This is a genomic window from Hymenobacter mellowenesis, from assembly GCF_030581005.1.
Classification (GTDB): Bacteria; Bacteroidota; Bacteroidia; order Cytophagales; family Hymenobacteraceae; genus Hymenobacter; species Hymenobacter mellowenesis.
Map to the genome: position 1 here is coordinate 286,798 of NZ_JAUQSX010000006.1, position 52,947 is coordinate 339,744.

Consider the following 52,947-nt stretch of genomic DNA (forward strand, 5'->3'; position numbering starts at 1 on the left):
CGCCGGCATGGTAATGGGCAACACGCTCACCTGTCCCGGCTTCTACGGCCCGCAGGGCCGCAGCCTGCGCCTCGACCTGCGCACCCCCGACTACATTGCGCGCCTCCAGAACTTCCGCCACCAGAGTGCCGAGGGCGAGTTCCGCCTCAGCAACTTCGAAATGGAAACGGCCGGCTACTACTCCCTGGGCCGCCTGCTGGGCCACGAGATGCTGTCGCTAAACGCCATTGTGGCCAACCGTGCCACCGGCGAATTTGCGGAGAATGCCGGTGCCGTGGTCGATGCCATGATTGAGCAGACTTTGCAGCGGCTGTAAAAAAGAACGTCATGCAGAGCGCAGCGAATATCTTGCCCGCAATCAGTAAATCCTTGTGATTTGATTAGTGGTGGCGGGCAAGATGCTTCGCTGCGCTCTGCACGACGTTCCTGTTTGCGCGCTTGGACTTGACTACTAATAAAAATCAAACCCCAGCACCGCGCGCAACGGCAGCGAAGTGCCCGATTTCAGCGTGAGGTGGTCGGCATCGGCGGCCCAGATGGTGGTGGCCACGCGCTTGGTTTCGCCGTCGGCGGTCTGGAAGTAGATGTCAAGCTTGCCGTGGTAGGCGTTGCCGAGGGTCACGGCGCGGTCGGCATCGGCGCGGCGGCGCTGGCGGGCGGCTTCGTCGGCCAGCACATCTTCGAGCGCGAAGTGCAGGGTGCCGATAACTTCTTTCTCAACAATCTCGACGGTGGGGGCAGTGGGGATAAACGACATAGCAAAGGCAAAAAAAAAGGGTGGGTATTCGAAATTGGGCGCTTACGAATACCCACCTAAACGTTGTTTTAACCGCAACCGTCTACTTTTTTGCGGGAAAAATCTACGGTAATTCAGCCAGGAATTCCATGGTGTCCACGCGGTCAGCGTATTCACTCACACCAGGCTGCTGCGCTTGGCCAAACGGCAGGCTGCCCGCAAACCGCGCCCCGGCCGACACCACGCACTGCGTTTGGGCTGCAATGTCGGTGAGTTGGTCGACCAGGTCGATTTCGCTGCTGTATTCGGCGTAGAAGACCATTGAAATAGGCGAAACCAGCGCCTCGCTGGGCCGAATGAGGAAGAACCCGTTGTCGAAATGCGGCTCCCGATTCACCAGCAGGATGCTCTTGTTATAGTCGTAGTTGTTGTTGTATTTGTGGTGGTGCAGCACGGTTTCGAACGGCTGCAGCGCCTCCATCAGCGGCACGAAGTCGTAGCCGGCAGGCACGAAGAGCTTGCTCACGTTGCGGCAGCCCAGGCCGTAGTATTGGAATATATCTGCGCCAAGCCGGGCCAGTTCCTCCGCGCTTTCCTGGCCCGTGAGCACGGCCACGCTGGTGCGGTTGCGCCGGATGAGGTGGGGCTTTTTGCCAAAATAATACTCGAAATAGCGGGCCGTATTATCCGAGCCGGTGGCAATGAAAGCGTCGGCCGCATTCAGCCGTGGCAGCACCTGAATAAACTTCAGGAAGCGCGGTTCCAGCTTGGTCAGCTCCTCCAGCAGCCAGAGCATCAGCACAGTGTCATCGGCGCTGAGCTTGGCCAGCAGCACGTGCCCGTTGAGGAGCACACACAGCACGTCGTGAAAGCCCACCATGGGAATGTTGCCGGCCATCACCACCCCAATTTTGTGCACGGTGGTGGGCTCGGCCGGGTAGCGGCCGGCCCAGCGGCGCAGGGGTTCTTCGGCCAGCATGTGCGCGAGGCCGGCCACGGCCGCCGCCACGCTGGGCCGGTCAAACCAGGCATTTTGGTTGCGGGCGCGGGCCGCCAGCGCGGTCAGCTCGTCGGGGGAGAGGGAGGCGAGGCGGTGGCCCAGGGCCACAAAAGCAGCCAAACGTTCGGATTGATTCATGAAGAAGAGATAGCAGCCCGGCGGCGCGCCGGGCGCCGAAAGGCAGGAATTGCCCGCAAAATTGAGCGAAACCGTGCAAACCCCGCCGTCGTTGGTTAATTTTGTTGGGCCAAAGACCGGCGCGAGCCGCCCGTTTTACGTAAAGCTCGCTCAAACCGCTTTGGTTTCCCCCTTCACCCCCAGACCCCCCGACGCCCCATGGCCATCATGATAACCGACGAGTGCATCAACTGTGGTGCCTGCGAGCCGGAATGCCCCAACAACGCGATTTACGAAGGCGGCGCCCAGTGGCGCTGGGCCGATGGCACCTCGCTGAAAGAAGTGACTACCGGCGACGGCGCCACGGTATCGGGCACCGCCCCCCAAACGCCGGTTTCGGATGAGTACTACTACATCGTATCGGACAAGTGCACCGAGTGCGTGGGCTTCCACGAGGAGCCGCAGTGCGCCGCCGTGTGCCCCGTGGACTGCTGCGTGGACGACCCCGACATGCGCGAAACCCGCGAGCGCCTGCTCGAAAAGAAAGAGTGGCTGCACATCGCCGCTTAATTCGTTGCCCGCTCAACAAAAAAGGCCGCTTCATCCGAAGCGGCCTTTTTTGTTGAGCTATTGGGGCGTTGGGGCCGCGGTTTGCGGGGTCAGCTTCACGCCGGTGTATTGTTTGGGGTTGTCGACGGAGGCAATGGGCTCAATGCTCCAGCGCTTGTCGTAGCGGCTCACGTTGGCCAGCTTAAGCAGGGTTTCGTAGTTGGCGGTGTGGCCGGACTTGGGTTTCACAAAAAAGCTGTTCACCCGGAGCGTAGCGGGGTCGTAGCTCACGTCCAGGCCCGTGGTGTCGTGCCAGTAGGTATACACGGTTTCGGCACTGCCGGAAGAGCCATTCTGCGACATGGTGTTCTGGTCGGGCCGGATGCCCTGGCCGGCCAGCGGCTGGGCAATTTCGTTGGCGTTCAGGCCCAGCAGCGCGGGCACATCAAAAGCACGGTTGATGGTGGGTGCAGACGCGGTAGCCGGAGCCTCGGTGGCCGGCTGGTCGGCGGTAGCGCAGCCCAGCAGGAAAGCCAACGGCAGGAGAGGGGAGTAGCGCATAGTTTGAATATATTTAAGATGAAGCTTCTGTATACGAGCAAGAAAGGAATGTTGTCGAGAATTGATGCTTCAACCTGCTCTGAATCGCCAAATTCGCACTTTAAAATCAGCTTTGGATGCATTGTGGCAAAAGTGGAACCGGTCGCGCCGGAAAGGTCGCGCCGGAAAGGTCGCGCCGGCTTCGCGATTCCGTTCAATGAGGGGCGGAGCTCGCCTAGCCGCAGCGTGGTTCAGGCTGTAGGGCAGCCCCGGAGCCTGGGTTAAAAAGAGGATGGGTTACCTTGGCCCGGTTGCCGGTATATAAGGGCACAGGCAGCGCTGCCTGTGTTTTGCCTCCCCCGGACCCGGCCCTTGGCGGCCGGCCGGCCCCGTCGGGCTGCCGCTGGATTTTCGTCGCGAAGAAACCCCAGCCGCCGCCCGTCCTCCGCAAAGTCGCGACTTGCGGCGGGACGTGTGACGGGCGCCGCCCGCCGGAGGCCGCTTTCCATCCCCCTATTTTTCTTTTCTCATGAAGCTCAACTGCCTGCGCCCTCTGTGGGGGCTGCTGGTGGGCGCGTGGCTATTGCCCGCCTGCCAGCAACAATATTCGACCGAAAAGATGGAGGCGGTGGCCGTGGCCGAAACGCCGGCCGCGCCAACGGACGCAACTGAACCGGCCGACTCCAAAGCAGCCGATACCACCCAAGAAAGCCGCGAAAACTACGCCGTCATCCACGAAAACCCGTTTCTGGACGCCGCGCGCAACCCGCTCAGCACTTTCGCCATCGATGTCGACCGGGCTTCCTACGCCAATGTGCGCCGCTTCCTGGCCCAGAACCGCCAACTGCCCCCGCCCGACGCCGTGCGGCTGGAAGAACTGGTCAATTATTTCCCCTATAAATACCCCCAGCCGCGCACCGGCCCGGCCTCGCTGAACGCCGAAGTGGCGGCCTGCCCCTGGAACCCGGCCCACCAGCTGGTATTGGTGGGCGTGCAGGGCAAGCAGGTGGACACCGAAAGCCTGCCACCGGCCAACCTGGTGTTCCTGCTCGACGTGTCGGGCTCGATGAACGACCCGGACAAGCTGCCCCTGCTGAAAGAATCGTTGCAGCTGCTGGTGCGCGAGTCGCTGCGTCCCCAGGACTACGTGTCCATTGTGGTGTATGCCGGGGCGGCGGGCGTGGTGCTGCCGCCCACCTCGGGCGCCGAGCCCGAAACCATTCTGCGGGCCCTCAACGCCTTGGAAGCGGGTGGGTCCACGGCCGGCGGCGAAGGCCTGCGTCTGGCCTACCAACTAGCCCGGCAGCACCAGCGCCCCGGCGGCAACAACCACATTATTCTGGCCACCGACGGCGATTTTAACGTGGGCGAGCAGAGCGATGCCGACATGGAGCGGCTGATTACCAAGGAGCGGGAGTCGGGCGTGTTCCTCTCGGTGCTCGGTTTCGGAGCCGGCAACCTGCAGGACAGCAAAATGGAGCTGCTGGCCGACAAAGGCAACGGTAACTACGCCTACATCGACCAGCTCGGCGAGGCCCGGCGCGTGCTGGTGCAGCAGTTCGGCGGCACGCTCTTCACGCTGGCCAAGGACGTGAAAGTGCAGGTCGAATTCAACCCCGCGCTGGTGCGCGAATACCGCCTGCTGGGCTACGAAAACCGCCTGCTGGCCGCTGAGGACTTCAACGACGACCACAAAGACGCCGGCGAGCTGGGCGCCGGCCAGCAGGTCACAGCCCTCTATGAAGTGGTGCCGGTGGGCGCGCCCGCCACCGCCAGCGCCTCCATCGATGCTCTGAAGTATCAGACAACCGCTACTACCCGCGCTGCCGCCGCCAGTCCCGAGCTGCTCACCGTGAAACTGCGCTACCAGGAGCCGCAGGGCAGCCCCAGCCAACTGCTCACGCTGCCCGTGCGCGGCGTCCGGCTGGGCGAGCCCATTGCCCAGGCGTCGGAAAACCTGCGCTGGGCTGCTGCTGTGGCCCAGTTTGGCTTGCTGCTGCGGGGCTCCCGCTATGCGGGCACGGCCACCTGGGCCAGCACCACTGAATTGGCGCGCACGACCGACGGGCCGGATGCGGACGGCACGCGTACCGAATTCCGCGAATTGGTGCAGCAGGCCGCCGCGTTGGGCAGCAGGGAAAATGTCCTTCAGTCAGCTGCAAGGAAGGACTAGGAAAAGTGGCGCTGCAGTGCCTGAGGGAGATTTTACTCAACGGTGGAATTCGAGCCACTGGCCGATGCACGTAAACCATCATGCCAAACGCTGAAGAAAGACTCGTTGCCTACTACCCTTTTTGTTTTGATAATAAAAAAGGCCATTTCCGTGGTGGAAATGGCCTTTTCTTGCAAACTGACGGTCTGGAAGAGACGTCTATTCGCTTGTCGTGGCTTAAACTGAATTAATTAATAGGTCTTGATTGGCTGGAATCGCATTTTTCGTGGGTGACGTTGGGCATGGGTGAGCGGCAATGAGCCTGCCCGTGCCACAGGTTCTGCCACAGAACGGGCTTATTTAGCCTTTCGCATCAGGACGTAGTTGCGCGGAATGGTCCCCTGTCCAATCGTGAAAACGTTGTTCTGAAATACTTCGTAGCCTTGGGCTTCGTAGGCATTGATTTTGGCAAACAGGGGTGCAAAATGGTAGTCATTCTTCTCCTTGGTCGCTTTTACTGAGACAGATTCAAACTTTCCCGATTCATTGGTAATCATCAGCTCATTATCAACCTGAACGATACTGATATACAGGTACTGCTTGCTGTCAGTCGGCGTTTTGGCCGCGATGATGCCGCCGCCAATTAGCAGGGTCAGAAGCAGTATGAGGAGTTTGGGGGAGGACTTGGTGAGCATAAAGGGAAATCTTCGTGGAAGCGCAATTAAGCACCGAATTGGCTGCCTTCGGGCCGCGTCCGAGTTGGACTTCTTGCTCACCGTACGGGCCGTTTTGCGGAAGAAAGCCAGCAGCTCTTCCTCCGTCATGCCCAGGTAGCGGTTGAAGCTGGATTCGGTCCGGTGGCCGGTGGCGAGCAGGGCGTAGCGGCGGCAGATTTCGGCGCTCACCTGGGCCTTGTTCAGCTTTTGGCGCGTTTTCTCGGCGGCGTGGTAGGCGGCCTGCGCGGCCCGGGTGTAGCGCTCCAGTACCAGGTTGGTGTCGGCGGCGAAGTTGCCGGGCGCGGGCTTGACTCCCTCGCGCTTAGGGTTCCAGTGCCTAGGGGCGCACTTCTCGCCCGAGCACCAGCTGGCCGCGACCCGGGCGCGGTGGTTAGGGGCGAACGTTGGTGAAGACGCCGCTGGTGAGGGTGGGCGCCGTGATTCCCGGGTTTGGATGCTTGGCGCCACTGGAGAAGGTGCCGGAGAAGGTGCCGTCGCTGTTCGGGGTCAGCGTGTAGGCATCCGCAGCATACAGGATGATGATAGCGCCGCTATCGAACTGCTGCAATTGGGTAAGCTCGTAGGCCGACGCGGGGTCGGACGTGCTTTTGACGTAAAGAAGCCGGAGTGTTTCCTTGCCGGCCGTCAGCTGGGGCGCAGTCGTCAGGTCCAGGGTCAGGTAATCGGTCCCCGCATTGGTATACAGGTCCGCGGTGGCCGTGCAGCTTACCCGCCGCCCGTCGCTTACATAGCTGGCGGTGTTGGCGGTGGACTCGGGGTCGTTTTTTTTAGAGCAGCCCATGGTACTGAGCAGCAGCCCGGTGGCGAGGAGGTAGAGGGCGAGCAGGCGTGGTTTCATAGCGAGTAGATAAGGGTGATGACCGCCGCCAAGTGGCAGCTGACGATTTTTTTAACGGCCGGGTACTTTTAGCCCAAGTTACCCCTGTTTGCCAAACAGGTAAGTGAGGGAGCCCTGGAACGCCCGGTTGTAGTAGGCCGGATTGCTCCCAGACACCCCGTTGTACAAATAGCTGTTGGCCAGGGAGCGCAGGCCCAGACTGTAATTAACCTGGAGCAGCAGGCCTTGGTAGCGGTAGCCCAGGCCCGCCTGCAGGCCAACGTCGAAGTGCTGGGCATAGTATTCAAAATCGCGGGCGGTGCTGCTGATGGGGGTGATGGCCCCCCCGAAGGTGAGCGGCGTACTGCCATCCCGGGGCGTCAAGATGGTTTCGTAGCGGCCGCCCAGCAGCACACCGAGGTAGGGGCCGGCAAAGACCTGGGCCCCTTGCCCGTCGCTTCCCTGGGTGTAAGCCAGGGAGAGGGGGATGGTCAGGTAATGGAGCCGGTTGCGGTACTCCGCGTCAGCCGTACTTGTAGGGACGTTGTTGCCCGTGCGGACATCGGCGGTGTAGCGCTGTGTGAACCCTTTTTGGGAATAAAGCACGGCCGCTTGCAGCGCAAAGTGGCCTCTCCCCAGGTTAGCAGCCAGCCCGGCCTCGAAGCCCGGGCGGTAGCCGATGGTACCGATTATTGGCTTTTCGGGGTAGTGAAAGGTTGCCACGTTCAGCCCCACGCGCGGGCCGATGCCGAATGAGGTTTGGGCCTGGGCCTGGTGGGCGAGCAGCAGGGGAAGGCCGGCCAGCAGGAGAGGAAGGATTCGCATCGGGTAAAAAAGGAAGGTGGAACCGTGTTCCTTCTGAACGCAAAATAGCCACAGTAATTGTAGGCGGGCAGGCCGTGCTGCGTGTCCGGCGTGCAGACCCAAAACGTGAAGCGCAGGAACTGGTAAAACACCGAATAATAAGCGGCCTTGATGCGTAACGAATGGGCAACAACCAAGCGCAGTCGGTATCCAGGCAGATAGGCGAGCAACGCCACAACCTATACCCAGTTCATTCAAACGGTGGTTAGTTCCATCCAGCTACCGCCACCGCAAGCTGCTTTCGCAGGACCGCAAGGGCTGCTTGTTCATTTTTTGCTGGGCTGCTCAGATGGTCCTCCAAGGGCATCTCCGCTGCCGTGCCCCGGCCGGTTTTGAAGTCGGATAATACCACTGCCACCCCCTTCGGGTTGGGGGTAATTGAAACGGCGTATACCAGGTATTGCGCCGAAGGCCCGCTGCCGGTGTGGAGTACTGCCCGCTTATCCAGGTTGGCATAGGTGGTGGCAGTTCCCAAGGGCAGCGCAGCTTGGGAGGGGACGGGTGTGCTCAGGGTGGCTTCGTACCAGCGTTGCACCAGTGTCTGCCGTTGCCTTTCGGTTTTGACTGAAGCAGGCCAGGTGAGCACAGTCCGAAACTCAACCTTATCGGTCTGGGGGTTGCGGGGCCAAGGTTGGCCTGAAGCGGTTGAGGTGAGCCACAGGAGCAGGGCCGTTAGCATTGTTCTCATCGTTTCATAAGAAAGGTATCAAAGTAAACGCAGTAATTCAGTTGAAGGAGGGCCTAGTTAGAACCGTCTATGCAAGATTTGGCGTGCTATATTCGTTTGACTACCAATAGTACGCGTCGCTGCTCTCCCTGTTTTATGCTCGTGCACCAGCCTTTGTCTTCCCTCCTCGGCTGGGCGCTACTCAGTTGCTTACGCTACGGGATTTCACCGGCCGGCCGGCGCTTTCACTGTGCGTTCTTTTTTTGCCTCCCCTGGATGCTGCTGGCTGGGTCGGCCGCGCATGCGCAAGCACCGGCGTGGCAAAACGTTCACCCGCTGGAAATGCCCGGCCATGTGACCGCGACCGTGGCGGCCAATGGTAGCGTCTACGCGGTAGGGGTGCTGGTCCATTACGAGCAAAGCGAAGGGGACCCCGAAAGCGGCCCGGTCAGTACCGGCAGCACTGCCTTTGTCGCGAAGTGGAATCCCACCACGCAGCGCCTACTATGGCTGGTGCAAATGGGAAGCCGGTTTCGGGACGAGGGCACGCCCGCGGCCCTCGTTGTGCAGGACAGCATCGTGTACGTACTGGGCCAATTTGACGCAGCGTCGCAGGGCTTTGGCCACCCCGTGCGCGCAACGGGTCGCGGCGATGTCTTCGTGACCCGCCTAACTGACCACGGCACCCACGCCACTGCCAACTGGACGCAACCGCTGGGCTACCCCAACCGCTACACCTGGGCCCGCCACCTGGCCTGCGACGGCGCGGCTGTTTACGTGGCCGGCACCACCGAAGAAGTGGAGAGTCGCCTGGACCCGGCGACCAGCCAATGGCTGCCGCGCGCAAGCCGTGCCTTCGTGGCAAAGCTCACCGATGCGGGGACTCGCGCCCTTCCGGGCTGGCAGCACACCTGGGACGTGCGCCGCGGCTACCACGAGGTGGTCGCCCTGGCAACCCAACGGGGCCGGGTGTACCTGGCCACAAACACCTGGCAGCCCACCCCTTCTCCGAGCGAGCCCCAGGGCTGGCGTGGGGAAGGCATGCTGCCCGCGCACGCCAACTACCGCGTGCACCTGACGCAATTCCGCAGTCAAGGCGCCGGGTACCGCATCGGGTGGACCCATACGGAAGCCGGCCAGGGCGCCGGCCTGGCCCTGGCCGGCAACGCCCTCTACGTTACCGGACGCGCGGATGCCGACCACGCGTTTGGCCACCCGCCGGCCGACGCGCAGGACGTCCCCGGCGACCTATTCGTGGCCAAACTGGTCGTGACCGGCACCACTGTGCAAACCGCGTGGGTGCAGCGCCTGCGTGGCACCGGCCACGACGAATACGCCCGGATGCCCTACGTCGCCGTGCGCGGCCGGCGCGTGTACCTGGCGGGCATCTTTGCCCTGCCCCGCCTGGCACTGGACAGCGTGGTGCTGCGCAACTCCAACCGAAACAGCGGTAACCGCAACCTATTCGTAGCCCAACTGACCGACGCGGGAGCGACCAGCCGCTTTGACTGGGCCCACCGCTTGGGCAACGAGCACGCCGCGGATTTCGGGGCCTTCGCGTTAGACGGCCCCCGCCTGTACATAAGCGGCTATTTTCAGGGCTACCGCAACCTGCCTGTGCTGCTAGGCAAACAGCAGTTCCTGGTTCCCTATGAGAACGTTGGCGATGGGGTGCTGCTGCAAGGCTGGCTGCCGGTGGGCCCGTAAACGGGCGCGGCCTGTGTGCCAGGCATTCTGCCGATATGGCCACCGGACGAAGTGCACCTGCTTTTGCACCGCACCCTTCTTGAACCACTTGGCCGAACCCTCCGCAAGCCACAGCCCCGTGGCAAGAAGGCCGCCCGCCCGCGATTTCAACTTAAAAAAGGCAGTGCACTCGAACGGTCAAAAAGCAAACAGCTACTATTGGGTTCAACGAGCATCATGCCGGTGTTGCTTCCAGGCGCCGAGGGCTTGCTGATAAAATTGTTGCATTTGCGCTGGGCTTCCGCCCATGTACACCCGAAATGTGGTCTAGTCCTTCTTTCGGACTTGTAAATAGGGGCTGTCAAAATCGGGGACTTTGAAGACGGGGTCCACCGCGGCGATGTCAGGATAAAAGGCGTATTCGCGCTGGTGCTGACCGGGGTCCCGCCCGTCGAGCCAGTAGTGAGCCATGCGCCGGTCTGTAAAGAAACTGCCGGCCTTCCGGAAGGTGAAATTGGAATAAAATAGGTGGACGGTTTCCCCATTGTCCAGCAACCCCGTGCCACGGAGAAAGGCCACCTCGTTGGGGGATAAGCGGGCCCCGGTTTCGATGCGGTTGCACGAGCACAAGAGCAAGGCAAAAATCGCGAAACAGAAAGCCTTCATAGCATGTACCCCGGCACCGCGCCGAGAATTGGCAAAGATGCAGGTGCACTCCTTAATAACCGCCCGTATGTTCAGCGAAAGGGTTCGAAGCCAGCCGAGAATTCTACTCGCTGCGGGCATGGAAAATAGTTAAGTTTACGGCAGTTGCTTCAACCTGCATTATGGGACTTGACATTCTACTCGGCGCTAATAACCAGGCGGATTTGGACGCGGGCCACTATAACCCCGATGACCATCGGCTCAGCCGCAACTTTTGCCACTTTATGTGCCGGCGGAGCGCCATTGTGGGCCTTCCGGAACTGGACCAGATTGGGCAACTGACGGGCGTGGACATTGCGCCGCTCTACGAGATGGAAGAGTATGTATTGCCCGAGGACCTGGCGGCGTGGCTGGAAGACGAGGACAACGAAGCAGAGCGGAACCGGCTCGTGCAGCAGACGGCCGCCGCCGCCGCGGCCATGGCCGGCAATATTGAGCGGGTCACCGCCACCGTGCAGGCCTTACTCGCGCACCTGGCGACCATCGAGCATTTGCCGAGTCGGTTGCTGCCGGATAAGGAAGGCACATTCGCGGATGAAGGCGCCTACTTTGCGAATTTCTTTGCCTCCAAAATGAACCGCTTTGACAATACTTTTGGGCAGGACCTGCGCAATCTGAACAGCTTTCTGCACTATGCGAAAAGCAAAGGCAGCGAGACGGTATTTTTTGTCTACGGCTAAGAAGGGCCAGCGAGACTTCTGTCCTTGAATTTTGCCCGTTCACTTCAACGGTCAGACCCGCAAAAGCAAAGTATATTCACCCCAGCGCGGGGCCCGTGGCCCTGGCGTGGCACCCGCATGAAATTTCTATTTCGCGTCCGCTTTCTGCTCGGCATGATTGCCTTGCTGCTGCTGGTGCTGTACCTGCAGCGGGCGGCGGGAACTCGCGTGAGCAACCGCTTGGGCGGGCCGGTGGAAATCGCCTACGCGCAGGGGTACGCGCGCCACGTTTTGTGGCTCGGGCTGCGCTTCTTCGTGGCCGGGGTCGGGGTACCGGTGGCCATTGGGCTGGCGGTGTACGGCTGCTTGCGGTGGCGCCACCGCGGCACGCCCCGCGGGCCCCTGGGCCGCCCGTTGCTGCTGGCCACGCTCGCGGCGTGGGCGTGGGGCTTGCTCGGGGTTGTGGCCTATGCCGTGGTCCCAGCTGGTTGGAAGCCATTCTATGCGCCGGGCGCGTTTCTGCTCGAAGCGGGCATGGCCATCGCCGCGGCCCGGGCGGGTTACTACGACCGGCGCCCCACCTCGCCGCCGGTGGCGGGCATCACCCTCAGTGGGGGCCACCGCCAAGCGGGCCGGTAGGGAGCCGCACCACGGCCGGTTCGTTCACTTGAATGGTCGATTTGGAAGCAAGGGCATAACGCACGAGAGAGCATTCCCGGTTTTCTTCCGCTTTGCCCAGCCCTCTAAGTGGGGTTCCACAACGGTTGGCTGCCAGTATGCTCTGCGGCTTTGACCGCGGTGATGCGCGACACCACAAACCTGGCGGGTTTGCCCACAAAGTTTGTGGCGTTGGCCACACGGCTTTGCCGGGGCTGCGGGGCCGCGGTTGTTTTGAAGCGTCAACCACTCCTCACTCCCTATCCTGTATGCAGCGCTTCCTGTTTTTATTTCTCCTGATGAGCCGGGCGGCTATGAGCCAAACGGTCGACTCGGCCCAGGTCACGGCTTTCCCGCCGAAAACCAATTACAAGTTTGGCATCATCACCGAACTCGGGTTCATGCTGGCCCACACCAGCACGCCCAACATGCAGTCGTTTTTTCGCCAGAACAACATTGAGCGGGACGCGTCCATCGACCCGTTTGTGCACGTGAATGCGGGCGGGCGCTACCACCGGCTGAAGGGCCTGTTTCAAATTGGGTATGGCTTCAATTTTGTGCCCCCAGATGAGCAGGCGGCCCTCGTGGCCCGGCGCACCTACGCCAGCTACTCGGGCGCGCTGCTAGGCTACGACATCCTCAACGGCCGCAACCAGCGCCTGTACCTCAACGTGGGCGCGGGCGCGCTGCACTACGACTACGCGGTGTACAACCGCACCAACCAGCCCGTTACGTTTCAAAGCCTGACGCAGTACAGCCAGGCCGGCAACATTCCTTCCTTGAAACTAAACAACGCGTACTGGGACATCAACCTGGAACTGACCCAGCGGGAGAAGCGCAAATCCGACATTTCCAGTGTGTTGCGCCTGGGCTACCGGCGGGGGTGGCAGGCCAACGCCTGGGAGTCGGGGGCGTTTCAATTGATTGGGGCGCCTACGGACCGCATCAGCCAGTTCTACTTCCAGGGCAGCTACTACTTTTCGAAAAACTACTCCAAGGCCGCCAAGTGATGAAAGCATCTGTGCTCGCGCTGGCGTGGCTGCTGTTGAGCAGCTGGGCCACGGCTCCCGAACCACCCCAGGGCACCCAGGCGCGCCTGGTGATTTACCGGCTCCGCGAATTTAACGGCAACACCTACGACATCAGGATTAACGACCAGAAGGCTGGCAGCCTCCCCACCAAGCGCTACCTGCAGCTAGACGTGCCGGCGGGGCCGGTTAAAATCGAGTCGGTCAAAGATTATTTCTCCGACAACCAGACCGTGCGGCTGGAGGCCCGGCCCGGCCGCACGTACTACGTGAAGGCCGTGGAGGAAATGGATTTCCTCACCCGCGCCCTGCTGCTCGCGCCCGTGCGGGAGGAGTTGGGCCAGCGCGAAGTGCAAGGTCTCAAACCCGCGGCCAAGACCCGCACCAACTAATTTGCCCGTTATGCCTCGTATCCGGCTGGCTCCGGCCTTGCTTTTCGCCGTTGCCTTCACCGGCCTGCTCGCCTACTGGGGCCGGCTGCTGTACGTGGGCGTGTGGCACAACGCGGCGGCGGCGCCCGAAGTGGGGAGTTTGGCCCGGTACCTGCTGGGCATTGGGCTGCTGCTGGCCGGCCTGGGGGCCGTGGCCCACCTCAACTACCGGCTGGCGTTCCGGCGGTGGGCGCTGGGCCGCAACACTGGCTGGAGCTACGGCACGTGGCTGTGCGCGCTGGCGTGGGGGCTGTTTGAGCTGCTGCAGCTGCGGACCGACCACGTGCCCGAGTTTATCGACGAGAACCTGCTGATGACGGCCGTGCTGCTGGCCGTGGTGGTGGCGTATGGCTACGTGGCCGATTCGTTTCGGGCCCGCCGGGCGCAAGACCATCTGCTGCAGCAAAAAGTGGAGGCCGAGCTGACCGCGCTCAAGGCCCGGGTGAACCCGCATTTTCTGTTCAACGCCCTGAACACCATCTACAACGAGGCCCAGCGCGTCGACAACGAAACAGTGGCCGACCTGATTCAGCAGCTGGCGGGCATCATGCGCTTCACCCTGCAGGAGTCGACGCAACCGCTGACGTCCATTGAGAACGAGTTTTCGTTTCTGGAAAAGTACGTGGCCCTGCAGCGCGCCCGCCTGCCCCAGCGCGACGACCTGCGCGTCTCGACCCAGCTGGAATGGGACGGCCAGCCCGCCGCCATTGCCCCGCTGCTGCTGCTGCCATTCGTCGAAAACGCCTACCAGTACGGCATTAGCTTTGCGCAGCCCTCTCACATCGACTTGGAGGTGACGGTAGAAAACCGCCGCCTCCGGATGCGGGTGGCCAACAGCATTGCTCCGGCGGCCGGCCGGCCCGGCCCAGGCACGGGCATTGCCACCGCCCGCCAACGGCTGGCCCTGATGTACGCCGGCCGGCACGAGCTGCACATCGAGCAAACTGCCAATGATTTCACCGTTTCCCTAACCATTGACCTGTAGAAACTTATGCTGCACGCCATTGCCATCGACGATGAGCCCGCCGCGCTGGAAGTGCTGCAGCGCTACGCGGCCAAGGTGCCGTTTCTGGAGCTCACCCACACCTTCCTGAGCACCAGCGAGGCACTGGCTTGCCTGCACACCCAGCGCGTCGACCTCGTGTTTCTGGACATTGAAATGCCCGACCTGCGCGGCCTGGACTTCGCCCGGCTGGTGGCGCCCCTGCAAAAGCCCATCGTCTTCACCACCGCGTACGCCGAGCACGCCGTGGAAGGGTTTTCGCTGCAAGCCCTTGATTACCTGCTCAAGCCCATTGAGTTTGGCCGGTTTCTGCAGGCCTGCAACCGGGCGTATGCCCAAGGGCTGCCCGCGCGAGAAGGGCCGCCCGGCATTTTCGTCAAGGACGGCTACGACTGGATTCGGGTCAACGTGGAGCAAGTGCTTTACATCCAATCTGATACCAATCTGCTCTTCATTCACGAGCAAGGCCGGCAGGTAAGTACCCGCATGACCATTGCCGACATGCTGGCCACCCTGCCGGCCCAGGACTTCATCCGGGTGCACAAGTCCTACATCGTGGCGCTGAAGGCCATTCGCAAAATCGAGCGCCACCAGGTCACCGTGGGCACGGTCACCATTCCGCTCGCGGAAAGCTACCGCGAGGCCCTGCAAACCCGCTTACTCAAAAAGAATGGGCGTTAAAAACAGACTGCCTGGGTGGCGCACGGGGCAGATGCTAGCAGCTAGCTTTCGGCCGCATGCTACTTCCTGCCGACATTGCCGATGCTACGCAGATAAGGGCAAGCCCTCGGCACATATCATGGTCCCGAACTAAGTTCACCAACTGTGTGCCTTTGCCGAGCAGCATGTATTTACAAGGTGTTTACCGAGGAGGTATCGGGCGGCAAGTCCGACCGCAGCCAGTTTAAGCAGCAGCTGCTCGAAGCCTACCAGAAGAAATTCGACCTGGTCGTGCTCTGGCGCCTGGACCGCTTCAGCCGCGAGGGCGCGCTGCCCACGCTCAAGTACCTGAAGGAACTGCGCGACCATGGCGTTAACTACAAATCATTGACTGAATCCTACTTCGATTCGCTCGGGCCGTTCGGCGATGTGATTGTCTCGATGTTAGCCACCATCGCGGCGCAGGATTTCAGAAAATACCAAGGCGGCGGTGGCCAAGAAGAAAGCGGCCGGCGCCAAGCTGGGCGCACCGACGAAAGCGGCAGACGTGGTGGCCAAGGCGCGGGTCCTGAAAGGGGAGGGGAAGTCCAACGGCGATATCCTCCAGCACAGGGGTCAAATACGTCGCAACCTAAGAGTAGACTGCCACCCTTTTTCGTTTGGATAATAAAAAAGGCCATTTCCGTGCTGGAAATGGCCTTTTTAGCAAACGTCTGCGGTCTGGACGGGACTCGATAATGCGAGAAAAGGCCAATTTGGGGTTGTTTCTAGCCTTCTGACTGCTCCAATGCGATACGAAAAGCAGCACGATTTGCTGTGCTAAAAAGGTCATTTTCAGGGTGAAAAGTAGCAGAATAAGCGCTATCTTCGAGTTGTACCAAATAGGATAATTCCATGAAGACTAGCGCTTATCTACGACCACCGGCACGCAATAGAGAGTGTTCCATCAGCGTCCGCTATACCCACCGACACGCCTACTTCGCGATACGAACAGGCTTGACTGTCCTGCCCGAACACTTCGACCAGGACGCAGGCGCCGTGCGGCGGTCCCACGATGACTGTAACTTGATGAACGCCATCATCGACCAACGGAAGGCGACTATCATGACAGCGGCTCGGAAGCTGCTGCTGCAAGGCGAAGACCCTACAATAGAAAAGGTTAGGGACGTGCTCAATGGCGTAGTTGCCGCTCCACCTGCCGTACTGGCCCTTCCCACGCCCACACCAATTCCCGAACCTGAACCCACCCCGCGAGTCACGCGAACAAGCCGTAAGGTGACTATTGTAACCACCGAGAAGAACCGCTTCCAAGAATTACTGACACTCTACGGCCAAGGTTCAGTGCATGATGCGGCATCAACCAAGAAAGACAAGGCGCTGTTTGTTAGGATAGTGGGCGAGTTCCAAACGTGGTATGGTAAAGAATTGACTTATGACAAGATGGATGGGGCGATGTACGGCAATCTGGCGAAGTACTTCTTGGACGAGCGAGGCGGCTATAACAACGTCTTCGGCAAGCGTATCAAGGAAATGAAATCGTTCCTGCGGTGGAGCGAGGTAGAGCATGCCATTCACCCGCACCAAGCTTACCGGAAGTGGAAAGTGTATCATGAGGAAAAGGAGATTATCTACCTCACGCAGGATGAAATAGACCTGTTCTGGTACGCTGACGGCCTGACACCGCAGATGCAGAAGTATCGCGACGTGTTCCTGTTCAGCTGCCTCACTGGCTTCCGTTGGAGCGACATCATTCGCAGCAAGCAGATGGTCGTGCAAAACGGCTTGCTCACCATCCTCACGCAGAAGAATCGAGGCAATGCCAAAGTGCCGATGAACGAGCGCATCCGGGCCATCATGGACCGCTACAATGGCGACCTGAATATTGTGACTCTACAGAACATGAATGAAGGCATCAAGGCGCTGGCCCAACGACTCGGCATGACCGAAGAAGTCTACTACTATCGCTACAAGTTGAAAGAGGCCGTGCCGTTCCACGAACCCAAGTACAAGCTGCTAAGCGCCCATTGCGGCCGGCGCAGCTTCATCACCAACGCCTTCACGCAAGGCTTCTCGGTGCCGGAAATATTGGAAATGATTGGCAGCACCGATGCCAAGGTGCTCGGCGGCTACATGGCCATCACGGGAAGCCATCTGGTGAGCAAGACCAAAGAGCTCAACAAGTAAAAGTGGAGAAGTGCGAGTAATGCCAGGGTCTGCTATTGGTTCGCTTATCTTTAGGTAACTAATCGCCGACCCTGTGCTTTCTCCCCGCCGCGCTCTTGCCTTCGCTTTTCTGTCCAGTACCGTCTTATGGGCACCTGGCTGTAACAAAAACAGTGAGCCAGCCCCGCAGCCACAGGTACAGAAGGGCGAAATAAGGGGGGCATTCTCTCCCGCCGGTTCTCTGGTTAGCGTCACAGCGACCCCAGTAGGAGGGGGCACGGCCGTCACTGCCAACCTGCAATCGGGCGCGTACTCCTTTGCTGATTTGCCTGTTGGGGATTACACCTTGGCCTACGTGGCTGCAACGGGTTATTTAACTCCCGCCTCGCTCGTCGTGGCCATCCGGGCTAATACTGCCACGCAGGTACCCGCCCTAACTGTGCTGCCGGTTCCCCCGCCGTTACCCGAGCATCTAACTTTAGGCAACCCCAGCGGCGCGGTTACCGACCCTGCTTTACCTAGCAATTACCTGCTGTATCGGACACAGTACGCTGTATCCTACAACCGTGACCAAGGCAAACCCAACTGGGTGAGCTGGCACCTGAGTACATCATGGATAGGTTCGGCCGCCCGCCAAGACGATTTCCGCGCCGACCCCGACCTGCCCACCGGCTGGTACCGCCCTGGTGCTACTAGCTACACCAATTCAGGCTTCGACCGCGGTCACAACTGCCCCTCGGCCGACCGCACCAGTACGGTTGCTGATAACTCGGCCACGTTCTTCATGAGCAACATGATGCCCCAGGCCCCACGCAACAACCAGCAAACGTGGGCCAACTTGGAAGACTACTGCCGCGACCAACTTGCCACTGGCAACGAGGTTTATGTCATTTGCGGCAGCTATGGACAGGGCGGTACAGGTAGCAATGGTTTCTTGGCCACGCTAGACCAAGGTCGTATCCGTGTGCCAGCCCATTGCTGGAAGGTGGTGGTCATTCTGCCGGTAGGCAATGACGACGCTTCACGGGTTAGCGCCAGTACCCGCGTCATCGCCATTGACACGCCCAACGATAACAGCATCAGCACTACATGGGGCACCTATCGTACCAGCGTGGACGCTATCGAAACCGCCACGGGGTTGGACATTCTCTCTGCGGTGCCCACAGCCGTGCAGCAAGTAATTGAAGCCCGAGTTGATAACGGCCCAACTAGTTGAGTAGAGTTGAAAAAGGCTTCGGCTTCACGCTCATCTACTGAGCTTAGGAGTTTGCTTAGAACTCGAACCTGCTAGCCAAATTCAGACCGTATCGCGTCCGTTCAGTTCGAGCATCTCTCCCAACAGCTTACCTGCTTGGGTGTGCTACGCGAGTTAAATTCTTGCTTAAAGTCATAGTAAACGACCAGCTATATTCGCTGATTCGAATTCAATAAGCTCAATTGGCTTTAAATTGATAGTTACTATTTGTTAGTTTCGATAAGTTGGAACTAACCTCAGAGTTAATGTACAAAATAAAAACGAACTGAAACAAATTTCAAAACCCAATGAACATCAACAAGCTAATTACGCCAAGGAATCAAGCACTCTATGATAGAGTGCAGTCGAATTTTAAAAAAATACAATACGCTAAGTCAAAAGATTCTTATTGGTCTTCAAACGTCGATGGAAATAATATTGCTCATATATCTTATGCGAAGTCAAATCACGAAGAGGCATCGTTTGTGCATGAGCTATTGCATCTAGATGTTCAGAGTAGAGGCTATAAAAGATTGCGTGTTGGGATGTCTGCTTGGGACAATACGCCTTTCTTTAAAAGATTAATGTCTGCTCTTGATAATGAGTTGCAGCATCATAAAATGTATAAGGGATTTCTGCATTTGGGCTATGCACCAAATGAGTTCTATGCTGATAGTGATGTTCTTACAGAGAAACGGATAATCAAAAATCTTATGCAAAATTCGGATAATATCAGGACTTATTATCTTGATTTTTTGACTCTAATTGCTCCGGGCGGAAGTATATCTGAAGCAAACAAGGAATACCTGCTTAAAGCATACAAGGCTAAAAACAGCAGCAAATTTGCGGCTTTTTTCGAACACGTCCAAAGCGTGTTTTTAGATTGGGAGGCTGATAGTGACTTTAATGCGGAGCCCTACCTAATGAGGCTTTTTAATGTAGTGCCGGGCGGTGAATTTACCTGGTTTGGTTATGGTAAAGCAGCAGAATTTCCCAATAATGGATTTTTCGTAGACAAGGAGTTTGAAATAGCACAGCCCTCTACTTAAACTGCTTTGTAAAACAACAGAAGGAAAATATTTTCCCTCTGTTGTTTTAATTCATATAGTCGCATCAAATAAACTCATTTGTGACTTCTGAATACGCATTGGCTTAGCACTTGCGGCCATTGCCAGTGCAACATGTATTACTGAAGCTGGAATTCGGCCCAGCATCGGTGGGACGGCGTTGCCTATCTGCTTAAGCTGTTGCCATTCGCTGGTTTGGAGTACAAAACTGTCAGGGAAGGTTTGCAGACGCATAGCTTCTCGAACCGTTATAAAGCGGTCGTGTTTTGGGTGAATCCATTCACTTAAGTCACGGTGCATCTGTGCCAAGAGCGTATGTGCTGGCAGTGCGCCATCAAAACGCCGCCATTTTTCAGGACGGGCATTGTCCCACACATCTTTAGGCAGTGAGTCAGCTTTTTTCCCAGGCTTAAGCAGTTTGATAAGAGCTAGGCGCCGTGCCTGGATTTCCTTTGTGTGGTGGTTGTACAAGGACTGCCCATTTACTGCCTTTCCAGTAATTTTCTTGTACGTGGCGGCTTTCTCTTCTTTTGTGAAAATATCGCCGTCGGTGTCCAAGCGCATCTCCCGCTGAAAGTATGTGGGGGCGCTGCATTTGGGGTACAGGATTGGGTCAGTGTTGTTGGTTGTCACTTCCTCAGGTAAGTCCGAAATGGCATCATCCACGCTCACGGGTGCTTCTACTAGAGCCTCTGCCGTGGCGTCGAAAATCTCTTGGAGGTTCTGCGAAAGGGTTTCTGGTTTTGTGGCTAAGATGAAAACACGACGCCGAGCCTGCGGAACGCCGAAGTCAACTGCGTTCAACACCTTGAGGCCTATGTTACTGTAGCCGATACTTTTTAGGGAGTTCAAGATGCGCTCCTTAAACATGCCCTTTTTCATTAGCAGCATGTTGGGCACGTTCTCTATAAGTATGAACTTCGGGTGCAATAGTGTTGCTAAACGTATCATTTCCAAGTACATCTCGTTCCGTGGGTCAGCAACGTCACGGGGGCCAATTTGGCTGTAGCCTTGGCAAGGAGGCCCACCGAAAAGCAGGTCTAGCGTTTCAGTGTTGGCGTAAGTCTGGCGGTGCTGCTCAAACACTTCTGGCGTTTCAGCGGGCAAGAAACCCGCTACGCTACCGTCATATAAAGGTATTTCGGGAAAGTTGAGTCTGTAGTTGACAGCGGCATACTTATCATATTCTACTGCCCCAACTACTCGAAAGCCCGCCTTCTTAACTCCAGCGCATAGACCACCAATGCCTGAGAAAAGTGAAAGTGCTGTGTAGTTGGACGTTGCTGTTGTAAGCAACTCCTTTATCCATTTTTGAGTGACCATCCCGTCGTGACTTCCGTCAAGTTTTGCCAAAATCTTTAGTCTGTAAAGATAGTACACAGGTGTGTACCATTCACTGCTGACGTGACTAATAGTCCACATCCTCTATATGTTAATAGCCGAAATAAACTTTTATGAAAACCTCAAAGTGTGACTCATAGTCCGTAGACTTATGGTCTACAATGCATGAACATTTGAGGGTGAATGAAACTGCCACACCCAATTCTACCCTGTTCTCTGCCGCTTTTGGTAAAGCGTTAAAGAATAAACGAACCGCCCTAAATCTCTCGCAGGAGGAGCTAGGGTTTCGCAGCGGCTTGGACCGCACTTACATAAGCGGCATTGAGCGTGGGACTCGTAATCCCACGCTATTGATTGCTAACCGTATAGCCGAAGCATTAGCAATTCCGCTGAGCGTACTGATAGCCGAGGCTGAAAAGCCAATGCAGGAAGGGGGCGCCAGTGCCGTTTGAGCTAATACCACCGGACATCTGCTTGCACTGCCCTTATGGGGTTTGCGTGGAGTACTTTGGAGACAAAAAGATTAAGGGCCGTGATACGCAGTATCGGCTTAAGCAAAACGTAGCATCATTTTGTGCATTTGACCGATGGGTGCCGGGTACTTATGTCTATAGTGAAGATGCAGCTTTTGCCGACCCGACCATTGCTTGGAGCGATTTGGTAAATCAAATCATCAAAAACAGCACAATCGCAGTAACCCGGCGCATTGCTTCAGGGCAATTGAAAGCTAGTCCTAAAGGTGGAATGTTCACCCCTGGGCAAATCGCTAAAGTAAGTGGTGACGTTTTTCAAATGTTAGTAGGGGTAGTGTTATGGAATGCGTGCGTAATCCATAACGCAACCACCATAGCCTCTGGAGTCGAAGGGCCCATTTATGCTATTTTGACCCTAGGTGATAACTATGATTTGCGCACGCTACTCGACGAAGAAGGTGCTGCACAGTTAACAACCCTACAACGTGAACTGGCGCTTCACGATACGCAACTTGCATATTCCACTCCTGATTTTGTAGTGATTGACATTTCTGGAATGAACCCTGAAATACAGGCGCATTTTAATGAAATGCTCACTAATCTAAATCCTGATAATCAATCAAAGCTGTCTTACTCAAAGGCGATGTTGAGAGGGCGAATACGCCCACAAGAAATCACCGCAGCTTTGGGACTAAAAACTTCAATTCGCTCTGATAGAATGTATCAGCTTCTTTTTGAGGCTAACGCATGGAAATTTATCTGGCGAGCAGCTTTTAATCTTTCTCCTTCGAAGTATTACGCCATTTACAGTGAGGACTATGGTGCAGCCCCTGCCAAACTACAATCTGTAGAGTTCGGTAGTGTAGACATACAATCAAACAAGGCCGACAAGGCTATCAACGGCGTATTTCCAACGCAGCGACCTTCTGACCTAATAGCAACCCTCAACACTATTCTTACAGGCGTTACTCCAACACCACCTGGTCGCTCATCTGGGCCTGTGCTATCGCTATTTGACGAATAGTGTTCTACTCTGTGACTACTAAGACAGCACCACATAAGATTGCGTCCTCGTCGTCCAGGTCGAAGCTCACCCCGGAGACCTGAGCTACCGCTGCCATCGCGGCTGGGTTCACTTCGCCCTCACAGTCGAATATAGAATAAGCTACATATTTAGGTCCGCTTCCTAGCACATCTACCAATGCCGGCGCGCAACCCAATAGTATAGGTACGGATGCGGGAACGCCCACCAGCCCCGTGGTCGGGTTGGGCATTGTCAGCCCTTCAGTGGAAACTGACTGCGGGGACCGCTGGGGTAGATAGAGGGTGGCAATCATGCGGCAAGAGTTGTGGGTAAGGTGCGGTTAAGCCGCATCCAAAAAAAAATGATGCATTGTTCTATCAATAATTTGCGCTTATCCAAGATAAGCGCAACAACAAGCGCCAGAGGAATTGTAAATCAGATGTTTAACCTCTATCAATAGCTATTGATAGGAAGTAATACAATAGCAATTGCCAATTGCCTGAATTTCCTTTGCATAAAATCTAAAAAGGCGTAGCAGTCACCTGGCCCACCCCCTCACCACGACCCCGCCGGCCGGCACTGCAAGTTAACTACAAGTCGGATTGATTCGGTTGCCCGAGGCACGCAAAATGCCTCAACGGTTACTGCTATGCCCAAATTTCTCACTTCCCTGATTCATTTTCTGTATGAAGAAAACCACCGATTACAACCAGCGCGCCCGTTCAATGGCAACCTTCGAAGCCGACAAAGACTACGAAGGTTTTATGCCGAACCCCTGGGACTACCAGCAACTGACCACTCAGTTGGAGCACCACGGCGATGGGCAATACACCGAACACCACCCGGTGCTTTACGACACCTACTTTGTGCCGTGTGGCATGATGATGCACGTCAACACCATCACCGACCGCGTCGTGATGCGGGTGTGGTGCCAGTCCCAGGACCAGTACCTGGAACTGGCGTTCAGCGGCAACCAGTACCTCGACTACCTCCAGCCCGACGATTCCGGCTGGGACGACCTGCTGAACCTCGTCTTGGAAATCGGCACCCCATCCATGAGCCGGGACGAAGACTAATTCTATTACTCACAACGGTCGTTGCAATCCCGCATCGGCCATATTAAACCCAAGCCAATGGCACGTTTACAAGACGACCCCCGCTACTACGTCGACTACGACCCCGACGAAATGCCCTTTGAGGACTACTACCTCACTCCTGAAGAAATGGAGGCTTACGAGGAAGAAGAAACTCGCCGTGACCACCACGACGCCTTCACGGCCATCTTTGCGCAAATGGCTGCGGCCAAAGTGCGTAAGTCGCAGCACAAAGTGCTGGCCGAGAAAATCCAGGCCGCTTCCGACCTGCCCGAGGCCAACACGGCGACGCCGCACCCGCTCTTGGCGAATCCCACTCGCCGCGGCCTGCGCCGCCGCAATGCGATTATCGTCGAGTACCAAGGCCAAAACTATTACCTGTACGAGCTTGTGCTGATGCTAATCCCAGGCTGCACCAAAAACCGCTATTCTGCGATTTACTGCCGCATAGCCAAAGGTGGATGGGCTGTCGAGGAAGCTATTTTTAAGCCGGTGAATGAACGCCCTCGGGCCGGTCATGTCAATCGGCTATTGCCCGGTAGCCAGGCTCCAAGCGTTCCAATAACTACCGCTGCAACCGTTACTAGCGAGGCGGGTTCGCCCTTCCGGTTTCGGCGTAATCCACCTTTGATGGTAGAGTTCCAGGGACGTCAAATACGCTTTGTGGATTTGGTTGCCAACCACCGACCCAATGCCACTAGAAGTTACTACAGCGCAGTTCGGTCCCGAATTTTCCAATACGGCTGGGATGTAGCCGAAGCGCTGACCACTCCTATTGGTGAGGCGCCCCCGACGCTCCAGCGCAATCAACGGCAACCTGTTCAACTGTAGTTATAAGTGAAGTCCCTCGCCACCCGAGGGCCGGTCGCAACCGAGTGGCCGTTTCAGGTAGGTGCTTTCGTCGGCACCTACCTGCCCAAAAAACTAGCTAGGGAAAGCGCCGTGTCCGCGGCCATCAGCATACACACAATCAGCTTGGGTGTGTGGTGAGTCGTGCCATGGCCCTAGCGCAAAGGCAGTATTCACCGCCAATCGTTCTTTGATAAAATGGGGTGTGCGTCGATGCCCAAACTGAAGGGTGTCGTTCGGCACGCCGTCGCTCACGGAGCCCCTGCTACGCCGGGCCCACGCTCAGGCTCCTACGCCTAGTCTAGAACGGGCGAACCCTGCAACAGCCTTTCTGCTCCACTTCCTGAGGGGTTCCGTGAGCTACCCCTCTTATGATGGACTAAAATCGGCCCAGGAAAATAAGCTGAAAATAACCGGGACAAAGCCCAAGGGGACGCATATAAAATTCATAAATAAATCATGAATTACGACATGCATACCCCCAAGTCCAGCAAGAGCATTAGCATAACGCAGGTGGTTCACGAGGCCTTTGCCGATTACGTCAACAGCCTGCGCAGTGAGCATGGCCGGTTTGTCACCGCCAACGAAGCTCTTCGCACACTGCTGGCAGCAGTAAAGAAATAACAAAGGCAACCGGCACACTGGCGTCATCAGCAGTGTGAAGCGCAGGGGGGAGTTCGAAAGCCTCCCTGCCGCCTCCCGAGTAAATCCTGGTGACGCTGATGACAACCATGAAACGAATCTTCAACATTCCGGCAACCCTGCTGGAACTGCGCGCCCAGGTGGCGACGCTGGCCGGCGGCAAGAAATTGCTAGCCAAAAGTGTCCATTGGGACAAAGTCTGCTGGCTGCTCGATAAGCTCGGCAACACGCAGTACTACGACAAGCGAACCAACGTGGACAGCTACGTGGCCATCAAGAAGGAAAAGCTACGCTCCATCTGCGGCAAGGTGTACGCCGACCACATGCTGGAAGTGCTGCTCGAAAACAACATCATCGAGACGACGGGTTCTTACCAAGCGGGCGCTTCCTCAAAAAGCTACCGGCTAACCGAAACGCACCGCTACGCCAAGAAGGTGTGCGTGTTCAACCAGGACTCAAAGTTCTTGACGAAGCTGCTACTGGCCGACCTGACAACGGACGGTGACAAATACCTCCGCGAGGCCATCCAGAACGACCTAGGATTCCGGTACGAAGACCTTCTGGCCGACCTCTCCCTTCCTGTTGCTACTCCCTCTTATGATGGACTAAATTTCGAACTTAACACGGAAGCAGACCTCGCAGCTTGGAACGAGCACCTGACGGCGCTGCACCCGCACCTGGCAGGGCTATCGCCGAAGCTGCAGTCGCTGGTGCAGTCGGCCGGCCGCATTTACACCAAGCAGTTTTTTGCTCACCGCGACACAAAGGGTGGACGGCTGCACACAAACGTGACCAACCTTGCAACGGAAGGCCGCCAGTACCTGGCTCTCGCTGGCCAAACCGAACTGGTAAACACGGATATTCCCGCTTCGCAACTGGTGTTTGCCTGCGTGCCGCTGCTGAAGCATTTCAACAACGTGCCGCCCGACGACGTGAACGACTGGATTGCGCTTTGCACTTCCGACGACGCTTACGAGCGCCTGCACCTGGAAATGTACCGTATGCACTTCGACGAGTGCTCAGCCAACTACCGCTGCATCGAAGACGAGGAGGAAGCCCGGTACTACTACCGCAAAGACTTTAAGAGCAAGTTTTTCGCCAGCATCTACTACTCCGAGCTGCGCTTCAACATTGGCCCACTGGCCACGCCCGAGAGCCTGTTCATGTGGGAGCGCTTTCCCAGCGTGATGCAGTGGGTAGTGGGCCAGAAGCAGGACGACTACACCAAATTCGCGTGCAATATGCAAAAGGCCGAGTCGGACTTCGTAATTGACACATTCGGCTACCAAGCCATGCGGTGGATGTTGCCCACGGTCACCATTCACGATTCCGCGCTTGTGCCTGCCAAGTTCGGCCGTGATGTGCTGCAATACTTTCAGGAGTGGCTCGACGGCCAGCTCCAGGTGACCAACGCAAAAGTAAAGATTAAAGCCCAGCCGCTCTCTGAAGCTGCACGGCTCATTCTTGAAGAAACTTACCAGTTGTTCTAATGCACTACCTGCCCCATATTTCGAAAGCCGGCGTGAACTACGGCCGCACAACCGATGGCACCCACCAATTTGCTTACCGGCTATTCAACGACACTTGGCTAGAGGCCGAGCTTACCGAGGAACAACTGCGCTCTTTTGTACGGAAACACAAGTTAGCCGAAATCGAAGGCCTCGATTTCACCCACCTTCTCAAAATGGACGGCCACACCATCGAATGCCTGTGAATTTAGTCCATCATAAGAGGGTGCCTCACCCACAGGAAAGCAGGAAGAGTGAAGCCCCGCTCGTAGATGCTACTACCGCAGAGGGTCATCCACAGGAAAGCGTCACCAGCTCCGCAGAGGTGCTCCAAATCGACAAAAACTGATGATGGGCGCGGTGCTGGGCCTGCTTCTCGTATTTCTTTTATTGCCAAATCCGTGTGGAAAGAGCACAAAAAAGCCCCAGCCATTAATTTGGCTGGGGCTTTTTGATTAAGCGGCGGTGGCAACCCTATCGGCCAGCTCGTAGGCCAGGATTGGTCGGTTGCCGTAAATGGCCAGCACCACCATGCCGCCGAAAAGCTCGCAGCAGAATAGGTCGATTATGCGGCTGTGCAAGAGCACCGGCAGCATGACGAGCGGGCCGCGTAATCGTCGATAAGGCGACTGGCTATACAAGAAACGGGCATCGCTGCGTTCAAGGCAGACCATAAGCCGTTGCGCCTTGGCATCGTTGGCTAGGTTGTTTTCCAAATGGAGCGAGTGGCTAGCGACGTAGTAGCTGCGGCCAACCGTGGGCAATTCGGGAGTGGAGCCGTTGAGTAGTGCGGCGATGAAATTGTCGAAAAATAGGGTTTTGTGTATCATGGGCAAGGCAGTAGCCAAGACCAGCGCTTTATATTGCGCGGCTTTCGCTTCTTGATAGGGGGTGGGAGTTGTTGAATCGGGCCACGGTGGTTACCGCCACCGTGGCCTTTTCTATTCAACCTAGGCTTCGGGAGTGGCTTCGGTTTCGGCAGCAGGCTCAGTGCTTTCGAGCTTTGCTCTCAGGGCCTCGAATGCCTTCAAATCCTTGGCCCGTTGTTTATCCGCAGCCGTTGAAACTAAGCCCTTCAGAAAAGCTTCCATGTTCTCCGTGGTGCCAAGGCAATCAAGTGCAGCGGCGAGGATGGTTTGGTTGCTCACGTTCAGCTTCCGGGTTTCTTTAATGTGCGCCTTGAAGCCATTCAGGCGCTCCAAGTCGCCTTTGTCGATGGCCGTTTGCGAATACCCACGCTCACGTTTGGCCTTCTCGGTGGCAGCCTCTTCGGTGGTAGTTTCGGCAGCAGCGTCAGCCACTTGTTCGGTGCTTTCAGCAGTCGCTTCCGTGGTCACTTCGGCAGCTTGCTCGGTGGTGGTTTCAGCAGCTACTTCCGATGCTACTGCTTTCTGGTTTTTCTTGGCGTTAGCCATAATGCGTGGTGTCAGGGGGTTGGTTTTTGCTTTCTGACAAGTCGAAGTAAGCGCCGTAAGGGCCACATCGGTACCACTCAAACTAAAAATAATCCATTTATTTTCACAAAATAATTCTAATCGTTTTGGTGACTTGTGGGAGGGTTTATATCGCGAGGTAGCTACTAGTCAAGCTGAACAGTCCGGACGCGACTGGGTCTGAATTTGGTTAGCAGAATAACTCTCTACCAATTAAAAGGAGTCATAAAAGCGCCATGACTTCGCAGGATTTACTGCATCTCGTCCTTCTGTAGCTGATTACCAACGAAGGCAGGAAGGGAAGGCTGCCAACCACGGCAAAGGATTATACATTGTTTAATAGCAGAAGCAGATATGCTGTTCAACCAGAAAATACTTAGACAATCAAATATTTTTAATTCTGATTATAAGCTAGTTGTGTGGGTTAGTAATAAAAATAAACAATTTCAAGTATCTATGTGATATATTCCTGATACTTTAGATGCACACTTAACTTATCGCTGTCATGAAACAACCCCTCCTCACCCTCGCTGCATTTTTTGTTGTTTGCGTTTCAAGCTGCACACCAACGTTAGTGTCAACCGGTGATAGTAAGGGCGTTTTGGGCCCCGAATATATTATGTGTCCTGCTCCCAATGACTTGGATGTTGTGGGTTCAGTGTTTGGAGTTAGCCCTACTAAGGCAAAAATTGACTTGTTTACTCTTCCAGTTAAGGTCAAAAGCGGTAAGATGCAAATGCAGTCTTATGAAACCGATAGAACAATAACTACTGGACTGCTTGCAAATTTCTTAGGCAGCAATCCGAATGTATTCACGGCTTCCGGGGGGGCTAATACTGATACTAAAGTGAAATCTAGGTTTAGCATCACGTCACCGATTCTCGACAGAGTTGAAGATTTACTGCTAGCTAACAAAGACGTGACAAACAAAAAAAAGGACATTACCGAATTTTCAAATTCATATCCTGGCTACAAATATTACATGATTATTGAAGTTGTCAAATCTAAGCGAATTGATATTGGCTTGGATAAAAACTCTCAAGGAAAGGCCGTAGTGGATGCTGATGTCAAAACAATTACAACCTCTGCTAACGGTAAAGTTGGTTGGAATAACACCAAAGACCGGCAATTATCATTTGACTTAAATGATAACTTGACAATATTTTATAAAGTATTGCCGATTGTCATTAAGAACGGAGCAGATGGAGGTGGCGTTGGCTTAGGTATGGATGCGGTAACGGTTTCAGCTGCTGACCCTTTTCTGTATGTGACAAATGAAAAGAAATAAGCTTGCATCATTCGCCCTGATTCTGCTTTTTTTATCTTGCTGCACTACTTCTCAACAGTCGTCTTACAATGGTGGCGGTACGGGTGGCGCGAAAGAAGAAGAAGTAGAAGTTGGGAAAGAGATATGGGCAGCATATACTCAAGTCATTACGGACAATACGCGGCAGAAGCTCGAATTAAGATGGTTGGGATTTGACGTACCAGGGGACAAGCGATATTACACCTATGAAGAAGTTAAAAGCTTCATTGATTCCGTAGACAATGACGAGTATACTAGAAGTTTTAGCCAAACTATGGCCTATGCCAGAAGAATGGCGAGTGCAAAAGAAGCACAGTCTCAATATGATTTCTATTTTCCTGAGAAAGATGTCTTTGGCAACGTAAAGTCAACTCCTGCGGAAAAGGAAGCACTAGTATTTTATGTTAATGCTTCCAAATGTTATAATCATAATAAAAAAGATGTTCCAGCAGCTGCTGGCTGCAAAGAACAGTATACCCACGAGGTTGAGCGAGCGGTTTTTGGCGTTGACAATGACTTGGTTAGCCTAGTCCTTTCGCCACACTATGCCAAGAAAGAAAATAAAGGCACTATTCTCCCAGATGTAGTCATAAAGTATACTAACAGTGCTTTCCAGACTGTAAAAGGCGTGTTGCCTGACTCAATTAAGAAAATAGTTAATGATACTCAATTAGTAATTGGGAACTCAAGTCTTGGCACTCATCAGCTTTGGCTTGAGGTTGTTGATAAAAAGGTATACATATCTCCATTCCTAGTTAGGGCAGCTTTTGTCATGGCCTGTAACAAGTATCCAAATATTATGGCAGAATATAAGGATTTGAGCGAAGGAACCTCAAAGAGGCTTCGGGGGAATACTGCTGAAGACTATCGTTCAATTAATCAAGCGGTTTTATCTGAGATGCAGCGAAACTTGAGCTTCCCTTTTGGCCATGAATTAGCACACATCTATTTGAATAAAAAAAGCACTTTATTGGATGAGTCGTTGTGTGACTGTAATTCAATTTACTACTTGAAGAAAAACAAAGTTTGGTTCTCGCTTGATTTTTTTAATCAAACGTTGAGAAGCGCTGTTGTTTCTGGAGGTAATTTTTGGGGGTTTGAAGAAGTTGGAGATTTAGAAGCTAGGTTCGCACAAATAGACAAAATATCTAAGCAGGATACAGTCAAATGCAAATAGTATTTAATTAAAATATATAAATACTCTGTTGGATTATTAGACGCATCTGACTGCGTTTCATAAAAGGTTGCACTAGCCTCGTTGACGTGTGCGGTAATACGTGTATGAAATACTGTTGAGCGCTACTTCAAATGTGTGCTGGGTAATAATGCCTGCGTCACGGAATTTGTACAGGTCGCGCATCATCGCATTGCGAAAATTAAGCTCACGCTTTTGGCCCTTTGTCATCGGAGTAATTGTTAGATGTGATAACCGAATTTAGCGTGGGGTTTCGTCTTGGCAGGCTAATTCTTACGCCAAGGCAAAAAATAACAGCCTTAGCAGCAAACTTCCCCTGTTTGTGTGAGTATAATAGCGTTGTTTTCTTTATTACAATTGCTGCGGTTTTAGGTCGCTCTTTTTCCACAGCTCAAAAGGCCTTTCAACTAGAAATCTAGTTGAAAGGCCTTTTTCATTATTGTTACAATGTGGCCATCAGTGATTGGAATTCGGCCAGCGAGTAGCAGACGCGGTAGTTGTGGCCCAGGCGAACGCAAGTGTCTCTGAATTCTTCTTGTGAACTGCGGAGCGTGTTCGTGCGAATCTTGAACTCGACCCACGTTGAGGCACCGTTAGGGCTCAAGATGCAGCAGTCCGATACCCCGGCCACCACGCCCGATTTCAGGTGATGGGCCCACGATTTGTGCGCCAGTTCCACGGGAATGCTGAACATGAGCAAATCTGGCCGTTGCTCACGTAGCAGTTCCACGCATCTGGCTTGCAGTTCAAACTCTGACCACTTCGATTCCGGGACTGCTGCCTTGTTGGCAAGATTACGCAGTATGTTCACTACCTCCATCGACACGAATTCCTCGCGCTGGGAGCAGTAGGCATTTTCCACTACCACGTTCTTATGGTTGGGGTGGGCTTTATCTAAGGCCGTTAGGGGCAGCAGTTCCAGGTTCAGGCCCAGATGGTCCACCATGGCGTAGCTGAGCGAGGCTTTCGCTCTGGCGGCAGCATCAAAAAGGCCGTTCCAAACATCGACCGGGAAGGTGACGTGGAACGGCCGGACGTTGGCAACGGCAGTGGCAACGAGTTGCTTCTGGCCTTTGACGGTCAGCAGCACACCGAGCTTGTGATTGGTAATTGTGGCGCCGGAGATGGTGCGGCGCAGGAGGGAGGTAAGCTTCTTCTTATCAGCAGAGGTAACGGATTGCAAAGTGGCTGGGCAGCATCGTTTTATTATTTATAGCAATTGAGAATAGGTTAATTATTGGTGAAATAGCGCAGTGATTATCAAAAAATTGATGTGAAATAACGGGAAAAGGTATACCGGTATGCCATACATACTTTACAAAATAGAAGCCCCGATTATGAAGAAAGGAAATGTTACCTTGATTGCATCCAAGGAAAACCGGCAACGGCTCCAGCTATTCGCCACGCAGCACTTGGCCGCGACCGGCGAAAAGCTCACCCTCGTGCAGATGCTCGATAAGATTCTGAGCCAGTATCACGCCTAACTAGGCCAAAGCCAGCGCATCTCAGCGCACATGAAAAAGAGCCAACCACTACCTTGGGCTTAACCACTATAGCATCACCCCGCGACAAACACACCAACTACCACCGCATCTATAATCCCTCCAGGCTAGACCTGCGTACCATTTCCGACGAGGAATACGCAGCCGTGAGAGAACTTGGGCGGGTACGCAACCACATTGCCCGTTTGTATTGCGCCATCAAACAACGCTGCTACCAAACTGATTTCCCGTTCTTCTACCTCTACGGCGGCAAAGGCGTTAAAATCTGCCCCGAGTGGCTGACCAGCAAAGACGCTTTCATTGACTGGTGCCACGCCAACGGCTGGCAGGAAGGCCTTACGATTGACCGCATCGACTCGAACGGCGACTATTCCCCTGAGAACTGCCGCTTCGTGACGCGCAAGGCCCAGAGCCGGAACATATACCCCAACCTCTACCTCGATTACAAAGGCAAAATGCGGCTGGTGCAGGATGTGCTGGATGAAGAAGGCATCACCGAAAAAGGCCAGCGGAACCTTATCGTCAACCGCCTTCACATTGGCTGGCCGCTAAACGCCGCGTTAACGCTTCCCAAGCACGCGCGGTGCCCACATGTAGACGAGCGAATTACAAAAAAAAAGAACGAACTGTAAGATGATAACCACCGCAACCTTCATTTATGCCGCCGTTGGATTCTTCGGCGCAGCAGCCAACACTTGGCTGCTGCTGAAAATATTGGACTTGATGCAGAGAAGGGTATAGCAGGACATTAACGATGAGCAAGGGGCTAATAATAGACTGACAATCAGCCCATGTTTAAGTTATAATACGCATCTTTCGCTTGCTTAAAATTTACCGGGCTACTACATATCTTGCATTCACATTCTCAGGACAACATACCCTGAATGGTCCGCTCTGATGCTTCTTTCTTTTCTAGGTCTTGTTCTTTTGCTATTCATCGGCAAGTTCATCTGGGACACCTTTATTACCGATAATACAGAACGTCAATACCAAATTCGCAAGCGCGCCAATCCAGAGGAGGCGGCACGCTTGGAGAATACCGTTAAAAGGGGTGAATACTTTAATTTCAACTATGCGCCTAAATCAAATGAAGACCATAAGACTATATCCTTAGCACTTTTGGCAAGCAAATTTGGCTGCGAAGCCTATCAGGTAAAAGAACAGTATACCAGGGGGCTTATAGAGATGATAAAGGAGTCTGGCGCATCAAACACGCAGATAATCCAAATCCTTTCTGAAAACCTAAATCAGATACGACAATCAAAGGGCATTGAAGCCGTTCAGTTTGGAATAGACCCTGATGACACTCCTGCTGCTTTCACTGAGATTTGGCTCAAGGAGTTGCTTGCAATCACAGAGGCCACACAAGAATCCTTGATTCTACAAAACCAAAATAACAATAAGGCAGCGTCTATACCTTATACCCGCATAAGTGACGATGTTACCGATATACTAACAGGAGAGGAATTATCGGCCATTCAAAGAGGTGAAATAGAGCTTGCTCAGTTCCAAAAGCGTTATCTAAAGCGTGACGACGAAACGTTAGCGTCAATGGGATACTACGAAAAAACATATTATTCTACTGAGCCTAAGCAAAATGTAGACCTCCGCTTGCGTAAAGCTCACCCATCCATTGATTCCAATGCACCTGCTAGAGACGATTTTGATACAAATGAGGACGCGCCTCTTTAGTGCTGTGTTATAAGTCGCAACCAAACCACGTCCAAAATTCTATAAAAGGAATGGCCGCCCGACAGTGGGGCGGCCATTCCTTTTATAGTGCCTGAGAAGCCAGTTCCGATTCATCGGGTGCCGAGGTAGGCGTGACGATGACGGTAGGCGCTATGGGAACCACCGGTACTACTGGCTCAACTGGGGCAATCTCTGTTCCCGCCTGCACCAGTGCATTACCAGCTCCGTCGGCGGTTTTGCGGGCGAAGTAGCTTTCTACGCTCTTGTTTACCTGAATGCCGATAGAAGCGAAGATAATAATGAGCGCACCGCCCGTGTCCACGCTTATGTGCCACGCCGAGGCAACGGCCGACCCTACGAAGATGGCCAACGCCGTATAGAAGCCCGTGAACTTAAAGCTGTCTTTGGCGACGTACTTGCCCGTTTTGGGGTCCTGGGTGCAGTCTTTCCAGAATTTGACCAAGCCCATAATTACTTGTCGCGGCGTTCTTTTAGGAGGTACAGCACTTCGTTGAATTGCGCTTTGCTCTCCGATTTCATTTCGGAAATTTTGGCATCCATCGTGGTGATGAGGGTATTCTGCACTTCCTGCCGGGTCTTAACGCCGTTGATTTCCACCACCAGCGTATCCACTTGGCTGACTTTGTGTTCCATGGTGCGGAATCGCGAATCAATGGCGTCCATGTTCTTTTCGCGTTCCAGTTGCGCGGCCGTATGCTTGTTGGTGTTGTTGTGGGTTTCTTCTTCCATTTTCTTCAGGCGCGCAAGCAGTTCGCCTTTCTCTTTGGCTGCGGTTTCTTCTTTCTGCTTTTTGACCGCATTCTTCTTGTCCAGCCGTATTTTGTAGACGGTCAGGATGGCCCCGATGAACAGCGTGAGGCCGAGCCATAACTCCTTGACCAAACCGGTAAGGATGGGGAATTGCGTGGCACTAATGGTGGCGGTAAGCAGGGTAGAGAGAAGCAAGGGAGGGGGGGCGGCTTTATGGGCAGGTAGTGCTGCTTTATGTATGCGCCCGCGATTATGAAAACCGGCCCATTGCATCGGCTTGGGTGATGTGCTGGCGAATCATTGCCCCTATTTGGATGGATTCGTTCTCCCGGAGGTATTCAAAGAAGTCGCCTTGCAGCATGACCTGCTGTGTGTAGGCATTCAAGCCGGAAAGACGATTATCATTACCGTTTAAGCGTTTTCCACGATTGCATCGCTTCCCAACACACGCTTCACTTCCTCCGCAAATAACTGATAAGCCATCGCATAAGCAGTAGCGTTCGCAGACGCCAACAAGCCAACAGGGTCTTGCACAACCATCGTGACAGGAAGACCTTGCAGGATTAACGGCTTCGCTCTCGGTTTATAATTGGACGCTTCCTGACTTTGGAAGTACGTGAATTGAAGTTCACATTCCGGGATATCGTGTTGGAAGTCCATGCCGTATTTTCGGAAGTTAATGCCTGAAACCACCGCGTATGTTTGTGGTACTTCAAGGTTTGAATCCGTCAAGAACGGATAAGGTAGCGCGGGTTTAATTTGTAAAGCCATGGTATAATGTTTTTGTATTTTGGTTTAAGCAGAGGTAATTTGCAACCAATCAAGTGTTCCCACAAAGGAGTAACCTTTCAGACTGACTTGGTAATTGGAAGTACCTGCTACGAAGGTGATGGAGTTAATACCAACGGTAATTTCGCCATAGGCAAGGTCACTGCCGTTGCTGTTATCGTAGTAAATGCCGATGCCGCCGCTGATGTACTCGGTGATTTTATATGACAGGGTGTAGGTACGTCCTGCGACGGTCGGAACGGTTTGGTAAAAGAAGCCGTTAGCACCATACGTTTCGCTGTTGGTAAGTTGACCGTTGATTACTGTCCAACCACCGGTTTGATTCCACCCGGTGATATCAGAAGTAAAGTCGCCGTTATTAATGATACCTGTTGGTATACTTGAGCCAAAAGAAAGAAATGGCTCGATTGATGAATAAACTGTTTGCATAATTTTCGGTTGGTTAAATTGGCAATATTGTTAGCACCACAGCAGAGCTATTTGTATTTATTGCAGGCGTTGTAATGATTCGGATAACGTATAGAGAGTAATCCGACAAGGCATCGATGTCCGCGTTAATAGCAGTAGCCACAGCAGTTGGTGTACCGGTTCTACTCGGTGCAACGGCAACTCCGTTCTGAATGACCTGTGCAGCAATCGCGGTTGCATTATCTGCCAATAGAACGCCGCTGATTTGGCTTCTTCCTTCGCGCAATAGATTGTTTGTGCGTCGGTTCGGTTCGGTTGGTAATTCTTTCCGAGAATCCTCTACCGATAACTGCGGCACGTTTTGCAAGTCGCTGAATTGACCTGAAAAAGCAACAGTCGAAAGACCGTTGATGTATTGCCGTAAAGCTGCATCTGCTGAATCGACATATGCTTGATTTACACCACCGGAACCCGTCCCCGTTCCGAGGGCAACTCCATCTATGGTCACATCGCCCGCGTTGCTCAGCGCAATGGTCTTACGGGTCGTGCCATCCGGCGAAACCAGGGAGATGCCGCCGCCATTCTCGAAGAAGTAAACTTTGGGCATGTAAACCGTATCGCTCTGGACTGGCGCGGTGAAATTGCGTCCGGCGATGATGGCGCTGTAATCCGCACCGGGCTGCAGGGACAGGCCCGTGCCGGCGATGATGGCGCTGTAGTTGCCTTTGTTGAAGCAGGCATAGCCGCCTACCTGACCGGAAAAGTTGCCGGTTACGTGGCTGTAACCACCGCCAACACTGCCGGAATTATCTCCGAAAATGGTGATTTGTGAGCCGGCAACCGCGCCCGAATCATTGCCATAAATATCAATCCGCCCCCCGCCGACCGCGGCCGATTCCAGGCCGGTCACGTTGTTGTTCAGGCCGCCGACCGTAACGGGTGCCTGCGCCGGGTTGGGCGCGTACCCCACCTTAATGGACGAGCTGAGGAGAGTGACTTGGGTGCCCAGGGTTCCCAGCGCACCGTTTACCGCGTCCACACTCGGGGCGTCGGTGCTGCTGCCGGGGCTGAGGCTGTTTTGCACCGACACACCACCTCCACCGCTCACTTGCAGCCAGTACGCGTTTGTACTGACAGGCGCGACTTGGCTGTTCTGGATGGCCTGCTTGGCGGTGAACACCTTGCCGCCGCTGGTCACGAACTGCCCCTTGGTGAAGCTGCCCGGCGCGTAGTCCGGGGCCGTGCTCACGAGGCCGTTGATGCGCGTATTGAACTCGTTGTAGTTGTCGCCCACCGTGGAGGCGATATAATCCACGCTGTATTCCAACGCGGCCACCCGCGCCGTCAGCGGGGCGTCGTTGTAGTTGGTGCCGCCGCTGCCGCTCACCACTTCCCACAAGTCCAGGTCCGGGAAATTGTCGTACACGCCCGGCTGGCTTTGGAAGTCGCCCACTGTTGTGTCCTGCCGGGCGCGGTAGAGCCGGTGGTCGAATACCACCAACTCGTGCCGCTGGTAGGCCCCGGGTAGGAAGTCGCCCACGAGGACGCCGTCGTTGCCGTTAATCTCCACCCAGTTCGGGTCGTTGGCCAACCCTGTGGGGGCCGGAATCTCGGCCGGGGTGAAGGTGGTCTTCACCAGGGCCTGACGCGCCGAAAACAGACGTAGCGACCCGCCGAGCGTGTATTTTACGTTGTCGCCTATTGCGTACGAGCCGGCAAAGGGCGAAAAGTCGGCGATGCCTTGCACCCGCGCCTCGATGCTGTTGACCGGCACCCACTTCGCGCCAATCTTGCTGCCCGTGAACGTGCCGTCGCGCCACACCTGCAACGGGGCGGCGGGGGTGGCGTCGTACACCAGGACGTACTCGGTGGTGGGGTGGGGAAATTCCACCCAGCACGTCGTGAACAGGCACAGGAAATCAGGGTTCAGCCCGGTCAGTGTGGTGCTGCCGGGGTCCCAGCCCGGCGTCTGCGGGGAATACAGGCGGGCCGTTTTCACCGCCACCTTGGCGTCGTTGCCGCCGGGCAGGTTGTTGGCCACGGTCTGCACCACCGTCGGAAACGATACTTTGTAGTTCTGGTCGGTACCGCTGGGGCTTTCGACCTCGAAAACTTTGTTGACCAGGTCTGCTTCCCGCACGATGGCAGGCAGGTCTTTAATGCGGTACTTGTTAAGGGATACTGGCAAAGGGGTAAAGGCGCCGTTTTGGGTCGGGACCAGGGCCGCGACTTCGTATATATCCGGTTTCCAGAGCGCGGAAAGACACCGCCGCCGCAAGGGTGACAGTGCCTTTCCAGTAATGGCGCAACGTTTAGGGCGTAGCGATTCGAAAGCCTTCCACGCCGTTGTCGAAGCTGATGCGGTAGCCGAGCTTGCCGTTCTTGGTCGCAATTCGGGCCTCGTCGGGCGTGGGCGGGAAAGCCCCGCCGTAGTCGCCGTCGGCCAGCTTGCGCACGGTGATTTGGGCGGTGCCACGCCGCTCGTTCTTGAAGCAGCTCAGCACGATGAACCGGCCGTCGAGGTCTTCGGGCATGTCCAGCATCAGGCCAATGCGCAGAAAGTCGATGCCGGGACCGGCTACCTCGCCCGACACCTCCGTGGCCGGGGCTGCCCGCAGGGCCATCCGGTCCTGGGCGGCGTTGTCCAGCAACGGGGCCGTGGCGGGGTAGTTGGGCCGCTTCCAGGCCGTGGTGGCCGAGAAGTCCTCAAGCGAAACCGCGTGGCGCCAGGCGTAAACGTCCATCTTTTTGGCCGGGAGCGGATTGCCCGCCGCGTTCGGCAGCAGCGGCAAATCGGCGTGGGTCAGCTCGACATCGTCCAGCCGGATGCCGGTGATTACCGAGGCGTCGTTTTCCACTTCCTTAAAATCTTCCTTCAAATCGCTCCAGTCCACGAGGCCGGGCTGGATGCTCAGGGCCACGTAGTTCAGCTTGAGCGTGGTGGCTACGCTGGCCGCGTCGGTTGCCACCGGGGCGATTACCCGCACCCGGACTGCGGTGCCGGGCAAACCCAGCGGTAAGGGAAGGGTGTACTCCTTCCACTTGTCCTTGCTTGAAACAAGCAGCGGGAAGGGCTGGCCGTACGGCGTGCCGTCGCACACCACCTGGACGTTGACGGTGGCGGTCAACTCGTTGGGGTTTTGCGTGGTGGGCTCCAGCAGCGCCTTAAACTTGAGCACCAGGCCGTCCTCGTCCTGGCCCGTGAGGTGGGGCGCGGCCGGGGAAATGAGGTAGTTGTTGGGCGTGAGCGTGGTAGTGTAGTTGGCGAACAGCACCGCGTACTCCTTCGCCTTCTCGCCCTTGGCGCGGGTCACGGCGGGGTTGCCCTGCACCGACCAGTACAGGGGCACGGTGTTGGCGCCGTTCCACTGGGTGAAGTCGCCGTTGCGCAGCAGGTTGGCTTCCAGCTTCAGCGCCACGGTGGCTTTGAGGAGTTGGGCGGCGGCAATCGTGTTGCGGGTCTGGGTGCCGCCAATCCAATACAGCTCACGGTCGGCCGTCGCAAATTGCGATTCCAGGATGCGCAGCGGCGGGGCAACGGTGTCAATGCCGGAAGCAGTCAGTTCGGTGCCCGTCACCAGTCGGCCCGCCGGGGTGAACACGCGCACCGCGAACGGGTCGTGCACCTCGTTAAGCGCAATGATTTTCCAGCAGCCGTCGGCCTGGAACAGCAGCGCGTGGAACACCCGCAGGATGGCGTTTACCACCGTCCGGCAATCGATGATGTCCTCGTCGGCGATGACCTTGCCGTCCTTCTTATCGTAGGCGTTGCGGTGCACAAAGGCTTCGAGCAGCGGCTCACCGTCTGCCGTCATCAGCCGGTCCCGCAGGTTGTTGCCGCTAATCAAGGGCAAATTGACGTCGCAGAAGCTGAGGCACTTGAGCAGAATGGAGAGCATGGACGTGCGGGCCGTCTGCCGGTCGCGCTGGTGGTTGACGAACTTGGTGCTCTTGAGCTGGCCCAGGCCGTCGGTGGCCAGTAGGGTAACTTTCTGGCCCGCGCCGAGCAGGGCTTCCCGGTAGGTGGTGGCGTCGATGTAGCCGCGGAACTGCAACGCGCCGTCGCGGTAGTAATCCACGCGGTGGCGGCGGTCGTCCTGGCTGGCCGTGTCCACGAATTGCTGGGCCACGCTCGTCAGCACCTCGAACCGGAGGTTGGCGCCGACCGCTTCGGGCAGGTAGCCGCCGGGTTCGCCGCCCGTGTCCCAGCTCAGCTCCACCGGGGAGCCCGTGCCGCACACGTCGGTCACGTTGCCGGTCCAGTCGCGCTCCAACAACTGGATTTCGAGGGGCTGGCCCTGCACGTCGTCAAAGGTGAGCTGCCAGCGCACCCGGTAGCGGTCCTCAATGTCGAATTCCACTGTGGTGTAGCGGTCGTTGGCATCGTAGGTGTCCACCACGAAGTGCCCGGCGTGTAGGTTCTCGTAGACGCCCGTGGTGTTGTCCTGCACGTAGCCCGTGCGTACGCCATTGCGCAGATGGAACCGGATGGGCAGGGAGGGACTGGTCGCCAGGATGACCACGCTGCCGTTTTCCTGCCCGGCGTTGTCGACGTCGTTCTTGATGACATCGATGACCTTCAGGTCGCCCAAGTTGGTTTCCTGCGCGGGCGTGGTGTCGTCAAACAGGATGAAGTCGTTGCCTTGCGCGGGGCTAAGGCCGGGCGGGGCCACGGCCAGGCTACTCGTGCTGGTGGGCGCGTAGTTTGGGGCGGTCGGGTCGTAGACGTGGTAGCGTACGCGGCGGCTCAGCGCGCCCAGGGCATACTGGTCGATGGCCTGCGCCTCCGGGATGGCGTAGTAGAACGGCGCGTAGTCGTTAATCTTCTCCCAGTTGTTGTCCGAGGTGCCAGCCGTGGGCGTGGGGATGCGGCCATCGGCAAAGTCCTTGGAGTTGAGTTGGCGCCTGGCCCGGTAGAAGCCGTCCCAGCCGTAGCGCACGACGGCGCCGTTCTCGTAATAGGTGTAGTTCGTCAGGGCCGTGGCTTGCGGGTGGCGGGGAGGCGAATAAAAGTAGTCGTACTCGGCGGAGGAGCGCAGGCCAATGTTGCTGACTGTAAACAGCTTGGATTTGCCAAAAATGGGCAAGGGTTCCCAGTAGGTACTGCTCAAGTTGTTGCCCGTGGGGGCGGGGATTCGGCCCGTGCCGGCGAAATTGGCGGCCACCAGGTCGGACTTGGCCCGGAAGTAGTCGGTCTGGTTGAGCAGCAGGACGCGGCGGGTGAACTTCACAATGGCCCCTTGGGCGTACCGTACCGTCTGGTCCCAGAAATCCGGGTAGTTCACGGGGATGGGGGCCACGGCGTAGCCCTGCTTGGTGGTCTTGTTCCAGGCGTAGCCGCTCACGGCAATGGTGGCGCCAAAGCCGTTGCTGACGGTGGCCGCCGAGCCAATCATTTGGTACTTGAACCAGTCGATGTTGGAGGGCAGGCCCGGCGTGCCGGTGCCGGGCGCCGCGCCGGCGGCCACCGTGACGGTGGGCGTGGTGTACTGGCAGTTGCCGTTGTCCTGCAACTGGATGGCGTAGGCGCCGGCCGGCACGTTGGCGTAGTCGAGCTGGTAAACGGCCGGCAGTACCCCGGCCGCGCTGAAGCGGGTGCTGGAAGTGGGGCTGCCGAGCTGGGGGTTGTAGCCGGTGAGGGGCGGGTAGCTGGTGCTCACCTCCACTCGGATGTGGCCGTCCGCACTGGAAGGGGTGCTGGTGGGCGTGGCCAGCACGTCCACCACCATCAGGTCGCAGGTGCCGTCGCATTGCGTGGACGGCACGTCGTCAAACTCATAGTTGCGGAAATCGGCCGTGGCGCGCACGATGCGCATGATGCCCACGCCGCCGCTGCCCACCGCGCAGTAGCGTTCCAGCTCCGTGCCGGCCGCGTACGCCGTGGCGTAGGTGCAGGAGATGGCTGTCGAGGTAATGCTCGACATGGGACTCAATCCCCGCTGCAATTGGCCGGTTTCAAAGTAGGTTTCGGTTTTCGCAAACGAGTTGTCAGGGTTGAGGACGCAAAAGGTGGTCAGCAGGAGTTTCGCCATAAGTCGGGAGGGTTCTGGCGTATATATCCCCGCGCAATGGGCAGCAAAAAGGCCCTCCGGTCAGGGAAGGCCTTTTATGGCGTGGCGATAATGCCTTAGCGGGTGTTGGTCAGCCGGTAGCTATCGACGCGCATGACGCTGCGAAGCTGGGTGCCGTCGGCCCGCAACTCCACCGGGGCAAAGTTGACCGTGATGCTCACGGCCTGCTTGTCCTTGCTCGACGTGCCGCTGCCGGGCGTGGGCGTGGCCGATGTCTGGGGCGTACTGCTTTGGCTTGTGCTGGGGGTGGCTGCCGAGCCAAGTGCCGACACAATTGCCCCGCCCAGATAGAGGGCGCCACCAGCCGCCAGCTCCAGGCCGCCGGCCGTGACCATCGCCGGGTTGGCGGTGGCAAGGCCCAGGGCGACGTGACCAGCGCCCAGCAACAGGAGCTGCTTGCCGAAGTCCTTCATGAAGTTGCCCACGATTTGCAGGGTCTGGCCGAAAATGCTGGCCAGACCGTCCGTGAGGCTCATCTGACCGGTGATGATGCCGCCGATGCCGTCCAGGATGACGCTGGCAATCTCCCCGAGGCTGTCGCCAGCCTGCTGGGCCGCCCCCGCGTAAACGTCGGTCAAATCCAGTTGGCCTTTTAGGCCCGCCACCGCGTCCTGGGCCTGCTTGATGAGCACAGCTGAAGCACCGTCTTTTTGGATGTCACGGACAGCGTTTTGGGCCTTCCGAATCCGCTCTTCCAGCTCGCTTTGCGCCTTGCCGCTGAACAAATCGCCGAAGTTTTGGCTGGCCTTGCTGCCGGTACCGCCGTTGAGCGAATCCAGCAGGTCGTCCGTATCGGCGTCGCGTTTGGCGGCTGCGGCGGCGGCCCGGGCCTTCTCCAACTCGGCGGTCAGTTCTTTGGCGTGCTGCCGCTCGGCCAACAAAAATTCGTCGTTGGCTTCGGCACCAGCTTTCTGCAGGGACTCGATGCCTTGCAGTGACTGGCTGAGCTGGCTTTCCAGCAGCTTCACCCGCTCCACCGTTTCATCGGCGTACTTGCCCAGAGCCAGCATTTGCTCCCCCGTGGCCGCGATGCTGGCTTCCGTGTTCTCGAAGATGCCTTTCAGTCGGGCTGTTTCCTGGAAGCGCTCACTGGCAATGGTCAGCAACCGGTATTCCTCCATTGCTTTCTTGAACTTGGGCGAGTCTTCGACCTGGCCGGTTTTATCCAGTTCCACCAGCTTGTCGAGGTACGTCTTATAGACCCGCGCTTTCGCCGCGCCCACGTCGAACGTTTCGCCCTGCACCTGGTATTCCATGTTCACCTGGCGGATGCCGTCGCGGAACGTCTCGTTGGCTTTGGCCAGGTCGGAGAGTTCTTTGGCCTGCTTCTTCGCGTCGGATTTGGAGCCTACGCCCAATTCGTCGATTGCTTTGATGAGGGCCTGTTTCTTGGCCAGCTCGATGTTGATGGCCGCGATGGAATCCTTTTCGGTGTCCTTGTCCAGCGCGTCCTTTTTATCGTTGAGGTCTTTGATGTCGGCTTCCAGGTTCTCCTTGGAAAGCTTGCGCCTCGCCGCTGCCGCCGCTTTTGCCGCCTCCAGTTCCTGCTGGCTTTTGGCCCGCGTCCCGTTGCGCACCACGTTGTTGTCGTCCGTGTACTGTTGCTGCACGCCCAGGCGGCGCGCCATGTCGTTGCGCTTGAGCAGCGCCTCTTCCAGGATGGCCGAGAGCTCCAGTTGGCGCTTGCGGAGCGCGGCTTTTTCTTCCTCGCCGGGAGCAATAACCATTGCGCCTGATTTGAAGGTGCCGGTTTTGTTGATTTGGTTGAGTCGGTCCTGGTAGAACTTGAGTTCTTTCGCCGCCTTACTTACTTTTTCGTTCGCGTCGGGGAAGGCTTCCAGCGCGGCGGTTACGGCGAGCTGGGCCTGCACGTCGCGCAGCTTCACCAGTTCACCCCGGCTGATGGCAATGGCCTTGCCGTACTTGTCAAACTCCGTCACCGCAGCCGGCAGCAGCTCGCCGAGCTGCTGGATGGTCGTACCGAGCTGCTGCTGCTCAAACGTGGTGAGCTTGCTTTTGGCGGTCAGTTCGTCGTAGGTTTTGAGCAGCGGGTTGAGCTTTCCGTCCAGGTCGTCCACGCGTTTGGCGGCGTCCTGGAACTCGTCGGCCGCGCTCTTGCTGGTCACGGCGAAATACACCAACCCGGCCGCCACGGCTGCCACGGCGATGCCCACGGGCCCCAAGGCCCCGACCAACAGGCTGCCGGTTCCCGAAATGAGCTTGAAGCCTTCCACCACTTTGGGTACGGCCACCCCGAGGGTGCCCAGCGCCAGCAGCACCGGCCCGGCCCCGGCCGCCACCCCGGCAAAGCCCAGAATGACTTTTTGCGAGGCGGGCGACAAGGACGCGAAGTCATCGGCCAGGTGCGTGACCTGGGCAGAAATCTTCTCCGCCAGGTCTTCTAGCCCGATGTTCTTGGCCACGGCGTCGCCCAGCTTGGCCAGTGCCAGCGTGCCGGCATCGGACAGGTTTTCCAGGGCATTCTTGATGCCGCCGGACACCTTGGGCAGTTTCGCCAGCTCGTCGGTCACGTCGCTGATGAAGTCTTTCGAGGACTTGCCCGCTTTGGCCAACGAGGCGGAAATGGCTTCCGAATCCACCGTGCCGTAGAGCTTCTTCAGCGCCTCGGCCGCGATGGGCGCCGCCTCGATGATGGGGCGCAGGTCCTGGGCCAGCACCTTGCCCTTGCCCGAGAGCTGCGCCAGCTGCACGGTTACCCGCTCCAGTTCGTTCTTGCCGCCGCCCGTGGTGGCAATCGCGTTGCCGAACGCCAGCAGGGTCTTGCGGGCCTGCTCGGCGCTGATGCCCACGGCTTGCAGGCGAATGGAGCCCTGTTCAGCCTCCTTCAGGCCCAAACCGGGCAGCTTGGCCACTTCCTGGACCTTTTTCAGCTCTTCGCCGACATCACTGGCCCCTTTGTACACGGCGGCAAAGCCCTTTTCGAGGGCCTGGATGTCGCCGGCTACCTTGATGCTGGCGCCGCCCAGCAGCAGGAGGGGGGCGGTCACGTATTTGGTTAGGTCGCCGCCCGCGTCCTTAGCGGCCGAGGACAGGCGCCCGAGGCCCTTTTCGGCCTGCTTTATCCCGTATTCGAAGTCGTCAATTTGGCAATCAATCGCAACCTTTAGGTATTCTAAATCCACGCATCGTCCAGCGATTTTATAGGCGGCCAGCGCTTTTCATCTTTTCATAGAAGGCGAGTTGCTCGGCCAGTTTGGCCTTTGCTTCACCTTCCAAATCATCGGTGGGCAGGGTGATGTATTTCCTGTAGTCCACCGGCTTCTCGTTCATGTTGTTGTAGACTTCGGCGGCCACGCGGCGGGTGCGGTCCCAGTGGTGCCACTGCCGCTGGTTGTAGCCGTTGACGCGGCGTTGGTACTCGCCCCACGTCATTTTCCAGAAGTCCTTGGCGCGTATCCCAACCTCGCCGCAGGCATAATCCAAAAGAGCGCACCAGCTGCCAGCGTAGTCGTCTGGTGCTGGTGCGCTCTGAATGGATGATTCTGCGGTGACTACGCGTCCGACTTTTTTGGCGTGTCGCGCCGCATTTCCGCCATGACCACGAACAGCTTGGCCACCTCGTCGCCACCGGCCGCGTCGGCCCAGAAGGTGACCTCGTCGGCATCGAAATCCACGGGCTCCTTCCTGAACTTGGCGTAGGCGACCAGGGCCGAATACAGCAGGTCGCACACGAAGACGTTGTTCTCCATGCTGTTCGAGAAGTTGAACTTGTTCAGCTCCTCGAAATACTGGTCGAGCTTGATGCCGCGCACGTCGCAAAACACCTTGCTCTGGTAGGTGCCGATGTGGAACCCGCGCTCCTGGCCGTTCAGCAGCATGCTGCCGAAGCCTCTCTCTTTAATTTCCATCCGATAAACACAGGGGGTTATTTATCCGGGTGGATTAGATGGCCAGGAGCAGGGGCTCGGCGCCGATGAGGTTGGCAGTCCAGGTCACGGCACCGGAACCCTCGGGAATCGATATGTCCACGTTGCTCAGGTAGGCCTGCGAGGTGAACACGTAGCCATCCACGCCGCCAAGCTCGTACTCCACGTCCACGAGGGTCTTCTCGCGCAGGCTGGTGTACATCTCCCGCAGGGTGACGTTGGTGGCCAACTCGCCCGTGGTGAAGGTGCGGGCAATGGCGGAAATGGAGCCGTCCCACGACTCCATGCCGGGCACCTGCTTCTTGAAGCCGCCGGTAGCGGAGCACACGACGTCGGTCATTTCCACCTTAGTGGAGAACGAGGCGCTCTGGGCGCAGCCAAAGACCTTGTTGTTGATTTTGATTACAACGTTTGTTGCGAGGATTTCACTAGCCAAAGTAGTAGGGTGGCATCTTTTATTTGTCTTGGTAGACTTTCATCTTCAGGGTTATATATCGCAGAACCTCAACTGAATTTTGATTGAAACGCGACGCTTTACGGGTTTGGGCCACTTGTACCGGGTGCATCTGGAAGTCGTCGGTTAGGGGCAAGTACACGCCATCCAACGCGGCCAGAAGCTGGCCCAGAATCTCCAGCGTCGGGGCATCCGTTACCTGGTCGGCCACGCCGAATGAGGTTATCACCGTAAGTTGAAACACGCTTTCCCAGTGGTTGCATGCCCTGCTGCCCGTGGTCGGTACCGTGGACACCTGGTCCAGCACCACGTAGGGGGCAACGGCTTTCGAGGGAACGTAGGTGTACAGCGGAACCGGCGCGGTGCCCAACACGAGGCCGCTGGCGCGCAGCACCTGCACGAGGGCTTTTTGAAGTACTAAATCGACACTGCTCACACGTTAAGGGCGGAATTTTAAGGCCTGCTTCAGGCTGGCCAGGAAGGCCGTTTTGTTCCGGTGGTAGGCAGGGTAGAGGAAGGGCTGGGGCGCGTTGCGGCCACTGCCCAGCTCCACCCATTTGGCGTAATCGACCCCCACCGTGACGCTGCCAGCCAGCCGTCCGCTTGGATTGGCGTGGATGCTGTCGCGCAACTGGCCTGAATCGACGGGAGCCAAGGCTTTGGCGTCGGTTTCCATCTGTTCGAGCGAAGCCGTAACAGCCGCTTGCACCCGAAGGGGAGCGTTGGTGGCGTAGGCCCTCAGTTTGGCCAACAGGCTTTCAACCCCCACCAGCTTAGTGGTTATCGCCATAGCCGTAGAGGTAGATTTCAGTGTTCCGCTCGTCGCTCCAGATGCTGGTGATGCTGATGGAATGGCCGTTCCACTCCATGCGGTCGCTGCTGCTCAGGCCGCTGGTGAAGCGAACGGTCACCTTGTAGGGCTGGCGGTAACTTATTTTGCCGTTGATGAGGTCTTCCTTCGCGGGCAACGCCTGGATGCGGGCCCAATGCGTGACGCCAGTTTCGGCGCTGGCCGGAACCATGCCGCCGACTTCGTCCTGTACCGTTTGGCCGGGGGTGTAGAAGGTCACCCGCTCCCGGAATTTGGCAGCAGCGCTCATTAAATACTGCGGTAAGCCGCGAGCAATGTTTTAGCTGTGATGCCCAGTTCAGAAGTGCCACTGTTTTCTCGCTCTTCGTAGAGGCTTGCCGCAATCTTGGCAATGGCTACTCTCACGGCGTCAGGAACATCGACAGGGTTTACAGTTACTTGGTACTGCACCGTATAAGTGGGTAGCTCATCCCAGTAGATGGGGTATTCCCGCGAAACAGAAATGCCCTTCACGTACTCGGTGAACCACTTGCCGGAAATGGGAAGCTCAGCTACGCTGGTGTAAAAGCCGGTGACACCCACTACATCAGCCGCGGGTATCTCGCACATTTGAGCAATGGTATAAGTCTTCTGTACCAGTTGGCTTACAAACTGCGTGTTGCACCACGCTTCAGCTAGTTGCCGTGCGGCAGGAATGTATACCGCCAACAGGCTGTCTTCCAGATTGCCGGTAATGCGGCAGTGTTGCTTGAGAAAATCAACATCAATTGGTTCGGGCATTGGGTGAGTGGTCGTATTCTTATCCTATCTATGCGATGAGCAATGCACTAAAAAGGGGTACATCAGGAGCCTCGCGGCCCCGTCCGTACCCCCCGTGTTAGTGCCTCGGTCACTTAGCCGCAGTTTTCTTGCGCTTCCGGGTGGTATTAGTTACCTGGGGCAAGGCTGCCAGGGTTTCCCCTGTTTCCTCAGCTTGCACGACGAGTCCCGCCTGGAGTAGCGCGGCGGCAACACTGGGCGTTACCTCCTTGCAGTCTCCAGCTGACCACATTTCTCGGTTAAGGAGAAATGCGGTCGTTGCTGTTACTAGTGCCATCTGTTGATTAGGCAACTTTGTTGAGCGCGGTAATGGCCGTGGCGAAAGAGCCCTTGATGAAGGCCTCAGGGCGGTTAACCAGCTGCACGTGGCGCGATTCGAGCACTACCAGCACCATGTTCTTCAGGGCGTCGTCCTCGTTCTGGTCGTACACGCGCATGGTCAGGCCGTCGCGGGTGTATAGCTTGGCACCGCGGTCAAACGCGCCAACTACGAACTGGCCTTGGGGTAGGTCGTCCAACTCCACGATTTGTACGCGGCCGATGGAAGGCAGCTGACCCGAGTAGATGGTCGGCAGCATGTAGCTGCCCGTGCTATCCTTTTGCAGCTCCAAATCAGCAACGTCAACCGGATTCATGACGGCGTAGGTAGGAGTGAAGAGCGCAATGCGGGCTTGGGCGATAGCTACGCGAAGCACGTCAATCTTCTGCGCGTTCGGCACCGTACCCGTGAAGTAACCAGCGTTGAAAGGCTTGGCCAGCGGGTAAATGCCTTGCAGGTCATTGCCTGTGCCCGAACCCATGAGCGACTGGAAGTCCAGGTACTCGTTGTGCAGGCGCACCATCTCCGATTGCACGAGGCTCACGAACGTGGTTGCATCCTTGGTCGCCTCTTCCGAGAACTTGGCCGTAACGGCAATCTTCTTAACCGAGGCATCAATCGACTCCGTGGTCAGGCTGAAGTTAGGCTTTTTAGCACCTTCAGCGACCATCTGCGGGCCACCCTCGTAGCCGGTCACGCGGACGTAGCTAATGGATGGGGTATTAATCTGGCCGGCCGAAACGATGCGGGAAATGCTCGTGGGCTTAGTCGGGCTGGCTTGGTAGCCAAGCTCCGTCTTGCCGATGAAGTTGGCGCCAGCGGCCGAGAACATATCAACCGCAGCCTTGGTGCTGAGCGGGATGGTCACCGACTTTACCTCGCTCAGGTTGTGCAGTTCAGCAGCCTTGGTTTCTACAGCCGCCAGGAAAGCGCTTTTGGCCTCCACTTCAGCGCCGCCCAGGCCGGCCCGGTTAGCCTTTGCTTCGAGGGCATCAAACTGCTCCTGAAGCTTCGCCAAGTCAGCCGCAGCCTTGGTTTCAATCTCGCTGATTTTCGACTTGGTCTCGACAGCGTTGGTTTCAATTACGTTGAGTACTTGCTCATTAGTAGCAGACATGTAAAACGTGGGGCACTATTTGTATTTTTCATACACGGCGCGAATAGCATCGACTGTCAGCAGCGGCTCAACCACCACCTGCGGGGTGGCGGGTGCCGGCTCCTGGGGGGTAAGTGCTTTTTCGAGTAGGTCAGCGTATCCTTGCTGTATCTGAATAGCTTCCATTGCTAGAAGCAGGCTCTTTTCATCATCTAGATTGCCCGAGCGCAGGCTTTTCTGTAGCTTTTCCGACCGCTCGTGGAGCCGCTGAATCAGCTGGGTTTGTTCATCCGGGGTCATTTCCAGCAGCGACTTGAAGCCCATCGTGGGCGTATGCTCGTTGCTTCCGTGGGCCGTGGAGGTTACCTCCCACAGCTTGAGTTGCTTAAGTAGCCGGGTACCCTTGGTATTGGATTCCTTGAGGATTACTTGATAGCCGATGCTATGCTCGTAATTGCCTTCGGCCTCGTGGGCCAGCGTTTCATCGCCGAGTGGGGTGTTGGCCGCCTGAGCCGTCACAAGTAGGCCGTGACCATCCTCAACCGCGTCTTTCACCGAACCTATCATCTGGTTGCTGTCGTGGTTCTTGAACCACTTGATGCGCTTCAGATTTTCGGTAATCGACTTAGTAAAAGCACCCGGCAAAATGATGTCATTGTGCGCGTCCACCGAGTGGAAGGCGGCAGCATAGAACAGCACCTGGCGCTTGGCCGGGTTGATGTCCTTCAGCTCCAGATTCAGGGTGTTGGTTTTGTACTCAAACCGACGCATGCAAAACGAATGGCACTTTTTTGGTCGCCCGACGGGCTGCTTTTCGAGGTTATATATCTCGTTTGTTAAGCCGCTATTTTTCCTGTTTCCTCAATGGATTCCGCTGTAGTTGCCATTGCTTCACTAGCCGCCGCAGGTTCTGTTAGTGATTTGCTGTACACGGTGCCTTTGGGCATGAGGTAGCCTTCACCGCCGTCTATGACCCCAAAGCCCATTGCTTCGCGCTTTTCATTGATGGTCAGGTAGGGGCACAGCGCCAGCCACTCGGCTTTTTGTTTTTTGTCCTCTTGCAGCTCATCAATGTGGCTGACGTCGAACTCGATGTAGGCCGCGTCGCCGTAGAGCAGACCCAGCCAATGGTTTAGGCCATCACGAAGCATGGACTCCAGCGGTAGAATGCAACTGCTCCACAGAGCCTTACGAGCCTCGCTCACATTGTTGAAAGTGGCGGAGTCGCCGCCATTAAGCAAGTGCGCCGGGAAGTGGTAGAGGTCGGCAATGGCATTGCGGTCAGCATCTAGTGCCTTGAGCACGTCCAGGTCTACTGCCGACAGGCCCAGCTTCACGTAACCCAGTTTGGCCCCCGTAAAGGGAATGGTGTAGGCCGACTTGGGCGCGAACCAGTTGCGAATCTTGCCTACCAAGCCATTTACCTGTTCCGGGGTCAGGGGCGGCATGGTGCCATCTCCCGTACCCGCGTCGTGGTAGAGAATGCCGGGTACGCCCTGATTTTGGTACTGCTTAATGCGCAGGTCCAAGCCCGAGTTGGCCGAGGTGACCAGCTTGTAGCCGGCGCTGATAGGGGAGAGGCCGTAGCGGCTGTCCTCTGGGTTCCACGCTTTGAGGTGCAGCACGTCCTTGGCCGGGTAGGGGTCGTAGGTGCCGTCACCCTTGGGTACCCGGTAGACGGTGACTTCCCGCATCGGGCCACCGCCGACTACCTCAGTGTAGCAGGGCAGCACCCATAGCTCCTGCACCTTGCCACGCGTGGTGGCATTCTTCCAAATGAAGGCGTTGCCGGTGAGTAAGTACTGGCCGAGCACTTCCTTCTTAAAGTCGGACCAGCTTTGTTTAGGGTTGGGCCGGTAGAGCACGGAAGCCAGCGGATGCTGGGGCAACGGCTGGGCCGTCTGGTCGGCGCTGGTCAGCCCGTAGACGTTCCACTTGGTGGTTTCACCCGTGTTCAGGATGTAGCTGATGATGCTATAGGCAACTGCGTTGGCGGTATAACCATCCTTGAGCACGCTATCCTTGTTCAGGCCCTGATAGGCGATGGGCGTGCCACCCAGCATCTCAACCGGGTTGGTGCGACCTAAGTAATCAGTGCCGACGATAGCCTTGGTTTCCAGGGCTGCTGGGGTATCCTTTGTGGCGAACAGGCTGCCGAAGAAATTGGGCATTAGTAGACATAGTTCTCTCTTTGGGGCTTTGCAGCCTGTATGCGGGCAATGCGCTGGGTCAGGGTATCAACCCGGTCGTCGTGAGCAGCATTGGGGAAGGCGAACAGCTCGGCTTGCATACTATGTATGTAGCTTCCATCTATGAAAACCACCCGCTTGCTGGCGCAGAAAGGCACCACATCGTGGGCCCTGGCCACCTTATCGGTCGTCGGCGCCGGGGCTTCAACTACGTTCACGTTACCCCGCTTGCTAAAGCTCTGAAACACGGACTTCCCGTTCGCCTTGGGCTCCAGGTGCAATTGGCTCTTCACCGGGTCGTAGCCGTTGCGCTGTAAGAACTTCGGAATGTAATTGAGCAGGTCTTCGTATTCCAGCCAGCCAGCGTAGGATTCGCGTACGAACAGCGTGTTGTCCACGTAGCAGGTAGCCAGCAGCGCCGTAGGGTCATTCGCGGTATCAGCCGTCAGCGCCGTATCCGCGTCGAAGTGCCATACCACTTCCTGGTCTGCGGTAAGGCGCTGGAATTCCTCCCAGGTGATGGTTTGAAACCAGTTCTTCTTAAAGATGCCAGCGCTGCTGTCAGCCGGGTTCTGTAATACCTGAGCCGCGTAGGCGTAGGGCCCCAGCTCCACCTTGTAGTTGCGCAGGACCTCCCGGTTCAGGCGCACTGGGTCGAGCAGGTTATCATGCGCCTCGTAGAACGCCACCGCTGCCTGGGGCTTCACCAGCTTCCTGGTTTCCTCCGTCAGTTCCGCCGGCAGGCAGATGTGGTTGAGGTTCGGCTTCTTGCTGAGCAGATGGCCGCTGGGGTCTTCCGATACTAGCCGCTGCATCACGGTCACGGTGACCGTGCGGGCCTTGTCGGTCTTCCGCGACGAGAGCGTTTCACCCAGGAAGTCGTTCGCCGCCTCGCGCTTGGGTTTTGAGTGTGCATCTCTAGCCGAAAGCGGGTCATCATTGAAAATGAAATCGGCGTGCTGCCCGGTGGCGGCACCACCGGTCGAGGCCGTCATATACTTGCCCAGCGCCAGGTTCTCGAACTCGGTCTTGCCGTCGTTCTCGCGGTTGAACACCACGCGTCCTGGATACCACTGCTGAAACTTCAGGCTCTTCAGGCACGCCCGCGCCTTGCCCGCGTTCTTGATACTAATCTTCGCCGCGTAGCTCGTGCCCAATATTCGAACCGAAGGACTGCGCAGGGTCACCCACGCTTCAAATAGTTGCAGGATGGTGCTCTTGCTGACACCGAAGGGGCAGTTGATGAGCACATCCGGCTGGCTCTCCTTGCGCTCCCAGGTCAAATACACCTGCTGCAACTCGTCGCACAGCAGCTGGAGGTGCCAGTTCAGCTTCAGCTCCACGGCTTCGATGGTTTCCCAGAAGCTTTTGAAGAACTCGTAAAAGTTGCGCCGTGCCCGTTCCGCGTATGCCGTTTCCAGTCTACTCAGCATTATCGCGCTTGGCGATTTCTTGCAGCTCGATGTAGAGGGCGAGTTGTTCGTCGTTCCACTTCGTCGGGTCCAGGTCGCTTTCAGTCTTCGTGACCTCCTGTTCCACTTTCACCGTCGTGCCGTAAACATGGCGGCGTAGCTTCGACAGGTTCCAGCGGCGCACATCCGTCCGTAGCCGGGCGTGTGGCACGTTGTCCGCCGAGGTGAGAGCATCGGCAATCTCCACGATGTCCTCGGCCATGAGGTCGAGCTGTAGCTCTCGCGCCTCTTCGTACAGCTTACTAAACGCAGGGGCGGTGGTCTAATTCAGAGTGAGGTTGTGCTTGTCGATGACAATTTTAATACGGGCCGCGTGCATCGTCAGTGATT

56 protein-coding genes and 1 pseudogene (1 of these 57 only partly in view) are annotated in these 52,947 nt (G+C 56.5%); 26 read left to right on the plus strand and 31 right to left on the minus strand.

The window, feature by feature from the left end; translation table 11 throughout:
• Nucleotides 1–316: the end of a nucleoside phosphorylase gene (locus Q5H92_RS13630; protein WP_305012084.1), read on the plus strand. The gene continues 554 nt to the left of window position 1, outside the view; the window shows 316 of its 870 coding nt (coding positions 555–870); the start codon falls outside the window, past its left edge; its stop codon occupies nucleotides 314–316.
• A 135-nt stretch (nucleotides 317–451) separates the two neighbouring features.
• On the opposite strand, the gene Q5H92_RS13635 is transcribed toward Q5H92_RS13630, so the two are convergent.
• Together Q5H92_RS13635 and Q5H92_RS13640 are read right to left on the minus strand one after the other, a co-directional pair.
• On the minus strand, nucleotides 452–757 hold the full coding sequence (locus Q5H92_RS13635; RefSeq protein WP_305012085.1) for a hypothetical protein: 306 nt from the start codon (nucleotides 755–757) through the stop codon (nucleotides 452–454).
• Nucleotides 758–860: 103 nt separating this feature from the next.
• The gene (locus Q5H92_RS13640; RefSeq protein WP_305012086.1) at nucleotides 861–1,874 is read right to left on the minus strand and encodes an acyl-CoA reductase; all 1,014 of its coding nucleotides are present in this window, start codon (nucleotides 1,872–1,874) and stop codon (nucleotides 861–863) included.
• A 198-nt stretch (nucleotides 1,875–2,072) separates the two neighbouring features.
• Here Q5H92_RS13640 and Q5H92_RS13645 point away from each other — a divergent pair, with 198 nt between their 5' ends.
• Entirely contained in the window at nucleotides 2,073–2,423 is a 351-nt protein-coding gene (locus Q5H92_RS13645) for a 4Fe-4S dicluster domain-containing protein (protein WP_305012087.1), read from the plus strand.
• Between the two features lie 57 nt (nucleotides 2,424–2,480).
• On the opposite strand, the gene Q5H92_RS13650 is transcribed toward Q5H92_RS13645, so the two are convergent.
• Entirely contained in the window at nucleotides 2,481–2,963 is a 483-nt protein-coding gene (locus Q5H92_RS13650) for a hypothetical protein (protein ID WP_305012088.1), read from the minus strand.
• 508 nt (nucleotides 2,964–3,471) lie between these two features.
• Between Q5H92_RS13650 and Q5H92_RS13655 the strand changes: the two genes are divergently transcribed.
• Entirely contained in the window at nucleotides 3,472–5,115 is a 1,644-nt protein-coding gene (locus Q5H92_RS13655; protein ID WP_305012089.1) for a vWA domain-containing protein, read from the plus strand.
• A 335-nt stretch (nucleotides 5,116–5,450) separates the two neighbouring features.
• Here Q5H92_RS13655 and Q5H92_RS13660 read toward each other — a convergent pair whose 3' ends face one another.
• The 4 genes from Q5H92_RS13660 to Q5H92_RS13675 form a co-directional block, all read right to left on the minus strand.
• Complete coding sequence (locus Q5H92_RS13660; protein ID WP_305012090.1) at nucleotides 5,451–6,278, minus strand: hypothetical protein; 828 nt, start codon at nucleotides 6,276–6,278, stop codon at nucleotides 5,451–5,453.
• Complete coding sequence (locus Q5H92_RS13665; protein ID WP_305012091.1) at nucleotides 6,202–6,669, minus strand: hypothetical protein; 468 nt, start codon at nucleotides 6,667–6,669, stop codon at nucleotides 6,202–6,204. The genes Q5H92_RS13660 and Q5H92_RS13665 overlap by 77 nt, the downstream gene beginning before the upstream one ends.
• Nucleotides 6,670–6,747: 78 nt before the next feature.
• Complete coding sequence (locus Q5H92_RS13670; RefSeq protein ID WP_305012092.1) at nucleotides 6,748–7,473, minus strand: porin family protein; 726 nt, start codon at nucleotides 7,471–7,473, stop codon at nucleotides 6,748–6,750.
• Between the two features lie 244 nt (nucleotides 7,474–7,717).
• A complete protein-coding gene (locus Q5H92_RS13675) occupies nucleotides 7,718–7,987 on the minus strand; it encodes a hypothetical protein (RefSeq protein WP_305012093.1) in 270 nt (89 codons plus the stop codon).
• Nucleotides 7,988–8,521: 534 nt separating this feature from the next.
• Here Q5H92_RS13675 and Q5H92_RS13680 point away from each other — a divergent pair.
• A complete protein-coding gene (locus Q5H92_RS13680; protein WP_305012094.1) occupies nucleotides 8,522–9,886 on the plus strand; it encodes a hypothetical protein in 1,365 nt (454 codons plus the stop codon).
• Nucleotides 9,887–10,192: 306 nt separating this feature from the next.
• Here the strand turns inward: Q5H92_RS13680 and Q5H92_RS13685 are convergent, their stop codons facing one another.
• Nucleotides 10,193–10,531, minus strand: coding sequence for a hypothetical protein (locus Q5H92_RS13685; RefSeq protein ID WP_305012095.1), 339 nt, complete (start codon nucleotides 10,529–10,531; stop codon nucleotides 10,193–10,195).
• 161 nt (nucleotides 10,532–10,692) lie between these two features.
• On the opposite strand from Q5H92_RS13685, the gene Q5H92_RS13690 reads away from it, so the two are divergent.
• From Q5H92_RS13690 to Q5H92_RS13735, 10 genes are all read left to right on the plus strand, one after another.
• Nucleotides 10,693–11,250, plus strand: coding sequence for a hypothetical protein (locus Q5H92_RS13690; RefSeq protein ID WP_305012096.1), 558 nt, complete (start codon nucleotides 10,693–10,695; stop codon nucleotides 11,248–11,250).
• A 117-nt stretch (nucleotides 11,251–11,367) separates the two neighbouring features.
• Nucleotides 11,368–11,868 carry a hypothetical protein gene (locus Q5H92_RS13695; protein WP_305012097.1) on the plus strand — a complete coding sequence of 167 codons (501 nt, stop codon included), beginning with the start codon at nucleotides 11,368–11,370 and terminating at the stop codon, nucleotides 11,866–11,868.
• A 287-nt stretch (nucleotides 11,869–12,155) separates the two neighbouring features.
• The gene (locus Q5H92_RS13700) at nucleotides 12,156–12,896 is read left to right on the plus strand and encodes a hypothetical protein (RefSeq protein WP_305012098.1); all 741 of its coding nucleotides are present in this window, start codon (nucleotides 12,156–12,158) and stop codon (nucleotides 12,894–12,896) included.
• Entirely contained in the window at nucleotides 12,896–13,306 is a 411-nt protein-coding gene (locus tag Q5H92_RS13705) for a DUF2846 domain-containing protein (RefSeq protein ID WP_305012099.1), read from the plus strand. The genes Q5H92_RS13700 and Q5H92_RS13705 overlap by 1 nt, the downstream gene beginning before the upstream one ends.
• Nucleotides 13,307–13,316: 10 nt before the next feature.
• A complete protein-coding gene (locus tag Q5H92_RS13710; RefSeq protein ID WP_305012100.1) occupies nucleotides 13,317–14,330 on the plus strand; it encodes a sensor histidine kinase in 1,014 nt (337 codons plus the stop codon).
• 6 nt (nucleotides 14,331–14,336) lie between these two features.
• Nucleotides 14,337–15,029, plus strand: a complete 693-nt coding sequence (locus Q5H92_RS13715; RefSeq protein WP_305012101.1) for a LytR/AlgR family response regulator transcription factor — start codon at nucleotides 14,337–14,339, stop codon at nucleotides 15,027–15,029.
• Nucleotides 15,030–15,173: 144 nt separating this feature from the next.
• Nucleotides 15,174–15,746 (plus strand): recombinase family protein, encoded by a 573-nt coding sequence (locus tag Q5H92_RS13720; RefSeq protein ID WP_305012102.1) that lies wholly within the window; start codon nucleotides 15,174–15,176, stop codon nucleotides 15,744–15,746.
• Nucleotides 15,747–15,902: 156 nt separating this feature from the next.
• Nucleotides 15,903–17,192 carry a hypothetical protein gene (locus Q5H92_RS13725; protein WP_305012103.1) on the plus strand — a complete coding sequence of 430 codons (1,290 nt, stop codon included), beginning with the start codon at nucleotides 15,903–15,905 and terminating at the stop codon, nucleotides 17,190–17,192.
• A 304-nt stretch (nucleotides 17,193–17,496) separates the two neighbouring features.
• Nucleotides 17,497–18,387: a DNA/RNA non-specific endonuclease gene (locus Q5H92_RS13730; RefSeq protein WP_305012104.1), complete on the plus strand. Its 891-nt coding sequence runs from the start codon at nucleotides 17,497–17,499 to the stop codon at nucleotides 18,385–18,387.
• Nucleotides 18,388–18,713: 326 nt separating this feature from the next.
• Nucleotides 18,714–19,454 carry a hypothetical protein gene (locus Q5H92_RS13735; RefSeq protein WP_305012105.1) on the plus strand — a complete coding sequence of 247 codons (741 nt, stop codon included), beginning with the start codon at nucleotides 18,714–18,716 and terminating at the stop codon, nucleotides 19,452–19,454.
• Between the two features lie 51 nt (nucleotides 19,455–19,505).
• Here the strand turns inward: Q5H92_RS13735 and Q5H92_RS13740 are convergent, their stop codons facing one another.
• Entirely contained in the window at nucleotides 19,506–20,825 is a 1,320-nt protein-coding gene (locus Q5H92_RS13740) for a DNA cytosine methyltransferase (RefSeq protein WP_305012106.1), read from the minus strand.
• Nucleotides 20,826–20,974: 149 nt separating this feature from the next.
• Here Q5H92_RS13740 and Q5H92_RS13745 point away from each other — a divergent pair, with 149 nt between their 5' ends.
• The 7 genes from Q5H92_RS13745 (at nucleotide 20,975) to Q5H92_RS13775 (ending at nucleotide 26,609) form a co-directional block, all read left to right on the plus strand.
• Nucleotides 20,975–21,265 (plus strand): helix-turn-helix domain-containing protein, encoded by a 291-nt coding sequence (locus tag Q5H92_RS13745; RefSeq protein WP_305012107.1) that lies wholly within the window; start codon nucleotides 20,975–20,977, stop codon nucleotides 21,263–21,265.
• A 46-nt stretch (nucleotides 21,266–21,311) separates the two neighbouring features.
• On the plus strand, nucleotides 21,312–22,310 hold the full coding sequence (locus Q5H92_RS13750) for a Cfr10I/Bse634I family restriction endonuclease (RefSeq protein WP_305012108.1): 999 nt from the start codon (nucleotides 21,312–21,314) through the stop codon (nucleotides 22,308–22,310).
• Between the two features lie 686 nt (nucleotides 22,311–22,996).
• The gene (locus Q5H92_RS13755) at nucleotides 22,997–23,386 is read left to right on the plus strand and encodes a hypothetical protein (RefSeq protein WP_305012109.1); all 390 of its coding nucleotides are present in this window, start codon (nucleotides 22,997–22,999) and stop codon (nucleotides 23,384–23,386) included.
• A gap of 21 nt (nucleotides 23,387–23,407) precedes the next feature.
• Entirely contained in the window at nucleotides 23,408–24,235 is an 828-nt protein-coding gene (locus Q5H92_RS13760; RefSeq protein ID WP_305012110.1) for a hypothetical protein, read from the plus strand.
• A gap of 477 nt (nucleotides 24,236–24,712) precedes the next feature.
• Nucleotides 24,713–24,877, plus strand: a complete 165-nt coding sequence (locus Q5H92_RS13765; protein ID WP_305012111.1) for a hypothetical protein — start codon at nucleotides 24,713–24,715, stop codon at nucleotides 24,875–24,877.
• A gap of 107 nt (nucleotides 24,878–24,984) precedes the next feature.
• A complete protein-coding gene (locus Q5H92_RS13770) occupies nucleotides 24,985–26,385 on the plus strand; it encodes a hypothetical protein (protein WP_305012112.1) in 1,401 nt (466 codons plus the stop codon).
• On the plus strand, nucleotides 26,385–26,609 hold the full coding sequence (locus Q5H92_RS13775) for a hypothetical protein (protein WP_305012113.1): 225 nt from the start codon (nucleotides 26,385–26,387) through the stop codon (nucleotides 26,607–26,609). The genes Q5H92_RS13770 and Q5H92_RS13775 overlap by 1 nt, the downstream gene beginning before the upstream one ends.
• Before the next feature lie 249 nt (nucleotides 26,610–26,858).
• Here the strand turns inward: Q5H92_RS13775 and Q5H92_RS13780 are convergent, their stop codons facing one another.
• Nucleotides 26,859–27,233: a hypothetical protein gene (locus Q5H92_RS13780; protein WP_305012114.1), complete on the minus strand. Its 375-nt coding sequence runs from the start codon at nucleotides 27,231–27,233 to the stop codon at nucleotides 26,859–26,861.
• A gap of 120 nt (nucleotides 27,234–27,353) precedes the next feature.
• Nucleotides 27,354–27,818 (minus strand): hypothetical protein, encoded by a 465-nt coding sequence (locus tag Q5H92_RS13785; protein ID WP_305012115.1) that lies wholly within the window; start codon nucleotides 27,816–27,818, stop codon nucleotides 27,354–27,356.
• Between the two features lie 523 nt (nucleotides 27,819–28,341).
• Between Q5H92_RS13785 and Q5H92_RS13790 the strand changes: the two genes are divergently transcribed.
• Nucleotides 28,342–29,124, plus strand: coding sequence for a hypothetical protein (locus Q5H92_RS13790; RefSeq protein ID WP_305012116.1), 783 nt, complete (start codon nucleotides 28,342–28,344; stop codon nucleotides 29,122–29,124).
• On the plus strand, nucleotides 29,111–30,319 hold the full coding sequence (locus Q5H92_RS13795; protein WP_305012117.1) for a hypothetical protein: 1,209 nt from the start codon (nucleotides 29,111–29,113) through the stop codon (nucleotides 30,317–30,319). Before Q5H92_RS13790 ends, Q5H92_RS13795 begins: the two co-directional genes overlap by 14 nt.
• 460 nt (nucleotides 30,320–30,779) lie before the next feature.
• Here the strand turns inward: Q5H92_RS13795 and Q5H92_RS13800 are convergent, their stop codons facing one another.
• Nucleotides 30,780–31,520: a VRR-NUC domain-containing protein gene (locus tag Q5H92_RS13800; protein WP_305012118.1), complete on the minus strand. Its 741-nt coding sequence runs from the start codon at nucleotides 31,518–31,520 to the stop codon at nucleotides 30,780–30,782.
• Between the two features lie 175 nt (nucleotides 31,521–31,695).
• On the opposite strand from Q5H92_RS13800, the gene Q5H92_RS13805 reads away from it, so the two are divergent.
• The 3 genes from Q5H92_RS13805 (at nucleotide 31,696) to Q5H92_RS13815 (ending at nucleotide 33,531) form a co-directional block, all read left to right on the plus strand.
• A complete protein-coding gene (locus Q5H92_RS13805; protein ID WP_305012119.1) occupies nucleotides 31,696–31,821 on the plus strand; it encodes a hypothetical protein in 126 nt (41 codons plus the stop codon).
• A 53-nt stretch (nucleotides 31,822–31,874) separates the two neighbouring features.
• Nucleotides 31,875–32,471, plus strand: coding sequence for a hypothetical protein (locus Q5H92_RS13810; protein WP_305012120.1), 597 nt, complete (start codon nucleotides 31,875–31,877; stop codon nucleotides 32,469–32,471).
• A 265-nt stretch (nucleotides 32,472–32,736) separates the two neighbouring features.
• A complete protein-coding gene (locus tag Q5H92_RS13815) occupies nucleotides 32,737–33,531 on the plus strand; it encodes a hypothetical protein (protein ID WP_305012121.1) in 795 nt (264 codons plus the stop codon).
• A gap of 82 nt (nucleotides 33,532–33,613) precedes the next feature.
• Here Q5H92_RS13815 and Q5H92_RS13820 read toward each other — a convergent pair whose 3' ends face one another.
• The 19 genes and pseudogenes from Q5H92_RS13820 to Q5H92_RS13910 form a co-directional block, all read right to left on the minus strand.
• Complete coding sequence (locus Q5H92_RS13820) at nucleotides 33,614–34,000, minus strand: hypothetical protein (protein WP_305012122.1); 387 nt, start codon at nucleotides 33,998–34,000, stop codon at nucleotides 33,614–33,616.
• Between the two features lie 2 nt (nucleotides 34,001–34,002).
• Nucleotides 34,003–34,497: a hypothetical protein gene (locus Q5H92_RS13825; RefSeq protein WP_305012123.1), complete on the minus strand. Its 495-nt coding sequence runs from the start codon at nucleotides 34,495–34,497 to the stop codon at nucleotides 34,003–34,005.
• 216 nt (nucleotides 34,498–34,713) lie between these two features.
• A complete protein-coding gene (locus Q5H92_RS13830; protein WP_305012124.1) occupies nucleotides 34,714–35,073 on the minus strand; it encodes a hypothetical protein in 360 nt (119 codons plus the stop codon).
• Nucleotides 35,074–35,097: 24 nt separating this feature from the next.
• On the minus strand, nucleotides 35,098–35,520 hold the full coding sequence (locus tag Q5H92_RS13835) for a hypothetical protein (RefSeq protein WP_305012125.1): 423 nt from the start codon (nucleotides 35,518–35,520) through the stop codon (nucleotides 35,098–35,100).
• Between the two features lie 13 nt (nucleotides 35,521–35,533).
• On the minus strand, nucleotides 35,534–37,687 hold the full coding sequence (locus Q5H92_RS13840) for a hypothetical protein (RefSeq protein WP_305012126.1): 2,154 nt from the start codon (nucleotides 37,685–37,687) through the stop codon (nucleotides 35,534–35,536).
• 124 nt (nucleotides 37,688–37,811) lie between these two features.
• Nucleotides 37,812–41,531 (minus strand): RHS repeat domain-containing protein, encoded by a 3,720-nt coding sequence (locus tag Q5H92_RS13845; protein WP_305012127.1) that lies wholly within the window; start codon nucleotides 41,529–41,531, stop codon nucleotides 37,812–37,814.
• 95 nt (nucleotides 41,532–41,626) lie between these two features.
• Nucleotides 41,627–44,578: a tape measure protein gene (locus tag Q5H92_RS13850; RefSeq protein ID WP_305012128.1), complete on the minus strand. Its 2,952-nt coding sequence runs from the start codon at nucleotides 44,576–44,578 to the stop codon at nucleotides 41,627–41,629.
• A 151-nt stretch (nucleotides 44,579–44,729) separates the two neighbouring features.
• Nucleotides 44,730–45,014 (minus strand): hypothetical protein, encoded by a 285-nt coding sequence (locus Q5H92_RS13855; RefSeq protein ID WP_305012129.1) that lies wholly within the window; start codon nucleotides 45,012–45,014, stop codon nucleotides 44,730–44,732.
• A 68-nt stretch (nucleotides 45,015–45,082) separates the two neighbouring features.
• Nucleotides 45,083–45,439 (minus strand): hypothetical protein, encoded by a 357-nt coding sequence (locus tag Q5H92_RS13860; protein ID WP_305012130.1) that lies wholly within the window; start codon nucleotides 45,437–45,439, stop codon nucleotides 45,083–45,085.
• A gap of 34 nt (nucleotides 45,440–45,473) precedes the next feature.
• Nucleotides 45,474–45,893 carry a hypothetical protein gene (locus tag Q5H92_RS13865; protein WP_305012131.1) on the minus strand — a complete coding sequence of 140 codons (420 nt, stop codon included), beginning with the start codon at nucleotides 45,891–45,893 and terminating at the stop codon, nucleotides 45,474–45,476.
• A 19-nt stretch (nucleotides 45,894–45,912) separates the two neighbouring features.
• A complete protein-coding gene (locus Q5H92_RS13870; RefSeq protein WP_305012132.1) occupies nucleotides 45,913–46,347 on the minus strand; it encodes a DUF3168 domain-containing protein in 435 nt (144 codons plus the stop codon).
• Nucleotides 46,348–46,350: 3 nt separating this feature from the next.
• Complete coding sequence (locus tag Q5H92_RS13875; protein WP_305012133.1) at nucleotides 46,351–46,701, minus strand: HK97-gp10 family putative phage morphogenesis protein; 351 nt, start codon at nucleotides 46,699–46,701, stop codon at nucleotides 46,351–46,353.
• Nucleotides 46,685–47,011 carry a phage head closure protein gene (locus tag Q5H92_RS13880; protein WP_305012134.1) on the minus strand — a complete coding sequence of 109 codons (327 nt, stop codon included), beginning with the start codon at nucleotides 47,009–47,011 and terminating at the stop codon, nucleotides 46,685–46,687. The genes Q5H92_RS13875 and Q5H92_RS13880 overlap by 17 nt, the downstream gene beginning before the upstream one ends.
• Nucleotides 47,011–47,502, minus strand: coding sequence for a head-tail connector protein (locus tag Q5H92_RS13885; RefSeq protein WP_305012135.1), 492 nt, complete (start codon nucleotides 47,500–47,502; stop codon nucleotides 47,011–47,013). Before Q5H92_RS13885 ends, Q5H92_RS13880 begins: the two co-directional genes overlap by 1 nt.
• Before the next feature lie 323 nt (nucleotides 47,503–47,825).
• Nucleotides 47,826–48,977, minus strand: a complete 1,152-nt coding sequence (locus Q5H92_RS13890; protein WP_305012136.1) for a phage major capsid protein — start codon at nucleotides 48,975–48,977, stop codon at nucleotides 47,826–47,828.
• 15 nt (nucleotides 48,978–48,992) lie between these two features.
• Nucleotides 48,993–49,727 carry an HK97 family phage prohead protease gene (locus Q5H92_RS13895; RefSeq protein ID WP_305012137.1) on the minus strand — a complete coding sequence of 245 codons (735 nt, stop codon included), beginning with the start codon at nucleotides 49,725–49,727 and terminating at the stop codon, nucleotides 48,993–48,995.
• A gap of 65 nt (nucleotides 49,728–49,792) precedes the next feature.
• Entirely contained in the window at nucleotides 49,793–51,127 is a 1,335-nt protein-coding gene (locus Q5H92_RS13900; RefSeq protein ID WP_305012138.1) for a phage portal protein, read from the minus strand.
• Nucleotides 51,127–52,578, minus strand: coding sequence for a phage terminase large subunit (terL, locus tag Q5H92_RS13905; protein WP_305012139.1), 1,452 nt, complete (start codon nucleotides 52,576–52,578; stop codon nucleotides 51,127–51,129). The genes Q5H92_RS13900 and terL overlap by 1 nt, the downstream gene beginning before the upstream one ends.
• Nucleotides 52,568–52,861: pseudogene (locus Q5H92_RS13910) on the minus strand (terminase small subunit-like protein); the annotation flags it as partial. The gene terL and the pseudogene Q5H92_RS13910, both read right to left, overlap by 11 nt.
• Nucleotides 52,862–52,947: the final 86 nt, after the last annotated feature.

Coding starts and splice junctions, on each gene's coding strand:
- Q5H92_RS13700 (WP_305012098.1), top strand. CDS start 12,156: ATGCAGCGCTTCCTGTTTTTATTTCTCCTGATGAGCCGGGCGGCTATG.
- Q5H92_RS13790 (WP_305012116.1), top strand. CDS start 28,342: ATGAAACAACCCCTCCTCACCCTCGCTGCATTTTTTGTTGTTTGCGTT.
- Q5H92_RS13900 (WP_305012138.1), bottom strand. CDS start 51,127: ATGCCCAATTTCTTCGGCAGCCTGTTCGCCACAAAGGATACCCCAGCA.
- Q5H92_RS13835 (WP_305012125.1), bottom strand. CDS start 35,520: ATGCAAACAGTTTATTCATCAATCGAGCCATTTCTTTCTTTTGGCTCA.
- Q5H92_RS13890 (WP_305012136.1), bottom strand. CDS start 48,977: ATGTCTGCTACTAATGAGCAAGTACTCAACGTAATTGAAACCAACGCT.
- Q5H92_RS13880 (WP_305012134.1), bottom strand. CDS start 47,011: ATGAGCGCTGCTGCCAAATTCCGGGAGCGGGTGACCTTCTACACCCCC.
- Q5H92_RS13635 (WP_305012085.1), bottom strand. CDS start 757: ATGTCGTTTATCCCCACTGCCCCCACCGTCGAGATTGTTGAGAAAGAA.
- Q5H92_RS13775 (WP_305012113.1), top strand. CDS start 26,385: ATGCACTACCTGCCCCATATTTCGAAAGCCGGCGTGAACTACGGCCGC.
- Q5H92_RS13670 (WP_305012092.1), bottom strand. CDS start 7,473: ATGCGAATCCTTCCTCTCCTGCTGGCCGGCCTTCCCCTGCTGCTCGCC.
- Q5H92_RS13655 (WP_305012089.1), top strand. CDS start 3,472: ATGAAGCTCAACTGCCTGCGCCCTCTGTGGGGGCTGCTGGTGGGCGCG.
- Q5H92_RS13680 (WP_305012094.1), top strand. CDS start 8,522: ATGCCCGGCCATGTGACCGCGACCGTGGCGGCCAATGGTAGCGTCTAC.
- Q5H92_RS13705 (WP_305012099.1), top strand. CDS start 12,896: ATGAAAGCATCTGTGCTCGCGCTGGCGTGGCTGCTGTTGAGCAGCTGG.
- Q5H92_RS13845 (WP_305012127.1), bottom strand. CDS start 41,531: ATGGCGAAACTCCTGCTGACCACCTTTTGCGTCCTCAACCCTGACAAC.
- Q5H92_RS13765 (WP_305012111.1), top strand. CDS start 24,713: ATGAATTACGACATGCATACCCCCAAGTCCAGCAAGAGCATTAGCATA.
- Q5H92_RS13650 (WP_305012088.1), bottom strand. CDS start 2,963: ATGCGCTACTCCCCTCTCCTGCCGTTGGCTTTCCTGCTGGGCTGCGCT.
- Q5H92_RS13895 (WP_305012137.1), bottom strand. CDS start 49,727: ATGCGTCGGTTTGAGTACAAAACCAACACCCTGAATCTGGAGCTGAAG.
- terL (WP_305012139.1), bottom strand. CDS start 52,578: ATGCTGAGTAGACTGGAAACGGCATACGCGGAACGGGCACGGCGCAAC.
- Q5H92_RS13645 (WP_305012087.1), top strand. CDS start 2,073: ATGGCCATCATGATAACCGACGAGTGCATCAACTGTGGTGCCTGCGAG.
- Q5H92_RS13715 (WP_305012101.1), top strand. CDS start 14,337: ATGCTGCACGCCATTGCCATCGACGATGAGCCCGCCGCGCTGGAAGTG.
- Q5H92_RS13830 (WP_305012124.1), bottom strand. CDS start 35,073: ATGGCTTTACAAATTAAACCCGCGCTACCTTATCCGTTCTTGACGGAT.
- Q5H92_RS13860 (WP_305012130.1), bottom strand. CDS start 45,439: ATGGAAATTAAAGAGAGAGGCTTCGGCAGCATGCTGCTGAACGGCCAG.
- Q5H92_RS13685 (WP_305012095.1), bottom strand. CDS start 10,531: ATGAAGGCTTTCTGTTTCGCGATTTTTGCCTTGCTCTTGTGCTCGTGC.
- Q5H92_RS13665 (WP_305012091.1), bottom strand. CDS start 6,669: ATGAAACCACGCCTGCTCGCCCTCTACCTCCTCGCCACCGGGCTGCTG.
- Q5H92_RS13815 (WP_305012121.1), top strand. CDS start 32,737: ATGCTTCTTTCTTTTCTAGGTCTTGTTCTTTTGCTATTCATCGGCAAG.
- Q5H92_RS13885 (WP_305012135.1), bottom strand. CDS start 47,502: ATGCCCGAACCAATTGATGTTGATTTTCTCAAGCAACACTGCCGCATT.
- Q5H92_RS13770 (WP_305012112.1), top strand. CDS start 24,985: ATGAAACGAATCTTCAACATTCCGGCAACCCTGCTGGAACTGCGCGCC.
- Q5H92_RS13820 (WP_305012122.1), bottom strand. CDS start 34,000: ATGGGCTTGGTCAAATTCTGGAAAGACTGCACCCAGGACCCCAAAACG.
- Q5H92_RS13710 (WP_305012100.1), top strand. CDS start 13,317: ATGCCTCGTATCCGGCTGGCTCCGGCCTTGCTTTTCGCCGTTGCCTTC.
- Q5H92_RS13785 (WP_305012115.1), bottom strand. CDS start 27,818: ATGGCTAACGCCAAGAAAAACCAGAAAGCAGTAGCATCGGAAGTAGCT.
- Q5H92_RS13875 (WP_305012133.1), bottom strand. CDS start 46,701: ATGGCGATAACCACTAAGCTGGTGGGGGTTGAAAGCCTGTTGGCCAAA.
- Q5H92_RS13795 (WP_305012117.1), top strand. CDS start 29,111: ATGAAAAGAAATAAGCTTGCATCATTCGCCCTGATTCTGCTTTTTTTA.
- Q5H92_RS13780 (WP_305012114.1), bottom strand. CDS start 27,233: ATGATACACAAAACCCTATTTTTCGACAATTTCATCGCCGCACTACTC.
- Q5H92_RS13745 (WP_305012107.1), top strand. CDS start 20,975: ATGCATGAACATTTGAGGGTGAATGAAACTGCCACACCCAATTCTACC.
- Q5H92_RS13755 (WP_305012109.1), top strand. CDS start 22,997: ATGAAGAAAACCACCGATTACAACCAGCGCGCCCGTTCAATGGCAACC.
- Q5H92_RS13725 (WP_305012103.1), top strand. CDS start 15,903: ATGAAGACTAGCGCTTATCTACGACCACCGGCACGCAATAGAGAGTGT.
- Q5H92_RS13735 (WP_305012105.1), top strand. CDS start 18,714: ATGAACATCAACAAGCTAATTACGCCAAGGAATCAAGCACTCTATGAT.
- Q5H92_RS13695 (WP_305012097.1), top strand. CDS start 11,368: ATGAAATTTCTATTTCGCGTCCGCTTTCTGCTCGGCATGATTGCCTTG.
- Q5H92_RS13640 (WP_305012086.1), bottom strand. CDS start 1,874: ATGAATCAATCCGAACGTTTGGCTGCTTTTGTGGCCCTGGGCCACCGC.
- Q5H92_RS13690 (WP_305012096.1), top strand. CDS start 10,693: ATGGGACTTGACATTCTACTCGGCGCTAATAACCAGGCGGATTTGGAC.